Source organism: Hasllibacter halocynthiae, assembly GCF_003003095.1.
Lineage (GTDB): Bacteria > Pseudomonadota > Alphaproteobacteria > Rhodobacterales > Rhodobacteraceae > Hasllibacter > Hasllibacter halocynthiae.
On the sequence record NZ_PVTT01000001.1, the window covers coordinates 54,378 to 110,248 of the forward strand.

Genomic DNA, 55,871 nt, shown 5'->3' on the forward strand with positions numbered 1-55,871 from the left:
AGGAACAGCACCTCCTCCCCCCGGGCGCGCAGATAGCGCGCGTGCAGGTCCGCCGGAAGCTGGCTGCCCACGAGGTTGCCGAGGTGCTTGATCCCGTTGATGTAGGGCAGGGCGGAGGTGATCAGGTAGCGCATGGGCCGTCCCTTAGCCCCGCCCTCCGCGCCGGGCCAGCCCCCTCCCGCCCGGCGGCGGGCTCAGGCCCCCTCCGGCCGGGCGACGCCGTAGGGCGGCAGGCGCAGCCGGCCCTCGTGCATGGCGGCGGGCCGGTCCTCCAGCGCGCAGCGCCACGCCGCCCCCGGATCGAAGCCGGGCACGCCCGGCGACACCTCCCGCCCCTCCGCGGCGAAGGGGAACACCGCCGGAAACGTTCCGTCGCTTGGCTGCCGCGCGCCCGCGTGCCGCTCCAGCAGCGCCCGCAGCCGCGTCTCGAACCGGTCGCCGTGAAGGTGCTGCAAGGGGTGCGCCGCGTCCCCGGCATTGCGCCGCCGGCGCATCTCGAAGAGGGCGGCGGCGCCCGGCGGGACGGGACGGCCTCCCAGCGGCACGGGGCCCGTCCCTAGCCCAGGCCGAAGCGCATGAGGCCCCGCCGGAGCCCGGGCGCGCGCGCCATCGCGGCGATGGCCGGGCCCCGCAGCATGCCCAGCGGCCCGCCGATCGACGCCGCGTTCAGCGCAGTCACCGCCGCGGCCTTCGCCATCACCTGCGGCATCCGCGCCCGTTCCCAGCGGCGCAGCGCCTCCGGCTCGCCCGGGTCCTCGCCCGCCGCCTCCAGCAGGCTCGCCACGTCGCCGAGCGACGTGTTCAGCCCCTGCGCACCGATGGGCGGCAGGGCATGGGCGGCTTCGGCGATCAGCGCGGCGCGGGGTGCGGCCATCCGGGCGGCGACGCGGGTGACGAGGGGGAACACGCTCGGCCGGCCCTCGGGCTCCAGCGCGCCCAGCGTGCCGCCCGATCGCTCCGTCGCGGCGGCGGCGAAGGCGTCCGCGGGAAGGGCCAGCAGCCGCTCCGCCTCCGGGCCGGTGGTCATCCACACCACGGCCGAGCGATGGGCGCCCCCCTCGTCCGGCAGCGGCACGAGGACGAAGGGCCCGTCCCGGTCGTAGAGCTCGGTCGAGACGTTCGAATGCGGCACCGCGTGGCGCACGTCGAAGCTCAGCGCGCGCTGGCCCGTCCGCCAGTTCCGGACGGGGATGCCCAGCGCCTCGCGCACCACGCTCTCCCTGCCGTCCGCCCCGATCAGCAGCCGCACCGACAGGGCGCGCCCGGCCACCCGGACGATCGCCTCGCCCGTGCGCGCGGTCACGCCCTCCACGGATCCCTCGATCCGCTCGACGCCCAGCGCACTGGCGCGCGCCTCCAGCGCGGCGCGCAGGGCGCCGTTGGGGATGTTCCAGCCGAACGCCTCCTCGCCGACCTCGCGCGCCTCGAACCCGGCGGAGGCGTTCGCGCGCAGGTCCACCACCCGCATCGCGGCCAGCGGGGCGGGCGCCCCCAGCGTGTCCCAGGCGCCCACCCCCTCCAGGAGCGTCCGGCCAGGCTGCAGGATCGCGGTCGTGCGCCTGTCGCGCACACGCTCCGCGCCGGCCGGGGCGGGGTCGGCCAGCGCGACCTGCAGGCCGCGGCCGGTGAAGGCGCAGGCCGCCGTCAGCCCGGCGGGACCCGCCCCCGCCACGAGGATGTCGATGCCATGCTCCATGCCCGTTCAGCTAGGCGCCGGCGTCCTTCCCGCCAGCCCGCCGAGGAAGGACGCGAGGTCACGCGCATGGTGGCGCACATGCGCCCCCTCGGCCCGCCGGGGGGCGACGTGGATCGTCTCCATCCCCCATTCGTGCGGCACGAGGAGGTTGCGCGCGTCGTCCTCGAACATCGCCGCGCCGGCCGCGTCGAACCCGTCGAGGCGACGGATCGCCTCGAAGGCCGCCTTGTGCGGCTTCGGGACCAGCCCGGCCTCCTCGATGCCGTAGAGCGCGTCGAACGCCTCCTCCAACCCCAAGGCCGCCGCCACCCGCCCGGCGTACTCGGCGGTGCCGTTGGTGAACACGATCCGCCGCCCCGGCAGCGCCCCCAGAGCGGTGCGCAGCGCCGGATCGGGCCGCAGCGCGGAAAGGTCGATCTCGTGGACGTGGCGCAGGAAGTCGTCCGGATGGGTGCCGTGACGCGCCATCAGCCCGGCCAGCGTGGTCCCGTGCTCGCGCCAGTAGAGGGCGCGGAGCCGGTCCGCCTCTGCCTCCGTCACCTCGAGGTCGCGGACCATCCACTCGCGCATCTTGGCCTCGATCTGCGCGAACAGGCGCGCCTCCGGGGGGTAGAGCGTGTTGTCGAGGTCGAAGATCCAGGTGCGGACGTCTGCCAGTGCCATGCCCGCCCCTAGATCGGCCCCGCCCCCTCCGGCAAGGCCTGCCCGTGGTCGGTCTTATCCCACCAGAAGGGCGCGACCGCCACCTCCCAGAGCGCCTTCCACGTCGCCGCGACCGCCAGCGGGAAGGTCAGGAGGCCCGCCAGAACCCAGAGGGGCCGCGCCCGCCCGCCGCTGCGCGCCGCGCCGAGGACCTGCCCGGCGACGTGCACACCGCTCGCCCCCAGCCAGAGCGCGCCCGCCCCGCCCAGCGCGGGCCCCGGCGCCGCCCCCGTGGCCGCCCACCGCCAGAGGATCGCGGCCCAGAGAGGCGGCATCAGCGCCAGCACCCCGATGCCGGACAGGAAATGCGCGTGGAAGGCCGCGAAGCCCGCGGGGCCCAGGTCGCGCCACAGCACGCGCGGCCGCCGCGCGTGGACCGCCCATGTCAGCGCATAGCCCTTGATCCAGCGCGAGCGCTGGCGGACCCACGGCCAGGGGCGGGCGACGGCCTCCTCCAGCGTCTCGGTATCCACGATCTCGGTCCGCCAGCCCCGGCGGTGGAGACGCACGCCGAGATCCGCGTCCTCCGTGACGTTGTGCGCGTCCCAGCCGCCGACCGCCTCCAGCGCCTCGCGCCGGAAGAACAGCGTCGTCCCCCCCAGCGGCACCGGCAGCCCGAGCCGCGCCAGCCCCGGCAGCACGAGGCCGAACCACGTCGCGTAGTCGGCCGCGAAGGCCCGTGTCAGCCAGCTCTCGCGCGGGTTGTAGAAGGCCAGCCGCCCCTGAAGGCAGGCCACCTCCCGCGGGGCGGCGGCGAAGCGGGCGGCGACGGTCTCGAGCTGGGCGGCTTCCGGCGCGTCCTCCGCGTCCCAGATGCCGACGATCGCGCCGGTCGCCTCGCCCAGCGCGTAGTTCAACGCGCGCGGCTTCGTCCGCACGCCGCCCGGCGGGACCGCCACCGCGCGCGCCCAGCCCGGCAGCCGCGCCGCGGCGAGCGCGCGCGCGGTGACGTGGTCGTCCGCCTCGTGGACCAGCAGCACCTCCAGCGCGTCGCGCGGCCAGCGCACCGCCTCGATCCGGCGCATCAGCCGCTGGGCGATCCGATCCTCCCGCAGCAGGGGGACCAGCATGGTGATCCTCACCGGGCCCGGCGCCCTCGTGCGGGCGGGCGCCGCCGTTCGCAGCGCGGCCGCCAGGCCCAGGCCCCGAAGCACCGCCCCGGCCAGCAGCAGCGCCAGCGCCGCCCCGCCCAGCACGGCCAGCGGCGCGAGCGCCAGCGCCACGAGCGTGGCCGCCGCCAGGGCCAGGGCGGGCACGGCCGGGGCCCCGAGCGACCGCACGCTGTCCGCCTCCGGGCAGCGCCGCTCGGCATGCCTCGCGGCGGCCTCGGCGGGCCCGCCGGCGCGGGCCAGCCGCAGCGCCCCGCGCGAGGCGCCGACGGGCCGGCAAGGCCCCAGCTCGGCCCGGAGGGCCGCGGCATGGCGCGGCCAGTCCTCCGGATGGGGCAGGGCGACGGGCACCACCGGTCCGGACGCGCGAAGCGGCATCGCCCGCCCGGACGCGGCGAGCCCCTCCGCCACGCCGGCGGGATCCAGCGCCAGCGGCGCGAGGGGCAGGTCGGCGGGCGGCGCGAAGCGCCGGCGCGCGACGGAGAGGGGGGCGCCGCCCACCATCCGCCCCGCGGCGAGGACCTCGCCCAGCGGTCGGCCGAGGAGGGCGGCCCGGCCCCGCGCGCGAAGAAGGTCCGCCGGCGCGACCGCGCCGCCATTCGTCAGAACGGCGCCCAGCGCGGCGTCCCCGGACGTGGCGAAGCGGTGGCCCGCCCGCGGGCTCGGGCGCGGTGCCGCCGGCCGTTCGGCGGCAGGCGCGGCGACGGCGCCGGGAATGTCGGGATCGACGCTCACCCCGCCCCCATGCCCGGGGCGGGGTTAACGGACGGTTAACGCGCCGCGCCGCGCCGCGCGTCGATCGCATCCCGGAACCGATCGAAGAGGTAGGCGCTGTCGTGCGGGCCGGGGCTGGCCTCCGGGTGGTACTGGACCGAGAAGACCGGCCTGCCCTCGACCCTGAGTCCGCAGTTCGTGCCGTCGAAGAGGGACACGTGCGTCTGCGTCACGCCCTCGGGCAGGGTCTGCGCGTCGACGGTGAAGCCGTGGTTCATCGACGTGATCTCGACCTTGCCGGTCCCGAGGTCCTTCACCGGATGGTTCGCGCCGTGGTGGCCGTGGTTCATCTTCACCGTCCCGGCCCCCAGCGCCAGCGCCAGCATCTGGTGCCCGAGGCAGATGCCGAACGTGGGCAGGCCCGTTTCGATCACCTCGCGGATCATCGGCACCGCGTAGGCCCCCGTCGCCGCCGGGTCGCCCGGCCCGTTCGACAGGAACAGCCCGTCCGGCTCCAGCGCGAGGACGTCCTCGGCCGTCGCCGTGGCCGGCAGCACGGTCACGTCGCAGCCCACGTGGACGAGCGACCGCAGGATGTTCCGCTTGGCGCCGTAATCGACCGCCACGACCCGCGGCCCGCCCTCGGGCGCCGCGACGTGCCCGTCGGGCCAGCCCCACTTGCCCTCGCTCCAGCGATAGCTCTGCCGGGTCGAGACGTCCCGCGCGAGGTCCATCCCCACGAGGCCGGGAAAGGCCCGCGCCTTCGCGACCAGCGCCTCGATGTCGAACGCGCCCTCCGGATCGTGCGCCAGGGCCACGTGCGGGGCGCCCTGCTGCCGGATCGCGCGCGTCAGACGCCGCGTGTCCACGCCGCCCATCCCGATCCGCCCCCGCGCGGCCAGCCAGCCCGAGAGGTCCCGCGCCGCGCGCCAGCTCGAGGGCTCCGTCGGATCCCACTTCACCACCATGCCCTCGGCCACGGGATCGCCCGTCTCGTCGTCCTCGGGCGTGATCCCGGTGTTGCCGACATGGGGGAAGGTGAAGGTCACGACCTGCCCGGCATAGCTCGGGTCGGTCATGATCTCCTGATAGCCGGTCATCGCGGTGTTGAAGCACAGCTCGGCGACCGTCTCGCCGGCGGCGCCGAAGCCGCGGCCCATGAACACCGTGCCGTCGGCGAGGGCGAGGCAGGCGGTCGGACGGGTCATGGCGCGCTCCGGGGAATGGTGTGCGTGGCTGGGCAAACGGGTGGCCGCCTACGCCCGGCCCCGCCTTCGGTCAAGCACGGCTTGAAGGGCGCGCGCCCTCCGCCTATCTGCGCCCCTTCACGAAAGCGAGGCTGCCCCATGGACATGCGCGAGAAGGTCTCCGCCGCGCTCAAGCAGGCGATGAAGGCCAAGGACGCCGAGCGTCTGGGGACGCTGCGCCTCGTGAACGCGGCCATCAAGGACCGCGACATCGCGCTGCGCGGCACCGACGGCGAGGGGCAGTGCGGCGACGCCGAGGTCACGGCGATCCTCTCCAAGATGGTCAAGCAGCGCCGCGAATCGGCCCGCGCCTACGAGGAGGGCGGCCGCCTCGAGCTCGCCGAGCAGGAGCTGCGCGAGATCGCCGTCATCGAGGAGTTCCTGCCCCGCCAGATGACCCCGAAGGAGGTCGACGCCGCCATCGGCGCGGCCATCGACGGCACCGGCGCCACCTCCATCCGCGACATGGGCAGGGTCATGGGCGCCCTCAAGTCCCGCCACGCCGGCCGCATGGACTTCGCCGCCGCCGGCCCGAAGGTGAAGCAGCGCCTGGCGGGGTGAGGGCGCGCGCCGGCGCGGAAGGCCGGCGACCGGCCCCCGGACGGGCGAAGCCCCAAAAGGCCGGACCGCAGGCCGCCTGGCTTTCTTGAGCTATACGTGTGAAACATCAGGCGCAGGACGCTTCGAACGGCAGCTCTCGAGCCCAAACTGATCGGTCTCTAGCTTGGGAAGTCCTCTTCGCTTTCTTCAGAAAACCGACCGCGTTCACAGAAGACAGCTAACGCTTGCTCGGAAAATCTGGACACGTTTACCCATTCCTCGGAATCTCTGAACCAATCGACCTTCCATGTGTCTTCGTCAGTCGCGTCCGCTGCGGCATTAGAAAGCATCAGGAATTTAGCAATGACAACCCTTTCTTTTTCGCTGAAAACCTTGGGCGCCGCAGCATAGTCGAGCGGCAACCAGTCGTCGACCATGTCAATCGTCTCAAAGGCGCCGAGAGTAGCGATGTCGTCCAAGGAGGAATACAAATCGAGCAGCTCGATCACTCGATTTCGAAGCCTCTGGTAGAGCAACTGTTTGCTGATTTCTTCCATGAAGCTTTTTGGCATCCTGGCGCCACTCTCTCAAGATCGGTTTGTCCGCACAGCGGACCTTGGGTGTCGCGGCGTATACCCCGTAGCACGTTCTCCGCGTATTCCCGTGGAGGCACGCCGGGGGATAGGAAGGCCAGATGAAGATATTCATCTACGGGCCGCCCGGAGCTGGTAAGACGACGCTCGCCCTATCCCTCGGAGCGCAGTTCGGCTGGCCCGTGCATCACCTCGATGCGATCTTCTTCGAACCTGGTGGCGCACCTCGAAGCATGACCGTCAGCCAGAACGCGGTCACACGGGTCGTTGGCGGGCCGTGCTGGATCATCGAAGGAAACCACGGCGGCGCCGTCGGTGCGGTTTCCACCAAGGCGGACCGTATCGTGATGCTCCGCCTTGGCAGATGGCGAAGTCTCGCTCGCATCCTCCGCAGGCGCTTCCACACCCCGCCGCATCTTGCCGATAAGGGCCCTGAAGGCGGACCGCCCCATCTCCCCCTTCACCTCATACGGCATACGCTATCGCCTATCCTCGGGACGAGGCAATTCACGTCGAGAGGATCCGATCCAGTGCAACAGGAGACGTACGGGTGTTCGACGCCCCGGCAGATGCGATCGCATGGTTCGACTAGGTGCACCCGAGCGGGGCGTTCCGGCCCGGGGGCGGTCTCGTTCCAGCAGGATCCTTGTGGACCGATCGCGACATGGGACGGGGCGGGTCCGGGACCGAACGCGACGACCGAACGCGATGGGGGCGGCCGGTCCCTAGCCGTTCCGCACGTCGTCGAGGGCTGCCGACAGCTCGCCTTCCAGGGCGGCGCGTTCCTCGGGGGTGAGGAAGGCGCCGATCTCGACCTCGCGGGGGCCGCCCTGGAGGGTCAGGTAGTTCTCGACCGGCCCGCCCTCCGGGTGCAGGCGGCAGCGCACCCAGTGCGGGTTCGCCTCCCAGTCGCGGCGCGCGCCGTCCGGCTCGCGCCGGTCGAGGCGGATCGCCTCGGGGCCGACGCGCAGCTCCTCCACGAGGTCGCCCGTGCGCCAGGACCGGCCGATGGCGAGCCAGAGCCCCCCGAAGGCCAGCGCGAAGAACCCCCCGACCGCGACGAAGACGAAGGTGCCCAGCGCCACGACGAGCGGCAGCGCCATCAGCGCGGCGGTGATCCCCATGAACAGCGCGAAGCCGCGCCTGGACAGGCTCCTGTGCGGCCAGAGGGAAAGGGTCCGCGTCCGGTCGCCGGCTTCGGTCCAGCTGTAGGGCATCGCCAGGTCCCCCTTCGGAACGGGAAGGGGGCGCCGAACCTGGCGCCCCCCGTCCTTCTGCGTCGCGGGGCGGATCACTCCGCCGGAGTCGACATCCCCTTGTTCCGCCCGTCGTTCACGGCGCGGTCGTGGGCATGGGCGCGGTCCCACATCTCCTGGGTGGGAAGCTGCTCGAACGTGTGCTCGGGCGGCGGGCAGGGCAGCGTCCACTCCAGGGTGTCGGCATGCTCGTTCCAGTAGTTGTTCTCGCGGACCCGGCGCCCGTAGAGCAGCGTCCAGAACACCACGCCGATGAAGAACACGAACGACGCGAAGGACAGGAACGCCCCCCAGGACGACACGTAGTGCCAGGTCGCGTAGGCCTCGTTGTAGTCGATGTAGCGGCGCGGCATGCCCTGGCGGCCGAGGAAGTGCTGCGGGAAGAAGGTCAGGTTGGACCCGATGAAGAAGGTCCAGAAGTGCAGCTTGCCCGCCCATTCGGGGTACTGCCGCCCCGACATCTTGCCGATGTAGAAGTAGATGCCGGCGAAGATCGTGTACACGGCGCCCAGGGACATCACGTAGTGGAAGTGCGCCACGACGTAGTAGGTGTCGTGATAGGCCCGGTCGATCCCGGCCTGGCTCAGCACGATCCCGGTGACGCCGCCGAGGGTGAACAGGAACAGGAACCCGAACGCCCAGAGCATGGGCGTCTTGAACTCGACCGAGCCGCCCCACATCGTCGCGATCCACGAGAAGATCTTGATGCCGGTGGGCACCGCGATCACCATCGTGGCCAGCATGAAGTAGGCCTGCTGCGTCAGGCTCATGCCCACGGTGTACATGTGGTGAGCCCAGACGACGAAGCCCAGCACCCCGATCGCGATCAGCGCCCAGACCATCGGCAGGTAGCCGAAGATCGGCTTGCGCGAGAACGTGGCGATGATGTGCGAGATCAGCCCGAAGCCCGGCAGGATGACGATGTACACCTCCGGGTGCCCGAAGAACCACAGGATGTGCTGGTAGAGGACCGGATCGCCCCCGCCCGCAGGGTCGAAGAAGGTCGTCCCGAAGTTGCGGTCCATCAGCAGCATGGTGATCGCGCCGGCCAGCACCGGCAGCGCGAGGAGGATCAGCCAGGCCGTGACGAAGACCGACCACGCGAAGAGCGGCACCTTGAACAGCGTCATCCCCGGCGCGCGCATGTTGAGGAAGGTGGTGATGATGTTGATCGCGCCCAGGATCGAGGACGCGCCCGAGACGTGGACCGCGAAGATCGCGATGTCCGTCGAGAAGCCCCCTTCGGTCGTGGACAGCGGCGGATAGAGCACCCAGCCGATCCCGGACCCCAGCTGCCCGTTGCCCCCCGGCGTGAACACCGACAGCACCGCGAGCGCGCTGCCGGCGACGAACAGCCAGTAGGAGAGGTTGTTCAGCCGCGGGAACGCCATGTCCGGCGCGCCGATCTGCAAGGGCATGAAGTAGTTGCCAAAACCCCCGAAGAGGGCCGGGATCACCACGAAAAACATCATGGTGATGCCGTGCGCGGTGATGAGGACGTTCCAGAGATGGCCGTTGGGCGTGCACTCGGCCTCCGGGCGCGGGAAGAGGGACGCGCCCTCCATGCACATGAACTGCACCCCGGGCTCCAGCAGCTCCATCCGCATGTAGACGGTGAAGAGGATGGAGATCAGGCCGACGAGGCCGGCCGTCCAGAGGTAGAGGATCCCGATGTCCTTGTGGTTCGTGGACATGAACCAGCGGGTGAAGAAGCCCCGCTCGTCGGGGTGGTGCTCGTCGTGGAGCGTCGCGTCGGCCATTCCGGGCGTCCCTTCGGATCGTTCTCGTGCGATGTCTCGGCTCTGGGGCGGAACCGGGCCCGCCCGTCCGACCGGCTTCTAGGCCGGGGCGCGGGGCGGGTGCAATGCGCGCCGAGGTCGCGGGGGCGCTTTGCGCGCGGCGGCGGCGGGCTGCCGCCCCAGCGATGCCCGTCCGGCGCCGTCCCGCACCCGCCGGGATCGGCCGCGGGGCGGGCCGGAGCGCGCGCTGGCGGGCCCCCCGCCGCGGCGCGCCCCGGCCCCGGCGCCGGGCGGCGCCCTTCGGAACGCGGGCCCGCGGGGCCGGCGGCGCCCCTCGCCCGGCGGGCGCCCGCCCCGTCCGCGCTGCCGTGGCGGGACCGTCCCGCGGAAGGCGCCGCCCCCGCCGCGCCCGTGCGGGCGGGGCGCCGCCCGCTCATGCGTCCTCCGCGGCGACGGGCCCGGCCGGACCCGGGGGCAAGCTCGCGGGCGGGATCGGGGACGGGGCGGCAAGGGCGCGCGGGAGGGGGCGGTCCGTGCGCGGCAGGGCCGCCTCGAAGGCGTCGAAGGTCCGCTTCAGCGCCGCGTCCAGGTCCCCCATCGTCACCGGCAGCCCGAGGTCCACCAGCGAGGTTACCCCGTGCCCCTCGATCCCGCAGGGCACGATGCCGGCATAGTGCGACAGGTCCGGCTCGACGTTGACGGACAGGCCGTGGAAGGCGGTCCACCGGCGCACCCGCACGCCGATGGCGGCGATCTTGTCCTCGCGCGGGGTGCCGTCCGGCAGGGGGGGAAGGTCCGGCCTGGCGATCCAGACGCCGACCCGCCCGGGGCGGATCAGGCCCTGCAGCCCGAACTCCGCCAGCGTGGCGACGATCCAGCCCTCCAGCGCGCGGACATAGGCACGCACGTCGCGCCCCCGCGCGGCGAGGTCGGCGACCACGTAGGCGACCCGCTGGCCGGGGCCGTGATAGGTGTACCGCCCCCCGCGCCGCGCCTCGTGGACGGGAAGCCGCGCCTCGCGCAGGTCCTCCGGCCGGGCGGAGGTGCCCGCGGTGTAGAGCGCGGGATGCTCCAGCAGCCACACGGCCTCGCCCGCCTCGCCCCGGCGCAGGGCGGCGACGCGGTCCTGCATGATCCGGTCGGCGTCGGGCCAGTCCACGGGCGCGGGCGAGGCGATCCATTCCATCGCCCCTAGATGGCCGCGGCGCGCGCCCGGCGCAATCGGCCGGCGGCCCCAGTCCACGGGCGCGCGGCGCGTCCCGCCGCCTGGGGCGCGTCCCGCACGGACGGCCCCACCGAAATCCCGTGCGCCAGGCGTCGCCGCGCCTTCCGCGACCGGGCGCCGTTCGGCGTGGCACGGGGTTCGGGGCGGGCACGCCGAAGGGCCCGCCGCCGGCGGTGCCCTCCGATCCCCCATGTGGCCGCTTCGTCGGTCCCGAAGTCCCATGCCCTGCCGCCGCATCCTCCGCCCTTCCTTCCGCGCGATTCCCGTCCCGCACGGGGTTCTAGCGGGGAGAGGTTAAGGGTCCGTTGCAGGACCGCGCGCCGTCCCGGGCTGGCGCTCCGCCGCCACCGGCACCAGGCCCAGCGCCCGCGCCGCCTCCATCGACAGGGTGCCGGCGGCGAGGCCCCTGGGCGCTTGGAACGCGAGGACGGCACGCCGGACCTCGTCGTCCATCGCGCCGTCGATCCGCCCGTCATAGAGGCCCCGCGCCGTCAGCGCCCGCTGCAGCGAAGCGACGAGTTCGGCCGTCAGCGCGGGCGCGCAGGGCGTCTCGAACCAGACATCCCTGCGGGCCTGCGCGATTCGCTGGCGCGTCCGCGTGACCAGGCCGCCCCCCGGCATCCGCACTTGGACGCTCCGCGAGACGACGCGCGCCGGGTCCTCCGCGCGATCCCAGCACAGCGCGGGGTCCGCCCCCGGCGGGGCGATGGCGCCCGCCGCCCCGGGCCCGGCGGGGATGGTCCCGATGGGGCGGGCCTCCCGCCGAACCTCCGGCCCCAGCGGAGAGCCGGGCGCAGGCCCGCGACCCGGCCCGCAGGCGGCGACCGCGAGGGCCGCGGCGAGGATCGGGACGAGGGCGCGCACCCTCGCGGGATGGCACGTCCCCCTCCCGCCGGCGAAGCCCCGCGCCGGCCGCCCGCGCCCTCCTGTCACGCGCCGGCGACACCCTCTGGCCCCGCCTCGCGGGCGCCGCTATCCCCCGCCGCGAGCCGCAAAGAGGGAGGCCCCATGCCCAAGATCACCTATGTCGAGCACGGCGGCGCCGAGCACACCGTCGAAGTCCCGCTGGGCAGCACCGTGATGGAGGGCGCGCGCGACAACGGCATCCCCGGCATCGACGCCGATTGCGGCGGCGCCTGCGCCTGCTCGACCTGCCATGTCTACGTGGACCCCGCCTGGACGGGCAAGCTGCCCCCCAGGGACGACATGGAGGAGGACATGCTCGACTTCGCCTACGAGCCGGACCCCGAACGCTCGCGCCTGACCTGCCAGATCAAGGTCACGCCCGAGCTGGAGGGCCTGCGCGTCCAGATGCCCGAGAAGCAGATCTGACGCCCCCCGCGACGGTTCTGGCCTTGGCCCTCGCGGCGGCCGGACCGGCCGCGGCGCAGGACGTCGCCGAGGCGCGCGGCACGGGCGGGGGCTGCATCACGACCCGGCCCGTGGGCCCGGTCGTCCGGGCGCCGGGCAGCGGCATCGCGGCGGCCTTCTACTGGGACCCGACGACCGCCTATCCCCACGGCGCCCTCGGCGACGAGGTCGAGGGGCGGATGCTCCTCGTCCGGCCGGAGGGCAGGGGGTTCTGCGACACGGTCCCGGCCCGCGACGGCGGCGTGTTCGAGGACACCGCCCCGCGCATCGCGGATGTCACCGGCGACGGCCGCGCCGAGGTGGTGGCCGTCTCCGCCCATCCCGCCCTCGGCGCCCGGCTGGAGGTCTGGGGCTATCCTCTCGGCCCCGGCGAGGGGCCCTCGCACGATCTGGCCCTCGTCGCCGCCACCGCCCCCATCGGCACCCGTTTCCGCTGGCTCGCCGTCGCCGGTATCGTCGACCTCGACGGCGACGGCCGGGTCGAGATCGCCTTCGTGGACCGTCCGCACCTCGCGCGCACCCTCCGGGTCGTCCGCCTCGAAGGGAGCCGTCTGAGGGAGGTCGCGGCCCTGGAGGGCGTCACCAACCACCGCTTCGGCGCCCCCGACATCTCCGGCGGCATCCGCGACTGCGGCACGGGCCCCGAGGTCGTCCTGGCCTCGGGGGACTGGTCGCGCCTCCTCGCCGTGCGGCTGGTCGGCGGGGCCCTTCTCGCGCGCGACCTCGGGCCTTGGTCGCGCGAGGCTGCGGACGCCGCGTCGGCCTGCACGGGCTAGGCGGCTCAGTTGCTCGGGCTGCATTCTGCGCCGAGGCCCGGGCAGACGACCGTGACCGCGTCGATGTCCGCGTCGCCCTTCGAGTCGTTGCCCGTGTTGACGTAGGCGATCGACAGGGTCTTGAGGCCCGCCAGAAGCTCCTCGGGATCGCTGATCGCCAGAAGGTCGGGCCGAAAGGCCAGCGACTCCTCCTCGACGGCGTCCGCGCCGCCGAACGTTTCGTAGAATTCGCCGCGCTCGTCCCGGCGCCAGTTCTCGAAGGCCCCCACGCTTCGGAAAACGAGGGTCCCTCTCGGCCCCTCCGCCGCCGAGAGGTCGAGCTGCGCGACGAACGGCCGGCCCGCAAGCGTCGCGAACGCCTCGGGCGAGATGTCCACCGCCTCGTCGGCGGCGAACCGAACCACCATCACGAGGTCAGGCAGCCCATCCGTGCCGGCAGTGATCACATCGACGTCCGCTGCATCCGATACGTCGCCGCCGGAGGCGTCCTGGGCCGCGGTGGGCGAGGCGAGAGCGGCGACGGCGAAGGCCGCCGGAACGAGGGCGGTGCGCATGACGTGGTTCCCGTGCTACGTATGTGCGACGGAGCAACTGATCGGCCGTTCGGGGGTTCCGATCCCCCCGGGCGAGAGGATCAGAGGGCGCGCCATCCGATGTCGCGCCGGAACGTGCCGCCGGGCCACTCCACCGCGCCCGCCAGGGCATAGGCCCGCCTCCGTGCCTCGGCCAGCGTGGCGCCCCGGCCGGTCGCGCTCAGCACCCGGCCGCCGGCCGAGACCGTCATGCCGCCCTCGCGCGCCGTTCCGGCGTGGAACGTCTGCTGGTCGGCCGTCGCCGGCAGCGCGTCCAGGCCGCCGATCCTCTCGTCCTTCGCGTAGCCGCCCGGATAGCCCCTAGCCGCCAGAACCACCGTCATGGCGTGGTCGTCCGCCCAGCTCGCCCGCTCGCCCTCCAGCCGGCCTTCGGCGCAGGCCAGCATCAGGTCCAGCGCCTGCGCCCCGAGGCGCATCATCAGCGCCTGGCACTCGGGGTCGCCGAAGCGGACGTTGAACTCCACGAGGCTGGGCGCGCCGTCCTCGATCATCAGGCCCGCGTAGAGGACCCCCGTGAACGGCGTGCCCCGGCGCGCCATCTCGCGCAGCACGGGCCGGACGATGCGGTCCATCGCCCGCCTCTCGACCTCGGGTCCGCAGACGGGGGCGGGGGAGTAGGCGCCCATCCCGCCGGTGTTGGGGCCCGTGTCCCCCTCGCCGGCGCGCTTGTGGTCCTGCGCCGTTCCGACCGGCACCGCCGCCTCGCCGTCGCATAGCACGAAGAGCGACGCCTCCTCGCCTCGCAGGAACGCCTCGACGACCACGCTGCCGCCCAGGGCCAGCAGGTCGTCCACGGCCCCCTCGGCCTCGGCCACGCTCTCGGCGACGACGACGCCCTTGCCGGCGGCCAGCCCGTCCGCCTTCACGACGACGGGCGCGCCGCCGGCCCGGACATGCGCCTTCGCGGCGTCCGCGTCCTCGAACCGTGCCCAGGCGGCCGTCGGCGCCCCGGCCGCGTCGCAGACCTCCTTCGTGAACGCCTTCGACGATTCCAGCCGCGCCGCCTCGGCCGAAGGGCCGAGCGTCGCGACGCCGGCCGCCCGCAGGACGTCCGCCACCCCCGCGGCCAGCGGCGCCTCGGGGCCCACGATCACGAAGTCGATCCCCCGGTCTGCGCAGAACCGGGCCACGTTCTCGCCGTCGAGGATATCGAGCGCGGCGTTCTCCGCCAGCGCCTCGGTGCCGGCGTTGCCGGGCGCGCAGACCAGCCGGTCGCAGGCCGGGTTCTGCGCGCAGGCCCAGGCCAGCGCGTGCTCGCGCGCCCCGCCGCCCAGGATCAGGATGTTCATGGCGCTTTCCCCTCTGGCCCGCGCGTCCTATGCCGGACGCCCCGAAGGGGAGCAACGCGCATGGACCTGATCGACGACGAAGGCGGCCCCGCAGTCGGCGGCGACAACGCCCACGCCTTCTCCGTCTCCGAGCTGTCGGGCGCGGTGAAGCGCGCGCTGGAGGACGGGTTCGGCCGGGTGCGCGTGCGCGGCGAGGTCGGGCGCGTGTTCGCGGCGCGGTCGGGGCACCTCTACTTCGACCTCAAGGACGACCGTGCCGTCGTGGCCGCCGTCGCCTGGAAAGGCCAGGCGGCCCGGCTGGCCCATCGCCCGGAGGAGGGGATGGAGGTCGTCGTCACGGGCCGGATGACCACCTTCGGATCGCAGTCGAAGTACCAGATCGTCGTCGACGACGTCCGCCCGGCGGGCGCGGGCGCGCTGATGGCCCAGCTCGAGGCGCGGCGGAGGAAGCTCGCCGCCGATGGGCTGTTCGACCCCGCGCGCAAGCGCGCCGTGCCCTTCCTGCCGCGCACGATCGGCGTCGTCACCTCGCCCGGCGGCGCGGTGATCCGCGACATCCTGCACCGCGTCGCCGACCGCTTCCCCCGCCGCGTCCTCGTCTGGCCCGTCGCCGTCCAGGGCCGCGGCAGCGCCGAGGAGGTCGCGGCGGCGATCGGCGGCTTCGACGCGATGACCGGGCCGTCCCGGCCGGACGTCCTCATCGTGGCGCGCGGGGGCGGCTCGATCGAGGATCTCTGGGGTTTCAACGAGGAGGTCGTCGTCCGCGCGGCCGCCGCCTGCAACATCCCCCTCATCTCCGCCGTGGGGCACGAGACGGACACGACCCTCATCGACCACGCGGCCGACCTGCGCGCGCCCACGCCGACCGCCGCGGCCGAGGCCGCCGTCCCCGTCCGGGCCGAGCTGCTGGCGGGGGTCCGCCAGCTCGACGCGCGGCTGATCCGTGCCGGGGCGGAGGCGGTGCGGGGGCGGCGGCAGAGGGTGCGCGACCTCGCCCGCGCCCTGCCGCGTCCCGAGACGCTGACCGAAGGGCCGCGCCAGCGCCTCGACCTCGCCGCCGAGCGGCTTCCCGGTGCCCTGCGCGGCGGCACCGCCCGCCGCCGCCTCGCGCTGGAGCGGCTGGCCGGCGCGCTGCGGCCGCGCCTCCTCTCGGCGGGGATCGCGGCGCAGCGGACCCGCCTCGGCGAGGCGGGGCGCCGGCTGGAGGAGGGGGCCCGCCGCGCCGCCGATGCCCGGAGGGAGCGCACGAAGGCGCAAGGCGACCGTGCCGCCGCCGCCCTCGGCCGCGCCGCCCGCGCCGCCAGGCGGGGCTTCGAGGAGAGGGCGGGACGCCTGCGGGCGGACGCGCTTCTCCGCGGGGCGCGGGACGCGCGCGGACGCCTGGGGACGGCGCAGGCCGCCTTCGCCGCCGCCGCCGGGCGCGATCACGATCGCCGCAGGCGCGCCGTGGACCGGCTGCGCGCGCTGAACGAGGCCCTCGGCTACCGCAACACGCTGCGGCGCGGCTATGCGGTGGTCCGGGGCCCCGGCGGCGTGCTGACCCATGCCGGCCCGGCCCGGGCCGCCGCCCGCCTGCAGATCGAGTTCCAGGACGGCGAGATGGCGGCCGTGCCCGAGGACGCCCCGGCCCGCCCCGCGCGCCGCGCCCGCCCGAAACCCGGTCCGGACGATCAGGGCACGCTCTTCTAGCGGCCCTCGCTTGCCTCGTGCCCCCCCGCGGGCCGCCCGCTTCGCCGGATCCCGCTTGCGGGGCCGGGCCCATGGGGACCTTTCACCGGGTTCGCGCACGGACTAGGTCGGGCGCGAAAGGCGGTGCTCCCATGTCCTTCTTCGGCAAGCTCAAGGCACGGATGTTCAAGTCCTCCTCGAAGATCGAGGAGGGGCTCGACGCCATCGTCGAGGAGGGAGGCGCGGAGGACGCACCGCCGCCGGCATCCGGACAGGCCCCGGCAGCCGGCCCTGCCTCGCCCTCCGTGCCCCATCCCGAACCGGACCTGCCCCCCGATCCCGTCGCGCCGCCCCCCGCCGAGCCCGAGCCCGAGCCCCAGCCCGAGCCTGAGCCTGCCGCGCGCGACGTGCCGCCCCCCGCCGAGGCGCCCGCGGAAGGCCCCGCGCCGCAGCAGAGGCCCGGCATCCTGGGGCGCTTCCTCGGGCGGGGCCCCGCGGTCGTCCGCCGCGAGCTCGACGACGCCATGCTCGAGCAGCTCGAGGAGGTGCTGATCCAGGCCGACATGGGCGTAGACACGGCCCTACGCGTCTCCGCCCGCTTCGCCGAAGGGCGGATGGGGCGGCGCTTCGGGGTTGAGGAGATCAAGAGGATCCTCGCCCGCGAGATCGCCCAGATCATGGAGCCCGTCGCGCGGCCCATGCCGCTCTTCCCGAAGAAGCCGCAGGTGGTCCTCGTGGTGGGGGTCAACGGCTCGGGCAAGACGACGACGATCGGCAAGCTCGCCTCGCAGTTCCGCGCCGCCGGGAAATCCGTGGTGATCGCCGCCGGGGACACGTTCCGCGCCGCGGCCGTCGAGCAGCTCCAGGTCTGGGGCGAGCGGGCGGGCGTGCCCGTGATGACGGCGCCCGAGGGGTCGGACCCCGCCTCCCTCGCCTTCGACGCCCACAAGCGCGCGGAGGAGGAGGGGGCCGACCTTCTGATGATCGACACGGCCGGGCGCCTCCAGAACCGGCAGGACCTGATGGAGGAGCTGTCGAAGATCGTCCGCGTCATCCGCAAGCGCGACGAGGGCGCGCCGCACAACACCCTCCTCGTCCTCGACGCGACGACGGGCCAGAACGCCCTGCGCCAGGTCGAGGAGTTCGGGCGCCTCGCCGACGTGACAGGCCTCGTGATGACGAAGCTGGACGGCACGGCGCGGGGCGGGGTGCTCGTGGCGCTGGCGGACAGGTTCGGCCTGCCGATTCATGCGATCGGGATCGGCGAGCAGGTGGGCGACCTCGCCCCGTTCGCCCCGGAGGAGTTCGCCGCCGCCCTCGTGGGGCTGGACGATGCCTGAGCCGGACGGGCCCGGCGGAGGCGCTCGGGCGGGCCGTGATCGCCGCGGGGGGGGCATCCGCCCCGCGCCGCAGGCCACCCCGGCCGCCCCGAGGGCCACACGCTCGCCCCGGTGGCGAGGTTCCGCACCCGGCCCGGCCGCCCGGGATGAGGATCGCTCCTGCGGCCATGAACGCGGTCCGGACGGTGACGGACCCGATCAGGCGCGGGGGACCGGCGCGCATGTCCGCGAACGCGACGCGTGTTCGCCGCCCTCATCGGCTGGCTCGTGCTGGGCGAGCGGATCGGCCCGCGGCGCGTCGCCCTGATGGGCTTGATCGCCGCCGGGGCGGTGTTAGTCGAGGCTGCCGGCCGAGGGGGACCATGACAGAACGATCCGACCAGACCGAGGCTGCCCGCGCGGCGGCCGACATGGCCTCAGCGGGGGCGGGCGCGGGTCCCGGGCGCGGACGGCCCGTCGCGCCTTGGCTCAAGCAAGCGCTGGAGCTGGGGCCGCCGCTGCTCTTCTTCGTGATCTACCTGCGGATGCAGGACCGGACCTACGACATCCTGGGAACGGAGTACTCCGGCTTCATCGTCGCCGCGGCGGTCTTCGTGCCGATCCTGCTGGCCGCGACGGGCACGCTCTGGTGGTTGTCGGGCGCGATCAGCCGGATGCAGGTGTTCACCCTCGTGATGGTCGTGTTCTTCGGCGGGCTCACCGTGTGGTTCAACGACGAGGCGTTCTTCAAGATGAAGACGACGCTTGTCTACGGGTTCTTCTGCCTCCTCCTCTCCGTCGGGCTGCTGCGGGGGCAGTCCTGGCTGAAGCCCCTGATGGGCGAGTACCTTCCCATGAACGACGAGGGATGGATGATCCTGACACGGCGGCTGGCCCTCGTCTTCGCCGCGATGGCCGCCCTGAACGAGGTGGTCTGGCGCACGATGTCGGACCGCACCTGGGTCATCTTCGAGACCTTCGGCCTTCCCGTCGCGCTGATGGCGTTCCTCTGGTTTCAGATCATGGCGCTGCAGCGGCACATGCCGCAGGAGGACGAGGGGGGGCCAGGCGCCGGCACGCGCTGAGGCGCGCCCTCCTCGAGCTCCGGTCGCTCACCGCCGGCGATGGCCGCCAGCCGCTCGGGCGCGAGGGGGCCCGCGAAGCGGATCCCGGCGAGCGGGCCCCGCGACCAGAGGACCGTCACGGTCACGTCCTCCCCCGCGAGGCGGATCGCCAGGCGCTCGCCTTTCGGGACTTCCCCGCCGTGGCGGAGCCTGGCGCCTGTGCGGCTGATGTTGTCGATCCGGCCCTGGAGCGGGCCCCGGCGCCCGTCGATCCGCACTGGCATGGCGGCGGGGCTTCGTCTGATGCGCGTCTGCATGGCATGTCCTCCTCCGCGCGGGCTCTGCCACGGGAGGGGTTAAGGGCGGGTGAACGGTTGACCGGCGGGCGCGCCCGGGGCTAACCCCGCGCGCGTGCCGATTTGTCCACCGGATTGCGGGGCACGTGAAACATGCCGCTAAAGAGGTCCGGGGCAGGACCCCGCCTTCCGGGCATCGGAGGAACCAAATGGCCGAGCGCCGCCCCCCCAAGCGCCACCCTCGCACCACGGCCGTCCATGGCGGCACCCGCCGCAGCCGTTACGGCGAGGTGTCCGAGGCGATCTTCCTGACCCAGGGCTTCGTATACGACAGCGCGGAGGCCGCCGCCGGACGCTTCGAGGCGCTCGGCGAGGACGAGTTCATCTACGCCCGCTACGGCAACCCCACCACCGCCACCTTCGAGGAGCGGCTCGCCGCGATCGAGGGCACGGAGGACGGGTTCGCCACCGCGAGCGGCATGGCCGCCGTCTCGGGCGCGCTCATGTCGATGCTGAAGGCCGGGGACCGGGTCGTCTCCTCGCGCGCGCTGTTCGGATCGTGCCTCTACGTCCTCGAGGAGGTCCTGCGGCGCTACGGCGTCGAGGTGGCGTTCGTGGACGGGACGGACCTCGACCAGTGGCGCGAGGCCGTCACGCCGGGGACGAAGGCCGTGTTCTTCGAGGCGGTCGCCAATCCCACGCTGGAGGTGATCGACATCGCCGCCGTCGCCGGGATCGCGCACGCCGCAGGCGCGCTGGTCCTCGTGGACAACGTCTTCGCCACGCCAGTCTTCTCGGACGCCGTGGCGCAGGGCGCCGACGTGGTGATCTACTCGGCCACGAAGCACATCGACGGGCAGGGCAGGGCCCTCGGGGGGGCGATCCTCGGCACGGAGGCGTTCGTGCGGGGCACCGCCGAGCCCTTCCTCAAGCACACGGGCGGCGCGATGAGCCCGTTCACATCCTGGATCATGCTCAAGGGCCTCGAGACCATGGACCTGCGCGTGCGCGCCCAGGCCGCGGGTGCCGAGCGGATCGCCCGCGCGCTGGAGGGGCACCCTGCTCTGCGGCGCTGCATCCATCCCGCCCTCTCCTCGCACCCGCAGCACGCCTTGGCGGCGCGTCAGATGGAGGGGGCGTCGACGCTGGTCTCGCTCGACCTCGCCGGGGGGCGGGCCGCGGCCTTCGCCTTCCTCGACGCGCTGGAGATTCCGCTGATCTCGAACAACTTGGGGGACGCGAAGTCCATCATCACGCACCCGGCCACGACCACCCACCAGCGCCTGACGGACGCCCAGCGCGGCGTTCTGGGCATCACGGACGGGTTCGTGCGCCTCTCGGTCGGCCTGGAGGACGCGGACGAGCTGATCGACGACCTCGTGGGGGCCCTCGACTCGGCGGGGTCGCGGCGGGTCGCGGCGGAATGACCTGAGCGTTCCCCGGGGGGACTCAAATGCACGGCCTTCCGCATTATGTAGATGGCCGCAGTGGAAGGGGGATGGCGCGATGAACGGCCTTTCCGACGACATCCGCACGCCGACCCGCCGCGAGGCGGAGGACGCGCTGGCCCTGCTGACGCGTTGGGCCCGGGGCCGCGGCGCCTTGGAGGTAGGCACGCTGAACCCCGCGCTGTCGGCGCTGGGCGGCGGCGTGGCCGAGGGCTATCCCGCCCTCTCGCGCCTCTATCCCGAGGGCTTCGTCGCGGACCCGGCCTACCGCGCGACGCTGCCCGACCTTCAGAACGGCCCCGCGACCCTGATCCGTGGCGCCCCGCGGCGCATCCAGCACGTGGGCGTCGCGGGCTTCCGCCTGCCGCTGCGCTGGGCGGTCGCGGACGGCGAGCACGTGCTGGAGACGGCCGTCACGGGCACCGTCTCGCTCGAGGCGGACCGCAAGGGCATCAACATGTCCCGCATCATGCGCGGCTTCTACGATCGTGCGGGCACGGCCTTCGACTGGGCCGTCATGGAGGACGTCCTCGACGCCTACCTGGACGGGATCGGCACCGCCGACGCGCGGCTGCACTGCGCGATCCGCCTGCCACTGGAGCAGGAGGCGCTTCGCTCTGGCCTCGTCGGCTGGCAGCACTACGACGTCGGCTTCGAGGTCGTCCGCGAAGGGGCGGCCCGCACGCGCATCCTGCACGTGGACTACCTGTACTCGTCGACCTGCCCCTGCTCGCTGGAGCTGTCGGAGCACGCCCGCCGCGCGCGCGGCCAGCTCGCCACGCCGCACTCGCAGCGTTCGGTCGCGCGGCTCTCGGTCGTGGTCGAGGGCGGGCTGGATCCCGCGGAGGTCATCGCGATGTGCCGCGCCAAGGTGCCGACGGAGGTGCAGGTGATGGTCAAGCGAGAGGACGAGCAGGCGTTCGCAGAGCTGAACGCCGCGAACCCGATCTTCGTCGAGGACGCCGCGCGCCTCTTCGCCGAAGGGTTGAACGGGCTGTCGGAGGCGGGGGACTTCTGCGTCGCCTGCTCGCATCAGGAGTCGCTTCATGCGCACGATGCGGTCAGCGTGCTCACGGAGGGCGAGACCTTCGCCGGGCCGTTGCCCCCCGACCTCTTCGCCGGATTGCGCCGGCCACTCTAGGCGAGGTTGCACCGGAACTTCCGGCGGGGTGGGAACGGCGTGCGCGACGCGGGCGTGCGCCCTGTGGCGCGTGGCTGGCCGCGTGCCGGAGGGGCCGTCGCCAGGGCGGCGCCGGCCGCGTTCGTGATCTCGGCCGCGCCCGGCCCGCCCGCGGCCTTGGTCCGGGCGGCGCGTGCCGGGTTCGATCGGGCCATGGGCCGAAGGCGCGGCCGGCTTCGGGCACACGCACCCGGGTCCCCTTGCACCAAGCCGTTGACCCCGCGCCCGGGCGGGGCGAACGCTGCCCCCCATGCCGGACCTCCGCCCGCCCCTCTACCTGATCGGTCTTCTCGTCGCGGCGCTGGGGGCCTCCATGACGCTGCCGATGGCGGTGGACTGGGCCGCGGGCAACGGCCACTGGGGGGTGTTCGCCTCTTCCGCCGTGATAACGACCCTGTCGGGGGGGCTGATCGCCCTCGCCTGCGCCAACGGCGTGACGCGCAAGCTGACCCTGCAGCAGACGTTCCTCCTGACGACGGGGGTATGGGTGGCGCTTCCCCTCTTCGCGGCGCTTCCCTTCGTGCTGGGCGCGACGGGCGCCTCGGCGACGGACGCCTTCTTCGAGGCCATGTCGGGCCTTACCACCACCGGCGGGACGGTGCTGACGGGCCTCGCCGGGCTGCCGGACGGGATCCTCCTGTGGCGGGGGCTGCTGCAATGGTTCGGCGGGATCGGGATCATCGTCGTGGCGATGGCCCTGCTGCCCGAGCTGAAGGTCGGCGGCATGCAGATCTTCCGCGCCGAGGCCTTCGACACCGACAAGGTCCTGCCTCGCGCCGCTGCCATCGCGGGACGGATAGCGGGGATCTACATCGGGCTGACGGGGGTCTGCGCGCTCACCTACCTGGGCTTCGGGATGAGGCCGCTCGATGCGGCCGTCCATGCGATGACGACGATCGCCACCGGCGGGTTCGCGAACTACGACAGCTCCTTCGCGGTGTTCGGCCCGGCGATCGAATGGTCCGCGACGCTGTTCATGCTACTCGCGGCGCTTCCCTTCGTCCGCTACGTGCAGTTCCTGAACGGCGAGCCGGCGCCCCTCTGGCGGGACCCGCAGATCAGGGCCTTCCTCCTCGTCGCGGCGACGCTGATCGGGGCCATGACGGTGTGGCGGTGGGCGGTGGAGCCCGGAGACATGTCGCTGCGCGAGACCGCGTTCAACGTGACCTCCATACTGACCGGGACGGGCTACGCCTCGTCGAACTACATGCTCTGGGGGGCGCTGCCGGTCGCGGCCTTCTTCTTCATCGGCCTGATCGGGGGGTGCGCGGGATCGACGTCCTGCTCGATCAAGATCTTCCGCTACCAGCTGCTCTTCGCGTCCATCAAGGCGCACATTCGGCGCATCCATCAGCCGCACGGGGTGTTCGCGCCGCGCTACGACGGACGCCCGGTGGGCGACGACGTCCTCTCCTCGGTGATGAGCTTCTTCGTCCTGTTCATCGGAACGCTGGCCATCGTGACGATCGGGCTGGGGACCACCGGCCTCGACCTCCTGACGGCCGTGTCCGGCGCGGCCACGGCGCTGGCGAATGTCGGGCCGGGCCTCGGCGACGTGATCGGCCCGGCAGGCAACTTCGCACCCCTGCCCGACGCGGCGAAGTGGATGCTGTCGGCCGCCATGCTGATCGGCCGGCTCGAGGTGCTGGCGGTCTACGTCCTCTTCGTTCCGGCCTTCTGGCGCGCCTGAGGCCCCCCAAAGGGGCCGGCCGCCGCGCGTGCCCTACCGCTCGTAGCAGGCGACGAGCACGGCCATCTCGGCCGCGGCCTCGGCCAGCTGCGGCGGAGACAGGGCAGAGGCGTCGCCGCCCGTGCGCACGGCGATGCCCCCCGCCGCGAGTGCTTCGGCCAAGGCGCGCCCGTCGAGGCCGAGCCAGGTCCCCGAAGGCAGGGTGCGCGCACCCCCTCCGGGCGGCAGGAGGAGACCCGCCACCAAGCCCGAGCCGTCGAGGACCGGCCCGCCCGCGTCGCCCGCCGCCGCGGCGATCTCGTAGCGGTCGCGCTCGGGCTCGCCGCCGAGGCCGCGGACGTCGCGTAGCGAGCCGTAGGTCAGGCTGGCCCGCCCCAACGCTCCGCCGAAGGGGAAGCCCGCCACCGCGACCTCGCTTCCGATGCGCGGCGGCTCCTGGCGGAAGGTCGCGACGGCCGGCGGCGCGAGCGGCTCCTCCGGCCGCAGGAGCGCGGCCCCTGCCTCCGCCCACTCCACCCTTGCCTCATGGATGTCGTCGATGCGCAGGGTTCCGCACCCCGCGACGACGTCCTCGGCCGTCAGGACCGCGCCGGTGGCGTCCACGAACACCCCCGCCCCCGTGCGGTCCGGACGCCGTATCTCCAGCCCCGCCAGAAGGTCGACGTCCTGCTCGTCCGCCGGCGTGGCGCGGCGTTCGTCCAGCACCCGGTCCGAGACCTCCGCGAGGCTGCCGCGCATCCGGGCCCATACCCGATCCAGCCGGTCGTCGCCCCTGGGCCAGACCAGCGTCAGCCCCCTGATCCGTCCGTCCTCGAGGCGGGCATAGGTGCGCGAGGTGATGTCGGCATCGGTGCCCTCGATCTCGAACTCGTCCTCCCGAAGGACGCGGGGCCCCTCCTCGGGCACGATCTCGAGCGCCTGCATGATCTCGTAGAGGCCCCCCAGCGCCGCGCGCGTCCCCTCCCGGCTGACGAGGAGGACCTGGACCACGCCGCCATCCGACGGAACGTACCGCACGAACGGGGTCTCGATCCCGCCGGGGGCGACGACGGCGAGCGGCATGTCGACGGCGAGGCCGGCCTCGCGGACCACGGTGCGTTCCATCCCGAGGTCGTCGAACAGGGCGTTCCACTCGGCCATCAGCCGGGCGCGCTGGCCCGTGGTCAACACGCCCGTCGCAGCGAGGCCGCGATCCGTCTGCCATCCGCGCATGGCCTCGCGGGTGCCGCGCCCGAAGGCGGCGTCGATGGCCGCGGTGTAGAAGCCGGCCCATTCCAGCGCGCGCTGGACGTCCTCCCGCTCCGCGCGGGTCAGGAGGGCTTCGGCCGCCCGCGCCTCCTCCACGGTCTCGTCGGACGCGCCGGCGGGCGGGGCGGGCACGGCGGTCGCTTCGCCCGGCGGTGGCGAGCCTTCGGCCCCTTCGGCGGGCGCGATGCCCGCGCCGCCGGCCTGGGCGAGCTGCGCGCCGACCGGCCAGAACTGCTGCCTGTAGGCGTCGCCGTCCGACACGAAGGCGTCGCCCGGCACGGCCCCCCCGGCGGCGCGGAGGGCCGCCCGCGCCTCGGCACGATCCCCGAACGGCCCCAGCGCGACCACGTACCAGCCGCCGGCCGCGCGGAAGCCCGTGACGTCGGGGGTGCCGGCCGCCGCATAGGTCCGGGCGCGCCCCTCGCCTTCCGCGAGGCTGCGAAGGGCTTCGATCTGCACCCAGATACCGTCCTGCTGCGCCTCCGCAGCGGTCCCGGCGAGGACCGTGGCGGCCAGCAGCCCAGCCTTCGTTGCAAGCTTCACCTGGCAGTTCCTTCGCATCTGGTCCGGCCGGCGGACCGCCCCGCCCGATGCTTAGCCCCGGCGGCCGGCCAGCACGAGACGTCGTGCGACCCACAGGGCACGTCTGTGCGGCCCCGATGCATCGCCGGTCATGCCGGCCGCCCGCGTTGACCCCATGCCGCGCGCCGCCTATCCGCCCCGCGACCCATTCCCGGAGGCCCCAGCATGGCGGACGCGCCCCGCTCGTTCCAAGGCATCATCCTTGCGCTGCAGGAATACTGGGCACGCCAGGGCTGCGCCGTGCTGCAGCCCTACGACATGGAGGTGGGCGCGGGCACCTTCCACCCGGCCACGACCCTGCGCGCGCTGGGGCCGAACGCCTGGGCGGCCGCCTACGTCCAGCCCTCGCGTCGCCCCACGGACGGGCGCTACGGCGAGAATCCGAACCGGCTGCAGCACTACTACCAATTCCAGACCATCATCAAACCCAGCCCGCCGAACCTGCAGGAGCTCTACCTCGGCTCGCTGGAGGCGATCGGCCTCGACATGGCGCTCCACGACGTCCGCTTCGTCGAGGACGACTGGGAATCGCCCACGCTCGGCGCCTGGGGCCTGGGGTGGGAGGTGTGGTGCGACGGGATGGAGGTCTCGCAGTTCACCTACTTCCAGCAGGTGGGCGGCCATGACTGCCGCCCCGTCTCGGGCGAGCTGACCTACGGGCTGGAGCGGCTGGCGATGTACGTCCTGGGCGCGGACCACGTCATGGACATGCCCTTCAACGACCCCGTCGCGCCGATCCCGCTTTCCTACGGCGACGTCTTCCGCGGGACGGAGGCCGAGTACTCGCGCTGGAACTTCGACGTAGCCGACACGGAGACGCTCCTGAGGCACTTTGAGGACGCCGAGAGGGAATGCGCCCGCATCCTCGCCGCCGACGAGGTCGACCCCCGCACGGGCCGCACCATCGTCATGGCCCATCCGGCCTACGACCAGACCATCAAGGCCAGCCACATCTTCAACCTTCTCGACGCGCGCGGCGTCATCTCCGTCACCGAGCGGCAGAGCTACATCGCCCGCGTCCGGGCCCTGGCGAAGATGTGCGCCGATGCCTTCCTTCGGACCCCCGCCGGGGGCGCGGAGGCGGCGTGAACTTCGCCGGCAAGCTCGCGGTGGCCTTCCTCGTGCTGACGGCCCTTCTGGGGGCGTTCGGCCTGTGGTGGACGGCCACGCGGCTGGGCTACGGCGACCCGGAGGAGATCCTCGCCGTCGGGCTGACGACGCCGGAGGGGGCGGTCTCGATCCCCGCGAGCGGCACGACGATCGGGCGCGACACCTCGCCCCGGTCCTACCGGTCCTGCTTCACCCTCGCCCAGCCCGCGCCGAAGGCCGTGCCCGCGCCGGGCGCCGTGCCCACCGTCGCCCCCTCGTGGTACGAGTGCTTCGACGCCGAAGCGATCGGCGCGGACCTCGCCGCGGGGCGGGCGGCGGCGGTCCTAGGCACGAGGGACGTCCGCTACGGGATCGACCGGCTGGTCGCCCTCTACCCCGACGGGCGGGGCTTCGCCTGGGACGAGATCAACGAATGCGGCGAGGTCGTCTTCGACGGCCGACCCACGCCGGAGGGCTGTGCCCCTCCGCCGCCCGAGGACGGATGACATGGACCTTCTGATCGAGCTCTTCTCCGAGGAGATTCCCGCCCGGATGCAGCGAAAGGCCCGCGAGGATCTCAAGCGCATGATGACGGACGGTCTGGTCGAGGCCGGCCTGACCTACGCGGGCGCCGAGGCGTTCAGCACACCGCGCCGCCTGACCCTGGCGGTGGAGGGGCTGACGGAGGAATCCCCGACCATCCGCGAGGAGCGGCGCGGCCCCCGCGTCGGCGCGCCGGAGAAGGCGGTGGAGGGCTTCCTGCGCGGCGCGGGGGTCGAGCGCTCCGCCCTGCGCGAGGTCGATGGCAAGAAGGGCGCGTTCTACGTGGCCGACGTGGTGACGCCCGGCCGCCCGGCCGCCGCGATCGTCGCCGAGGTGCTCGAAGGGGCGATCCGCGGCTTTCCCTGGCCCAAGTCGATGCGCTGGGGCACGGGCTCGCTGCGATGGGTGCGGCCCCTGCGCCGCATCCTCTGCATCCTCGTGCGCGAGGACGGGGCCGAGGTGGTGCCGCTCGCCGTCGACGGGATCGATGCGGGCGACGTCACCGAGGGTCACCGCTTCATGGCGCCGGCGCCGTTCTCCGTCGCCTCCTTCGAGGACTACGAGCGGAGGCTGAAGCGCGCGAAGGTGGTCCTTTCGGCCGATGACCGGGCGGAGGGCATCTGGAACGACGTGGCCCAGACCGCTTTCGCCGCCGGGCTCGAGCCGGTCGAGGATCCCGGCCTCCTCTCGGAGGTGGCGGGCCTCGTGGAATGGCCCGTCCCCCTGATGGGCGAGATCGCCGACCAGTTCCTCTCGCTGCCCCCGGAGGTGCTCGTCACCTCCATGAAGGAGCATCAGAAGTTCTTCTCGCTGAAGGACCGACAGGGCAGGGTGGTCCGCTTCGTCACCGTCGCCAACATCGAGGCCCCCGACGGGGGCGAGGCCATCCTGTCCGGCAACCGCCGCGTGCTATCGGCGCGGCTCGCGGACGCCAAGTTCTTCTGGGAGAACGACTTGGCCGTCGCCCGCGCCGGGATGAAGGCGTGGCTGGATAAGCTGGGGGCCGTCACCTTCCACGCCAAGCTGGGCACCCAAGCCGAGCGGGTCGGGCGCATCGCGGCGCTGGCGCGGGAGATCGCCCCATTCGTCGGCGCGGACCCGGACGCCGCGGAGCTGGCGGCCAAGCTCGCCAAGGCCGACCTCGCCTCCGAGATGGTCTACGAGTTCCCCGAGCTACAGGGCACGATGGGCCGCTACTACGTGGCCGAGGCGTTGCTGGCCGACCCATCCCTCGCCCCCGAGGGGCAGCACGAGGTCATCGCGAACGCCGCCGAGGCCCATTATCGGCCTCTCGGCCCTTCCGACGGCGTGCCGACCGACCCCGTCGCGGTCGCGGTGGCGCTCGCCGACAAGATCGACACCCTCACCGGCTTCTGGACCATCGACGAGAAGCCCACCGGCTCGAAGGACCCCTATGCCTTGCGGCGGGCGGCGCTGGGGGTGATCCGGTTGGTGATGGAGAACGACCTTCGCCTCTTACTTGGTGGAGTTTTCGTCCAACGATTCGAGAAGTTTCATTTGGCCCAAATCTACGAGGACAGAGCAATCGTGCTCCCGGACGGGATGGCCGATGAACGAGGAAACTGGCGTCAACCTTGGGATTACAATTCAGACGATGAAGACGCTGATGAACACACGCCGCCTCGCAGAATATTTTCGCCGGAAGGTGAGTTGCTCTCGCTCGTTCGGAGCGGGCGGGTTGCTGGGTTCGCGGAAATATTTGATGATCTCGACGGTGACGGAATGGACCAGCCGGTAAAGCGGTTTGCCACCCCAGAGCAGACTACTGCCGACCTCCTCTCCTTCCTCCACGACCGGCTGAAGGTCTTCCTCCGCGACCGGGGCGTGCGGCACGACGTGATCGACGCCGTGCTCCACATGCCGAACGCCGACGACCTCGCGCTGCTGACCAAGCGGGCCGCCGCGCTCCAGGCGCTCCTGGACACCGAGGACGGGACCAACCTGATCCAGGGCTTCCGGCGCGCCGACAACATCCTGCGCCAGGCCGAGGACCAGGACGGGGTCGAGTACTCCTTCGGCCCCGACCCCAAGTTCGCTGAGGCGGACGAGGAGAAGGCCCTCTTCGACGCGCTCGACCGGGCGGAGCCCAAGATCGACGAGGCGATGGCCGAAGAGGATTTCGAGGCCGCCATGCGCGAGATGGCCGCGCTCCGTGCGCCTATCGACGCCTTCTTCGAGGCCGTGCAGGTCAACGACGACCGCCAGGCGATCCGTCGCAATCGCCTGAACCTCCTCCACCGCATCCGCACGACGCTGCTGAAGGTGGCCGACCTCCGCCGCATCGAGGGGTGAAGCGCGCCCGGAGATCGGTCCAGCGAACCGAACTCAGCGCCGAACGGGCGAACCCCCGGAGGAAGCGCGCCCGAAGATTGGTTCGGTGGATCGACCGGGTCCGGCACCGGTGAGCCTCGGGCAATGCCGGCGAGAAGGGCGTCCTATCCCGAGAGGCCGGCACACGACGCTGCTGTCCAGGGCGTTCTCGCGTTCTTCAGGGCGAACGTTTCCGCCCGGGGGGTTCGAGGGACGGAGCGTCCCCGTCGCCCGGGCTGCCGAGGGCCATCTGCCCTTTACCGGATCGTGTGTCCGCCTATGCTGCCTTGCGAAAGGGGATGCCGCAGTGCAGCACGACACGCCCGACGCCCAGCCCTTCGTGCTCGTCACCCAGACGGCGCGGATCGACGCCGCGCGCCACGGGGGACGGGCCAAGTGCCTTCAGCGGCTCGTGCGCCTCGGCCTGCCGGTGCCTACCACCGTGGCGCTGCCCTTCGACACCGTGATCATGATCGCCCGCGGCGAGATGCCGGACATGGGGGCCCTCCTCGCGCATTTCGGGCCGGGGGCCGTCCTCTCGGTGCGCCCGTCCAGCCAGGATCCGGACTGGGGCGGGCCGGGGACGGTGCTCAACATCGGCCTCAACCCGGCGGTCGAGGCCGCGCTTGCCGCCAAGCTCGGGCCCGAGGCCGCCGCCACGCTCCATCTGCGCCTCGTCGAGACCTACGCCACCCAGGTCGCTCGCCTCGACCCCGAGCCCTTCGCCGACGCCGGCACCCCGGCAGCGGCCCGCGCCGCCTACGCGGACGAGGCCGGCGAGCCGTTCCCCGACGACCCCGCCACCCAGCTCGCGGGGGTGCTGCGCTCCATGGCCCGCGCATGGGAGAGTACGTCCGCCCGCCTCCTGCGGCAGGCGCACGGCGCGCCGGAGGATGCCGGGCTCGGCCTCGTCGTCCAGGCCATGGCGCTCGGCCTCGGGCCGGGCGCCTCCGGGGCGGGCGTCGTCCAGTTCGCGGACCCAACGACGGGCGATCCGGAGGTCACGGGCCGCTACCTGCCGCAGTCGCAGGGCCGGGCGGCGCTGCAGGCGCCCGAAGCCCTGTTCGTGCGCTCGGACCCGCGCGGGCCCGCCCTCGAGGATACCTGCCCCGAGGCGGTGGAAGCCCTCGTCGCCCACGGCGCGACCTGCCGCACCGGCCTGCGCGAGGAGATGCAGATCGAGTTCACGCTCTCTTCGGGGCAGCTCTCCGTCATCGACGCCGTCCGCGCGCCCCGGACGGAGCGGGCGGCCGTCCGCATCGCCGTGGCCTTGGCGGAGGACGGCGTCATCCCGCGCCCCGCAGCGCTCCTGCGGGTCGAGCCGCAGGCGATCTCGCACCTCCTTCATCGCAGCATCGATCCGGCGGCCGTGCGCGATCGCGTCGCCCGCGGCGTCCCGGCGAGCCCCGGCGCGGCGACCGGCCGCCTCGTCTTCACCGCCGAGGCCGCGCAGCAGCTCGAGGCCCGGGGCGACGCGGCCATCCTCGCGCGGCGCGAGACGGCGCCCGAGGACGTGCGGGGCATGCATGCCTGCGCTGCCATCCTGACCGAGCGCGGGGGCACCACCTCCCATGCCGCCGTCATCGCGCGGGGCCTCGGGCTGCCCTGCGTCGTGGGGATGCGGGACGTCCGCGTCGATCCCGCCCGCCGTACCCTCACGGCAGGGGGGCGGGTGCTCGCGGAAGGCGCCGTCGTGACGCTGGACGGGGCCGGGGGGGAGTTGCTGGCCGGCGCGCCGCAGCTGCTCGATCCGGCGCCGGGCGACGGGGCGCAGACCCTACTTGCGTGGGCCGACGACGCGCGTGACATCGGGGTGCGCGCCAATGCCGATACCGCGCAAGACGCGTTGAACGCGATGGCCTTCGGCGCGGAGGGGGTGGGGCTCTGCCGATCCGAGCACATGATGTTCGAGGCGGGCCGCCTCGCCCTGCTGCGCGAGCTCATCTTCGCCGAGGAGGACGCCGAACGGGATGCCGCCCTCTCCCGGCTCCTTCCGCTCCAGCGGCGGGACATGCGCGCCGTCTTCGAGGCGACGGCCCCGCGTCCGGTCTGCATCCGCCTCTTCGACCCCCCGCTGCACGAGTTCCTGCCGGCGACGCGCGAGGGCCTCCTCGAGATGGCGGAGGCCCTGGGCCGGCCCGTCTCGGAGGTCGAGCGGAGGATCGCGGGGATTGAGGAGGTGAACCCGATGCTCGGGATGCGGGGGGTCCGTCTGGCGGTCGCGTTCCCGCGCATCACCGGCATGCAGGCGCGCGCGGCGTTCGAGGCCGCGGCGGGCGCCCGTGCCGCGGGCCACGACGTCCCGCCGCCGGAGATCATGATCCCCCTCGTCACCGCCCGCCGCGAGGTCGAGCTGGTCCGCGCGCGGATCGAGGAAGTCGCCGCCGCGCTACGGGCCGAGACCGGTCAGGACGTGCCCTTCCGCCTCGGCTGCATGGTTGAGACGCCCCGGGCGGCCCTTCGAGCGGGCGAGATCGCGCCGCTCTGCGACTTCCTTTCGTTCGGGACGAACGACCTGACGCAGATGACCTATGGCCTCAGCCGCGACGATGCCGGACGGTTCATGTCGGAATACGTGAATCAGGGCGTCTGGCAGGAGGATCCGTTCCGCACGCTCGATCGCAGCGGCGTAGGGGAGCTTTTGTCCATCGCCGCCGAGCGAGCCCGGGCCGCGAAGCCCGGCATACCCCTGTCGGTCTGCGGCGAGCACGGCGGCGACATCGATTCGATCGCATTCTGCCGCGAGCAAGGATTCGATGCGGTGTCCTGTTCGCCGTTCCGGGTGCCGATGGCTCGACTTGCCGCAGCGCAGCTTACGCTTCTGAACCCGAAGCAAGGCATCTGATCCAACCTCCGCAACAACAGCATCAATCCCGCCGATCTGTTCCCACATCACCAGCAGGTTCCCGCCAAAGTGCGTTTTCTTAAGATTGTGGCAAGGTTGCACCGTTAGCCACGGCTCCGATACAGCTTCCGCGTCCGAGGTGGAAACGACCGCTCCGCCCGGACCGGCGGGCTGGGGAGCTGCGCCGGGAACTGCCAAGGGGATACCGCATACATGCTTCGCGCCTTTTCCGCAGCCGCTTTTTCGGCGGCCTCTCTATCCGTGCCCGTCTCCGCCTTGGCGGATGCATCGACCCTGGGTGCGATCGTCGGCCCCGATGCGGCGCATTCGGCTGCTCGAGCCGCCGCGCCCGGCGGCGTCGCCCCGCTCTGGTGGGAGAACGATTCATCGATGCTGCACGCTGCTTCCGCCACGCCCCTGGACACGGTCGACGACGATGGGGTCGAGGTCGAGTACACCCGAGCCTTCCTCGACGAAATCATCGCACCTGGCCTCGACGACGAGGGGGCCTGCCTTGCCGAAGCGATCTACTACGAGGCGCGGGGCGAGCCGGTGCGCGGCCAGTTCGCGGTCGCCGAGGTCATCCTGAACCGCACCCAGGACCGCCAGTTCCCCGATTCGGTTTGCGAGGTTGTGAACCAAGGCACCGGTCGGTTGCACGCCTGCCAGTTCTCATACACCTGCGACGGCATCCCCGAGCGCATGACCGACCGCCCGGCCGCCCGGCGCGCGGTGGCCATCGCCCATCTCGTCCTGGAGGAGATCGCGCCCAACGACCTGACGGGGGGCGCCCTCTTCTATCATGCGAACTATGTGCAGCCGTCCTGGGCGGAGGAGTTCTTCGAGACCGCGCAAATCGGGGTGCACATCTTTTACAACCCGGAGACGGAACTCGCCGAGGCGATCTGATCCCGGTGCCGCTTTGCGTCTGTCGCGAGGACCCGCGCCGCGCTAGGCCTGCCCCATGACGGAAGAGATCAGCCTGGCCTTCGCGCATCCATCCGAACGGGCGGCGGCGACGGCGTCGTCCGTCCCGCTCGACCGGATCTCGTTGCGGGGCCATGTCCGCAAGGCCGAGATCGGTGCTTTCCAGTCCGAGCGGGGGGTCTCGCAGCGGTTGTCCTTCGACGTGGTGGCGGAGGTCGCGCCGCCTCCCGCTGACGTGGCGGACGACGTCGACCGCATCCTCTCCTACGATCGTATCACGGAAGCCATCGACGACGAACTCACGGCCGGCCGGCTGAACCTCCTCGAGACGCTCGCCGAACGTGTCGCCGAGCGGGTGCTGGCCGAGCCGCGGGCCGTGCGGGTCTTCGTGCGCGTCGAGAAGCTGGATCGCGGCCCTGGCGCCCTCGGGGTCGAGATCGTGCGCACCCCGAGCCGCGGCGCGCCTGAAGCCGCTTCCGGGGATGCACCGGTCCCGGAGGTGCTGCTGCTGGGCGAGGCGTTCGTGAGCGCCTGGGACCTGCCGGCGCGGATCGACACCATCGAGGGGCGTCCGGCGGTCCTATGCCTCGAACTGCCGGAGAGGGTGCCACGGGCGGCCGGCGCCGCGGCCCAGCGGCGGATCGACCTTTTGGCGATCGAGCAGAATGGCTGGCGCTTGGCCGCGCGCGACCCGCGCTGCGTCGTGATCGGCACCCGGACTGAGATCGACCACGCGTTGCGCAACGGTCGGCTCGTCGTCTGGGCGCCGTCGAAGATGGTGCTGGATGCCTTCGACGCGCCCGTCGAGACGGACGGTGCCAGCCTCGCCGCCTGGCTGGCGGGAGAGCTGGGCGCAGGCGAGGTCCGGCGTCCGTGACGGCCGCGCGCCCGCACCGCGCCGCGTGAGGCTCTGGACGCCGATCCCGCTGGCCGGGCCGGACCCGGCCGGGGTGCCCCTCGCCGGCGGCCCGGCCCGCTTCGCCCATGCCATCGCGCCGGAGGGGGAGGTGGTGCCGGCGCGCGCCATGCCGGCGGAGGTGCTGCGTGCGCTGAGCGTGCCAAGGGCCGCACCGGGGGGCGGGGCCCCCGCGGTGTGGGGCATCCTCAACGTGACGCCGGACAGCTTCTCGGACGGGGGGCGCTTTGACCGCCCCGAGGCCGCGCTGGCACAGGCGGCGGCCCTGGCGCGGGTCTGCGACGTGATCGATATCGGCGGCGAATCCACCCGCCCCGGTGCGGCCGAGGTGCCCGAGGCCGAGGAGATCGCCCGGACCGCCCCCGTGATCGAAGCCATTCGATCGGCAGGGATCACGACGCCGATCAGCATCGATACCCGAAAGGCCGCCGTGGCCGAGGCGGCGTTGGCGGCGGGGGCGGGAATCGTGAACGACGTCTCGGCGGGCCGGTTCGACCCCGACCTCCTCGTCGTCTCCGCCAGGACGGGGGCCGGGTTGGTCCTGATGCACTCGGTCGGCACGCCCGAGACCATGCAGGACGACCCATGCTACGACGACGTCCTCGGCGAGGTCGCGGCCCATCTTGCCGAGCGGCTGGAGGCCGCGCGGACGGCCGGGGTGGCAGCGGACCGGGTGCTGCTCGACCCCGGGATCGGCTTCGGCAAGACGCAGGCGCACAACATCGCGCTCCTGCGAGGGCTGCCCGCGCTGCACGTGCTGGGGCGGCCGCTCCTGCTGGGGGCGTCCCGGAAACGCTTCATCGGCGTGATCGGGAACGCGCCGGAAGCTGCCGACCGGGCGCCCGGCTCGATCGCGGTGGCCTTGCGCGCGGCGCTGGGGGGGGTGCAAGCCTTGCGGGTGCATGACGCGGCGATGACGGCGCAGGCCCTGGCCCTCTGGCGCGTGGCCGGGCTGAAGGAGGAGGTGACATGAGCGGACTGTTCGGGACCGACGGCGTCCGGGGAACGGCCAACATCCACCCGATGACCGCCGAGATGGCCCTGAAGATAGGTCGGGCGGCAGGCGCCTTCTTCCGCAAGGACGGGCAGGATGCGCATCGGGTGGTGATCGGCAAGGACACCCGTCTGTCGGGCTACATGCTGGAGAACGCGCTGACGGCCGGGTTGACCTCCATGGGGATGGGGGTCCTTCTTCTGGGTCCGGTGCCGACGCCGGCGGTGGGGCATCTGACGCGCTCCATGCGGGCGGACCTGGGCATCATGATCTCGGCCTCGCACAACCCGGCCGAGGACAACGGCATCAAGTTCTTCGGCCCGGACGGATTCAAGCTCTCGGACGAGGACGAGGAGGCGATCACACGCTTCGTCGACGATCCCGGCCCCCTCGTCCCAGCGGAGGGGATCGGCCGCGCGAAGCGTATCGACGAGGCCGGGGGACGCTATGCGGAGGTCTGCAAGGCGTCCTCCGGCGTGCGGCTGAACGGGCTGAAGGTCGTCATCGACGCCGCCAACGGCGCCGCCCACCGCGTCGCGCCCAGCATCCTGTGGGAGCTCGGCGCCGACGTCGTGCCGATCGGGGTGGAGCCCAACGGCCGCAACATAAACCGCCTCTGCGGCTCGACCCACCCCGAGGCCGCGGCGGAGGTAGTGGTGGCACATGGCGCCGATGTCGGGATCTGCCTCGACGGCGATGCGGACCGCGTGATGATCGTCGATGAGACCGGCACCGTGGCTGACGGGGACCAGATCATGGCGCTCATCGCGCACCAATGGGCCGAGGCCGGGCGCCTGCGTGGCGACGCCTTGGTGGCGACGGTGATGTCCAACCTTGGGCTCGAGCGGTTCCTGAACGCGCGGGGCATCGATCTCGTGCGGGTGAAGGTGGGCGACCGCCACGTGGTCGAGGCGATGCGCGCGGGTGGCTACAACCTCGGTGGCGAGCAGTCGGGCCACATCGTCATGCTGGACCACGCGACCACGGGCGACGGGCTGATGGCTGGGCTGCAGTTCCTTTCGGCGATGCAGCGCACCGGCCGTCCGGCCTCAGACCTGGCCCGTCAGTTCGAGCCTGTCCCGCAGAAGCTGGTGAACGTCTCGATCCCGCGCGGCGCCCGCCCGCACGAGACGGAAGCCGTACGCGCCGTCGTCGCGGCCGCGACCGCCCGCCTGAACGGCGAGGGCCGCATCCTGATCCGTCCCTCGGGCACCGAGCCGAAGGTCCGCGTCATGGGCGAGCACGAGGACCCCGCCCTTCTCGAGGAGGTGGTCGCCGAGATCGCGGCCGCGGTCGAAGCGGCGGCATGATGGCCCGTCGCGCCATCCGGGACGAGGCGGCGCTCCGCACCCTCTTCCCGCCGACGTCCGAGATGGCGACGCGTAAGGTGCTCCGGCGGATCGATCCCCACGCTGCCGCCTTCATTGCCCGGTCGCCGTTCCTGACCATCGGGACCCAGTCGTCCGAGGGCCGCGCCGACGTCAGTCCGCGGGGCGACGCGCCGGGCTTCGTCCGCGTGCTGGACGAGCGGACGCTGCTGATCCCGGACCGGCCGGGGAACCGGCGGCTCGACACCTTGTCGAACGTCATCGCGAACCCGGCGCTCGGGCTGCTCTTTCTGATCCCCGGATTCGACGAGACACTGCGCGTGAACGGGCGGGGGACGGTGACGGACGAGCCGGCCCTTCTCGCGCTGACGGAGGTGGGTGGGCGCCGCTCGACGGTCGCGATTCACATCGTGGTGGAGGAAGTGTTCCTGCACTGCGCCAAGGCGCTGCGCCGCTCGCGCCTGTGGGATCCGGCGTCGCTCCAGGATCGGGCAGGGATGCCCTCCTTGATGCGCATGCTGCTGGACCAGACCGGCGGAACGACGGAGGAGGCCGAGCGCGCGCGCCTCGACGCCGACCTCGAGCGTCGCTACGGCGACACGATGTACTAGTCCCGGGGGGGCGAAGGCGGGGACCGTCCGCGAGGGCGGCCCCCTGGAGGATCAGTTCTTCGACTGGTCCACGAGCTTGCCCTTGCCGATCCAGGGCATCATCTCGCGCAGCTGCTGCCCGACCTCCTCGATCTGGTGGGCGTCGTTCATGCGGCGGGTGCCCTTGAAGAACGGCTGACCGACCGCGTTCTCCTGCATGAAGTCGCGAACGAACTTGCCGGTCTGGATGTCCCGCAGGACCGCCTTCATCCGCGCCTTCGTCTCGTCATAGGGCAGCACGCGCGGGCCGGAGACGTACTCGCCGTACTCGGCGGTGTTGGAGATCGAGTAGTTCATGTTCGCGATGCCGCCCTCGTAGATCAGGTCCACGATCAGCTTTACCTCGTGCAGGCACTCGAAATAGGCCATCTCGGGGGCGTAGCCGGCCTCCACGAGGGTCTCGAAGCCCGCGCGGATCAACTCGACCAAGCCGCCGCAGAGCACCGCCTGCTCGCCGAAGAGGTCGGTTTCGCACTCCTCCTTGAAGGTGGTCTCGATGATGCCCGAGCGCCCGCCGCCGATGGCGGAGCAGTATGAGAGGGCGATCTCCTTCGCGCGGCCAGACGCGTCCTGGTCGACGGCGATCAGGCAGGGTACGCCGCCGCCCTTCTGATACTCGCCGCGGACGGTGTGGCCGGGGCCCTTCGGGGCCATCATGATCACGTCGATCCCGGGCTTCGGCTCGATCAGGCCGAAATGGATGTTCAGCCCGTGGGCGAAGGCGATCGCGGCGCCCTCGCGGATGTTGCCCGCGACGTACTCGCGGTAGGTCTCGGCCTGCAGCTCGTCGGGCATGGTGAACATCAGAAGGTCGCACCAGGCGGCGGCCTCGGCGATGCCCATGACGGTCAGCCCCTCGCCTTCGGCCTTCTTCGCGCTGGCCGAGCCGTCGCGTAGGGCGACCACGACGTTCTCGGCCCCGCTGTCGCGCAGGTTCAGCGCGTGGGCATGGCCCTGGGAGCCGTAGCCCAGAATGGCAACCTTCATGCCCTTGATCAGGTTCACGTCGGCGTCGCGGTCGTAGTAGACGCGCATGGTGGATGTCCCTCCCGCTTGGATGTCGGGGACGGCCCTACAGAAGGCGGGGGAGGGGGAAAAGACCTGCGTTGGGCGTGGCGCCGTACCACGCGCCCATCTCCCCGCTAGGTGCTTCGCCGGCTTCGGTCGGCGCGACGGGACGTGGCGCGCCCCTCAGGATGCCCCCTTCACCACCACTTCGGCTTCGAGCGAGGCGCCCAGCGCCCTCAGCCGGGCGTCCGCCACCTCGCCGAACAGGCCGGCCGTCGCGCGGTCCATGCGAAACTCCAGCACCCTCTTCTTCGGCGCCCAACGCAGCTCGCCCATCGTGCCGGGATCGGACACAGACAGCATCGCCCCGAAGCGCATCGCCTTGCCCACGCGCTCGGCCTCGCGCACCCGATCCTCGGGCAGCAGCGACAGGACCTTGCCGAAACGCTCGTCGTCGCGGCTGTTCTTATAGCGGTGCATGAGCGCCAGCCCGAGGAACACCCGTTCGGGGTGAGTGAGGCCGCCGAGGTTCGCCCGGGTCGCGTTGTCGAAGCAAAGCTCGGCCCGGTAGTCGGGATGCGCCCGCCATGTGACGTCGTGCAGGAGGCAGGCCGCACGGATCAGGCGGCGCGTCTCCGGCCGGGCGGAGCGCCAGATGGGGCGGACGAAGCGGTAGAGCGTGCGCCCGAAACCGGGCAGGCGTGCATCCTTGGCCTCCGAGAACCGGCAGGCCTCGATCAGGGGGTCCCGTTCGCGGATGGCACGGGGCATCTGCTCGTAGAGCATCCCCTCGCGGATGCCGTAGGCGCTGACGCGGATCTCGGGCGGGCGCCACTCGTTGAGCACCGCTTTCAGCACCTCGCCCGCGAGCGGCACCAGCGAGATGCGCGACTCAGACAGCCCCGACCGCGCCTTGAGGTCCGAAAGGTCGTTCTCGGCGATCCAGCGGATCGTCTCCTTCGCTTCCTTCACCGTCATCCGGTACTCGTGGAGGACGTGGAGCGGGTAGTCCCGCCGCAGCATGTCCAACTTCGCGATGGCCCGCCACGAGCCGCCGACGAGGGTCAGGGGCTGCTTCTTGCCGCCGACCTGGGCCGCGAGGCGGGCGATGCCCTTTGAGATCGCGGCCTTGCGATCCTTCTTCGACCGGCAGCCCAGAAGTTTGAGCGGACCCAGATCGGAGGTCTCCCGCGCGCCGACGCGGCCCTTCTTCAGCTCGGCCAGCTCCATGGAGGAGCCGCCGATGTCGCAGACGAGGCCGGAGGCGCCTGGCCAGCCGAGCAGCACTCCCTGCGCGGAGAGGCGCGCCTCCTCCCGCCCGTCGATCACCCAGAGCTTCAGTCCGGTCGCGCGCTCGACCTCGGCGCGGAACTCCGGGCCGTCCTCCGCATCGCGGACGGCGGCGGTGGCGACGGCCGAAAGAGGGCGGATGCCCATGGCATCGCCCACCAATGCGAAGCGCCGCAGGGCGTCGAGGGCGCGGGACCTTCCTTCGGGATGCAGGCGCCCCGTCTCGGACATGTCGCGCCCGAGGCCGGCCATGACCTTCTCGTTATAGAAGTAGGCCGGGGAGCGCGCGGCCCCGTCGAACACCACCAGCCGGACGGAGTTCGACCCGACGTCCACCACGCCGACCCGCGACAGCGCCCGCGCCTCGGGCGACTCGAAGATCGGCCGGCCGAACGGCCCCCAGTCGGCGGCGCTCTCGTCGTTCATGGCAATTCCCCCGGGCGGTGCCTTCCCCCGGCGGACCCTGCTTCGCAATTCTACGGGCGGTCAACGTCACGGGGAAAGAAGTTCGACGCCCCGTCCTACGACGGGGCCGTCGCCCGCCCTCGCGCCCCTCCGCGCGAAGGCCTTCGACCTGCGGGATCCTTCCTACCCGTCGCGTCCCGGCTCGTCCGGATCGCTCGAGGTGAGAGCGACCTTATTTCCCTGCGGGTCCCGCAGATAGCCGACGTAGAAACGGGGGCCGTAGGCGGCACGAAAGCCCGGCGGCCCCTCGTCGGAACCGCCTGCGGAAAGCGCCGCCGCGTGAAGGTCGCGGATCTGCTTCTGGCTCCGGGCCTCGAACGCGACCATCGAGCCGTTCCCGGCCGAGGCCGGAAATCCATCGAATGTCGGCTTCACGTAGAAGTCCGGCGGCGCGGGGTGCCGGCCCGGCTTCGTCGGCAGGGCGTAACTCAGGCCTTCCGGCCCAGTCGTCAAAGAATATCCCAAGGGAAGGAGAAACGCGGAGTAGAACCGCTCAGCACGGGGGATGTCGTCCGCGCCGACCGTGACGTAGCCGATCACGCGGCGCCTCCCTCTCCGCGGCGTTCCGGGCAAGAGCGCGATGGCGCTTCCGGTCCGAAGCTGCGATGGGTCGGGTCTGCCGGCCCCAGACTCGACGACTGGCCTTCCACCTCCGCCGGCCCTTCATTCGGCCGCATGGGTCAGCGCCGGCACGTCCGCCGCGCCCGCCGTGCCGCGGCCCGAGAGGGACGGGTTCTCCATGAAGAAGCGATGGCAGGAGAAGGCCGCGTCGCCGGGATCGGGGCGGACGAAGGTTCCGTCGGGCCGCAGGACCCAGGACTGCAGCGTGTCGGCCATGTTGGCGGCCATGATCTGGCTGACGATCTGCGCCTTCACCGTGGGGTTGGTGCATTCCACCAGGGTCTCGACCCTGCGGTTCAGGTTGCGGCCCATCCAGTCCGCCGACGAGATGAAGACCCGCGCCCCCTTGCCGGGCAGCCCCTTGCCCGCGCCGAAGCACACGATGCGGCTGTGCTCTAGGAAGCGTCCGACGATGGACTTCACGCGTATGTTCTCCGAAAGGCCCTTCACGCCGGGCCGGAGGCCGCAGATCCCGCGCACCACGAGGTCGACATGCACCCCCCGCCCGGAGGCGGCGTAGAGGGCGTCGATCACCTCGGGCTCGATGAGGGCGTTCATCTTGGCCCAGATCGCCGCCGGGCGGCCGGCTTCGGCATGCTCGCCCTCGCGTTCGATCAGGTCGAGCAGGGTCGACTTCAGGTTCAGCGGCGAGATGGCGAGGTTCTCGAGCGCGGCGGGAGGGGCCGACCCCGAGAGGTAGTTGAAGATCTTGGCCGCGTCGCGCCCGAGCGCCGGATCGCATGTGAAGAGCGACAGGTCCGTGTATATGCGTGCCGTGATGGGGTGGTAGTTGCCCGTGCCGAAATGGGTGTAGGTCCGCAGGCGCGGGCCCTCGCGTCGCACCACGGTGCTTATCTTGGCATGCGTCTTGTAGTTCATGAAACCGTAGACGACGTGCGCGCCCGCGCGCTCCAGCTTGCGGGACTGGCGGATGTTCGCGGCCTCGTCGAAGCGGGCCTTCAGCTCGACGAGGGCGGTGACGGACTTTCCGGTCTCCGCCGCCTCGCAGAGCGCGTTCACCACCGGACTGTCGGCTGAGGTGCGGTAGAGGGTCTGCTTGATGGCGACGACGTCCGGGTCCTGCGCGGCCTGCACCACGAAGCGGACCACCATGTCGAAGGTCTCGTAGGGATGGTGCAGCAGCATGTCCTTCTGCCGGATGGCCGCGAACATGTCCCCGTCATGGTCCTGCACACGTTCGGGCACGCGGGGGCTGAACGGCGGCCAGAGCAGGTCGGGCCGGTCGGGCACCACCAGCTCGGAGAGGTCGGCCATGCCGATGAGGCCGTCGATCTCGACCACCTCGTCCTCGTCGACGCCCAGCTCCTCCATGATGGTGCGGCGCAGCCCGCTCGGCGCGCCGGCGGAGATCTTCAGGCGCACCACCTCGCCTCGGCGCCGGCGCTTCAGCGCGGTCTCGAACTCGCGCACGAGGTCCTCGGCCTCCTCCTCGACCTCGAGGTCGCTGTCCCGCAGGACACGGAAGACGCAATGCCCCTTGGTCCTGTAGCCCGGGAAGAGCGCGCCGAGATGCATCAGCAGAAGCGCGTCGAGCGGCAGGAAGCGCAAGGCGTCGCCATCGGCGGGCAGCCGCACGAACCGGTCGAGCTTGGCCGGGATCGGCAGGAGCGCGCGCAGCCTGTCGCCCCTGCGCTCAAGCGTCAGCGCTAGGGAGAGGCCCTCGTTCGGGATGAAGGGGAACGGGTGCGCCGGGTCGATCGCGAGCGGCGACAGCACCGGGAACACCTCGTCCATGAAGTAGGCTTCCGCGAAGGCCCGATCCCCTTCCGAGAGGTCGGCCGCCTCGCAGAGCACTATCCCGGCCTCGGCCATCTCGCCGCGCAGGGCGGACCATCGGTCCTGCTGAGCCTGCATGAGACGGCGGGCGTCCGCGTCGATCAGCGCGAGCTGCTCGGCCGGGGTGCGGCCGTCGGCGGCCGGGGTCTGGTTGCCGGCCAGGTCCAGCTCGCGCAGGCCGGCGACGCGGACGGTGTAGAACTCGTCGAGGTTGGTCGCCGAGATGGCGACGAAGCGCAGCCGCTCCAGCAGGGGAACGCGGGAATTCTCGGCCTCGTCGAGAACCCGCCAGTTGAAGGCAAGCCACGACAGCTCGCGGTTGAAGAAGCGGGAAGGGCCGTCCGGGTTGATCGCGCGCCCGGGCACGTCCGGCGCGATGGGCGGCGGGGGCGAGGCGGCGAGAAAATCGGTCTCGGGGACGCTCATGCGCTTCCTTGAGGGCTGGCGTGGCGGGAGCTGCGAGGATGGTGCACCCTTGGCACGAAGTCCAACACATCGACGGCACGACCCTCGCACCTGGGTGCCTCGGGCCGAGCATGCTTTGAGGGGCTCTCGCCCGGCCGAGGCCGTCATGCTCGTCCGGGGCCTCGTCCCGAACCCTTCTCCGTTCCTCCCTCCGCGACCGGAAGACTCCGGACCTGCAGTGTTCTCGCCTCTGCCGGGTCGGCATCGGCGGCGGACGGACGGCCGATTTCGACCTACCCCGGACGCTCCAGCGCGAAGCCGCGATTGGCCCCGGGCATCCGCTCTCGGTAGACGAAAGACCTGAGCAATCGGGTGGAGGGCAAGCATGGCTGGCGGGTGCGCGTGATCCGCCGCACGCTTGGGTCGAGGGCGATGCGGACCGACCACGTCGTTATCGGGACCTGTAGGCGGTCCGCGATCGCTACCGATCGGGGGCGAGGTGCACGGCGTAGGGCACGCCTTCGCGGCGAGGCAGTCAGTCGTCCCGAAGGTCGCGGGAAGACTCCGGAACCGGATGGGTGGGGTGGCCGTGTCACGGTCGGCCGCGACGCATGAGGATCAACCCGTCCGTGCCGCCATGTCGTCTGCAGCGGCGCCCGATCCGACCCTCATCGAAGCGTCTCGCGGGCCAGCGGTACGGTGATGGGCCGCTTGGCTGCCAGGGCCGCTGCGTCCAGACGGGCGACGGCGGCACGGATCGCCTCGGCGGACCGTTCCGTGTGCGTGGTCAGCCAAGCGAGGACGCGCGGGTCTGGCGCCACCCCCCGATCGGCGAACTGCTTGGCCGCCAGCGCCGCGAGCAGCGCATCGTCCGGGGGCGGAAGCGGTATCGCCAGCGCCTGCGCCGCGCGCGAGGCGAGGTCGGGCAATGCGCCCGCCCATATCCCCGGCGCGCCGCGCGCGGTCATCAGAAGGGGCGCTCCGGCCTGTGCCATCAGGTTGTGCAGGTGGAAGAGGGCCGTTCCGGCCCGCGGCGCCCGATCCAGGTCCTCGACCGCCAGCGGCCCCGCGGCGAGACGGGGCGCGGCCTCCTCGGTCACTTCCGCCGCCGGAACCACCAGCGCCCCCGACGAAGCCGCCCAGACCCGGGCGAGGTGACTCTTGCCCGCGCCCGGCGCGCCGATCAGCAGCGCCTTCGCGCCCGGCCACCCTCGCCAGCCGTCCAGCGCGGCGAGTACGGGCGCCGTCGCTTCCGTGACGAGGTAATCCTCCCGTCCCAGCGCCTCGCGCGCGGGCAGGGGCAGGGGAAGCTGCTCCGTCACCGCGCGCCGTCCGGGGGCGGGGCGAAGCCGTCCTCCGTGTCGGCCTCCTCGACTCGGTCCATCGCCTTCTCGGCGGCGTGCTCGTGCAGGAGGGGCGCGTCCGGCGGCCCCGGCTCGCCAGTGTAGAGCCGGCTTTCGCGGTAGAGCTCGATCAGGAAACGGATGATCACGCCGAGGACCGCGGCGATGGGCACAGCCGCCAAGAGGCCGACGAAGCCGAAGATCGCCCCGAACGCCGAAAGCGCCAGAAGCAGCCAGACGGGATGAAGGCCGACGCTGTCGCCAACGAGCTTGGGCGTCAGGAAGTTTCCTTCGGCGAACTGCCCGGACGCGAAGATGCCGGCGACCACGGCGATCCAGACCCAGTCCCCCCAGAACTGGACGAGGGCCATGCCGATCGCCGTTATCCCGCCCAGTATGGCACCTACGTAGGGGATGAAGGTCAGCAGCCCGGCGAACGCGCCGATGATCAGGCCGAAGTTCAGCCCGACCAGCGCCAGGGCGACCGCATAGTAAGCCCCGAGGATCAGCATCACCGTGCCCTGTCCCCTCAGGAAACCCGAGAGCGTCTCGTCCACCTCGCTGGCGAGGCGGCGGATGGTCTGCTGATGGTCGCGCGGGACGAGGGCGTCGATCGAGGCGATCATCCGGTCCCAGTCGAGCAGCATGTAGACCGTGACCACGGGCACGATGACGAGCAGGAGCACGACCCCCAGGAGGCCTTGACCCGCGGTCAGCAGGCCCAGGGCGATGGCGCCGCCCTGCTCGCGCAGCGCGGTGCCGACGCGCAGGGCGGCGTCCTCGATGCGTCCCGAGTATTCGGCGACGACCGGAAAACGCGTCAGGAACGGACCGTCCGGATCGATCAGGCGCTCGACCCATTCCGGGCCCTGGACGAAGAGCAGGCGGACCTGGTCCTCCAGCGTCAGGACGGTCGGGACGACGACGGCGACGAAGAGGAGGATCGCGCCGACGGTGATGACGGCGACCGAGAGGGCGCGGGACAATCCCCATTTCTCCAGCCGGTCGGCGACGGGGTCGAGGAAGTAGGCGATGGTCCCCCCGAGGACGAAGGGCAGAAGCACGTCCCCCAGGAGCCATAGCAGCACCAGGAGGAGCAGCGCGGCCACCCCCCAGTACTTGAGCTGCTGCGTCGGTGCGAGGGCCATGCGTCGTTCTCCTGTTCCGCATGGTTCTGCCGTTCCCCCGCGCGCCGCGCAACGCCCGAAGGCCGCGGGCCCCCGCATCGACGACGGGATTCGGGCATTGGGAGAGGTGCGGCGCCTCGGCCGGGCCATGCCGAAAGGTGCCCTCCCTCGGACGCGGCGGCCGTTCCAGGCCACGGCCGTATCGATGCCCCCCCGTGTCGCCGCGCGAGCAGGAACGACCAAGGCCGGCGACGGCGGCGATGGGGACGCGTCCGTCCGGTGGCAGCGACCATATCCCCTTCGGGTCGTTCTTCCCAATTCCCCGCGTTGCCGCCGCGACGGTGACGGATCCCGCGCCCGTGGATGGGCGACCCGACCTGCATGACCGGGAAGGGCAGCCGCACGTGCGCCTCGGACCCTGGACTCGGCGAAGCTTCGCCGGTCGGCGGTCGTCATTCGATAACGTCGGGTGTTCGAGCGCCTCCCGCGCACTAGCCCTTGAATGGGAGGCGCCCGAGTTCCCGGTGCGTCGACGAAAAAAGGAATCACTTATGAGAAAGATCCTGATCGCCCTTCCGGCCGCCCTGCTCCTGGCGGGCTGCGAGACTACCGGCGGCGTCGGAACCGCGAACCAGGGCGCGCTGACCGGCGCCGCGTTGGGCGCCGCCACCGGCCTCGCCGTCTCGGGCGACGACGACCGGGCCGCGGGCGCGCTCGTGGGCGCCGCCTTGGGCGCAGCGGCGGGCAACTTCATCGGCCAGACGCCGAGCGGGCAGTGCGTCTACCGCACCCAAGGCGGCGGTTCGGTCGTCGCGGCCTGCCCCTGACGATCCTTGGCGCCCCCGCCCCGGCGGCGGGGGCGCCATCGCGGACCATCCGCCCGGCGGTCGCGCCGGCGTCGCTGCACGTGGCCTCGGCGGGGGGCCGCATCGTTTCTCGAGCTTGGCCTGCGGGCCGCAAGGCGCTTGCCCGTCCCCGACGGCGCCCGTATCGCGGCGCAGGAGTCGTCCGGAGACCTCCATGCGCCTGAGCCGCTACTTCCTGCCCGTCCTGAAGGAGAACCCGTCGGAGGCGCAGGTCGCCTCGCATCGCCTGATGCTACGGGCGGGCATGATCAAGCAGCAGGCCGCCGGCATCTACTCCTGGCTGCCCCTCGGCTGGCGGGTCCTGCGGAACGTCGAGCGAATCGTCCACGAAGAGCAGCAGCGCGCCGGGCACCTTCCCGTGCTGATGCCGACGATCCAACCGGGCGAGCTCTGGCAGGAATCGGGGCGCGACAACTCCTACGGGCCCGAGATGCTGCGGATCACCGACCGGCAGGGGCGGAAGATGCTCTATGGGCCGACCAACGAAGAGATGATCACCGACATCTTCCGCGCCCATGCCAGCTCGTACAAGGAGCTGCCGCTGACCCTCTATCACATCCAGTGGAAGTTCCGCGACGAGATCAGGCCCCGCTTCGGCGTCATGCGCGGGCGCGAGTTCCTGATGAAGGACGGCTACACCTTCGACCTCACGCGCGAGGACGCGATGATCGCCTACGACCGGCACATGGTCGCCTATCTCCGGACCTACGAGCGGATGGGGCTGACGGCTATTCCGATGCGCGCCGACTCAGGGCCCATCGGCGGCGACGACACGCACGAGTTCCTGGTTCTGGCGGAGACCGGCGAATCCGAGGTGATGTACGACAGCGCCGTCACCGACCTGCGCCTCGGCGACCGCAGGGTCGACTACGACGACGCTGCACAGCTCCGGGCGATCTGCGAGGAGTGGACACGCCCCTACGCACGAACGGACGAGACCCACGACGTCGCCACGTTCGAGCGGCAAGTTCCGGAGGCGCGACGCCGCCTCTCCCGGGGCATCGAGGTCGGACAGATCTTCTATTTCGGCACCAAGTACTCCGAGCCCATGGGCGCGACCGTCCAGGGACCGGACGGCAAGCCGGTTCCCGTGCACATGGGCTCGCACGGGATCGGGGTCTCGCGCCTCGTCGGCGCCATCATCGAGGCCAGCCATGACGACAAGGGCATCGTCTGGCCCGAAGGGGTGACGCCTTTCCATTGCGGCATCGTCAACCTCCGGGCCGGCGACGGAGCCTGCGACGCCGCCGCCGCCGCGTTGGAGGAGGGGCTCGCAGCGCTCGGCCTCGAGGCGCTCCACGACGATCGGGACGAGCGGGCGGGCACGAAGTTCGCGACCATGGATCTCATCGGCCTGCCCTGGCGCATCACCGTGGGGCCGCGCGGGATCAAAGGCGGCGTCGTCGAACTGACCTCCCGCCGCACAGGGGAGAGCGAGGAGCTGCCCCCCGCCGAGGCGTTGGCGAAGGTAGCGGCCGCCTATGGAGTGCGCGCGGTGGTGGAAGGCTGACCGGCGGCCCTCCGCCGGAACGCCCTGCTAGGCGGACCGCCCGCTCAGCGCCATGATCCGCTCGTCGGCCTGCTCGCGGGTGAGGCTGGAATCCTCTTCGGCGCCCAACTCGCGCAGTCGCATCGCCTGCTCGTGCGTCATGGGCTCCGAAGCTTCGCCGCCGCGATGATCGCCGCCCTGCTGGGTCAGAACGCCCTTCATCGGGAACATGTTGCTGCTCACGACCCGCGTCCCGTCTTCTCCTGCAGGGCGTCGATGCGCTTGGACGCCTCCGCCTTGGAAAGCGAATCGTCGAATTCCTCGCCCGCCTCTTCGCAGAGCGTCTTGAGGTAGCTCGCCTGCGCGCCGGTCATCGCCTCGTCGCCGGTGGTCCAGTCGTCAGGATCCTTGGCCGCGTTTCCGGGGGCCTCGTTCTTCACGTCGTCCATGCCGTCCTCCGTTCACGGTGCGTTCGCAGCACCAACGCGCCATCCGCCCCGGCGTTCCGCTGGACAGGCGAAGGCAGGGGCGGCATTCAGCGCGGATGGACCACGCCGACCTGATCGAGGCCGCCCGCGACGCGCGCGAGGCCGCCTATGCCCCCCATTCCGGCTTCAAGGTCGGCGCCGCCATCCTTTCGGAGGGGCATGTCCACCGGGGCTGCAACGTCGAGAACGTCGCCTATCCCGAAGGCACCTGCGCCGAGGCTGGGGCGATCGCGGCCATGGCCCTCGCCGGCGGGCGGCGGATCGATGCGGTGGCCGTGATCTCGGGGGGGGCGGCCCCCGTACCGCCCTGCGGCGGCTGCCGCCAGAAGCTGAACGAGTTCGCGGAGGCGGACGTGCCCGTGATCATGGCCACCACCGGTGGCGCGCGAGAGGAGACGACCGTGGGCGCCCTCCTTCCGGGCGCGTTCGGCGCGGAGCACATGGATGCCTGAGTTGCGCCCGGCGGCGATGCTGCGGGCGATGCGAATGGGCGAGCGGCCAGTGTCGGGGGATCTCCGGGCGTTCGCGCTGGGCATCGCGAACGGCAGCGTCTCGCTCGAGCAGGCGGCGGCCTTCGCCATGGCGGTCTGCATGGGGCCGGGGCTGGGCGAGGGGGGCCGCGTCGCGCTGACCGAAGCGATGCGCGACGGCGGCGCCGTGCTGGACTGGCAACTCGACGGGCCTGTCCTGGACAAGCATTCCACCGGCGGTGTGGGGGATTGCGTGTCGCTGATCCTCGCCCCGGCGCTCGCGGCCTGCGGGGCTTACGTGCCGATGATCTCGGGGCGGGGCCTGGGGCACACGGGGGGCACCCTCGACAAGCTGGAGGCGATTCCGGGGCTCTCGGTCGCGGGCGACGTCTCGCGCCTGCGGCGCGTCACGGGCAAGGTCGGCTGCGCGATCATGGGCGCGTCCGAACGCGTCGCGCCCGCCGACCGCATCCTCTACTCCGTGCGGGACGTGACCGGCACGGTAGAGAGCCTCGACCTCATCGTGGCATCGATCCTGTCGAAGAAGCTCGCGGCCGGGCTCGACGCGCTCGTGCTCGACGTGAAGTGCGGCACGGGCGCCTTCAACCCAGACATGGAGGCCGCGCATGCCCTAGCCGAGGCGCTGGTGTATACCGCGAACGGGGCGGGGCTGCGGTCGGTTGCCCTCGTCACCGCGATGGACGAGCCGCTGGCCCCCGCGATGGGGAACGCGGTGGAGGTCATGGCCGCGATGGAGGTCCTGACGGAGGACACGGGCTGCGACCTCTCGGAGGTGACCTGCGAGCTCGGCGGCGCGCTCCTCGCGCTCGGCGGGCTGGTCCCGGACGCGGAGGACGGGGCAGACCGGATCGCCGGGGCGCTAGCCGACGGCCGCGCGGCGGAGGTCTTCGGGCGCATGGTCGCTGCCCAGGGCGGGCCCGGCGACTTCGCGCACCGCTGGCGCGACCGTTTGCCGGGGCCGAAATTCGTCGTCGAGGTCGGCGCGCCCCGGGCCGGCGTGCTGGCATCGGTGGACGGGCGCGCCCTGGGTGAGGCGGTCGCCGCGCTGGGCGGCGGGCGGCAGCGTCCCGGCGACCGGGTCGACCCGTCCGTGGGTCTGACGGGGATCGCCCGGATCGGCGACCGGGTCGAGGCCGGCCAGCCCCTCGCGGCGATACACGCCGCTTCGGAGGACGATGCCCGGGCGGCCGCGGTCGCGGTCCTCGGCGCGATGCGGGTCGCGGACCGGGCCGAGGCCTCGCCACCCCTGGTGTTGGGGCGCGTCAGATGAGGGACGCCCCTTCGAAGGTGCGATCAAAACCCCTCAGGCCGACCGGGGTGCTCGGTTTCCCGAACCTCGGCGAAATGTCGTCGCCGACGGAGAAGGAGCGACATGCATGAGACGGGTGTTCCTCATCGTGCTCGACAGCGTCGGGATCGGCGGGGCGCCGGACGCCGCGGATTTCGGTGACGAAGGAGCGGATACGACGGGCCATATCCGCGCGGCGGTTGGCCTCGACGTACCGGTGCTGGACGGGCTCGGGCTGGCCCATGCTCACGCGGCGGCTAACGGGCAGCCCGTCCCGAAGGCGTCCGTCACGGGGCGCTGGGGCGCCGCGACCGAAGCGTCCCGTGGCAAGGACACCCCATCCGGCCATTGGGAGTTGGCAGGCCTGCCCGTACCGTTCGAATGGACCTACTTCCCCGACGACGATCCTGCCTTCCCATCAGAGGTGATGACCGCAGTGGCCGAGGCAGCCGGAACGAGGGGCACGCTGGGCAATGCCCACGCCTCCGGCACGGATGTCATCGCGCGGCTGGGGGAGGAGCATCTGCGGACGGGCCGGCCGATCCTCTACACATCCGCGGACAGCGTGGTCCAGATCGCCGCCCACGAGGAGGCGTTCGGGCTGGAACGGCTTCTGGAGGTCTGCCGGGCCGTAGCGCCGGCCCTTCACGCGCGAAAGGTCGGGCGGGTCATCGCCCGGCCCTTCATCGGCGAGCCCGGCACGTTCGAGCGAACCGCGAACCGGCGCGACTTCGCACTCGAGCCGCCGGGACAGACGCTGCTCGACCTCGCGGCGGGGGCGGGGCGCGAGGTGGTCGCGGTGGGCAAGATCGCGGACATCTTTGCGGGCCGCGGCGTCACCCGCAGCCTCAAGGGTCGTGACGCCGCCCTGATGGCGCATCTCGACGCGCTCGCGGTCGAAGCCCCGGAGGGCGCGCTGGTATTCGCCAACCTCGTCGAGTTCGACAGCGAGTACGGCCACCGCCGCGATCCCGAAGGCTACGCGCGCGCGCTGGAGCGGTTCGATCGCTGGCTCGGCCCGTTCCTCGCGAAGCTGCGGGCAGGGGATCTCGTCGTCGTCACCGCCGACCACGGCAACGACCCCACCTGGCGCGGCACTGACCACACGCGCGAACGGGTTCCCGTTCTGATCCACGGCGCCGGGGTCGGGCCGCTCGGCCCGCTGGCCTTTTCCGACGTCGGCGCGACGGTTGCGTCATGGCTGGACCTGCCTCAGCCGCATCATGGGAGGAACGCCCTATGAACTGGCGGGACGCGCCGAAGGTCGAGCTGCACCTCCACCTCGAAGGAGCCGCCCCGCCGACCTTCATCCAAGGCCTCGCGGAGGAGCAGGGCATCGACCTGCGGGGCGTCGTGGATCGGGACGGTTATCGCTGGAACGGGTTCGCCGGGTTCCTGCGCTGCTACGAGGCCGCCACGAGCGTCCTTCGCGGCCCGCGGGAGTTCGGGCGCCTGACGGCGGCCGTTCTGGAGGATCTGGAACGACAGGGCGCGGTCTATGCCGAGGTCTTCCTGAGCCCCGCCTTCTGCGGCGGCGGGGACCTTGCGGCCTGGCGCGAGCACCTTGCCGCGATGGAGGAGGCGGCCCATGCCTCGCCGGTCGAGATGCGCGGGATCGTCACCTGCATCCGGCACGAAGGTCCCGAGGCGGCCAAGCGTTCCGCCCTCTGCGCGGCCGAAACGGGCGACGGCTCGGGGAGCGGCTTCGTCACGGGCTTCGGCATGGGCGGAGACGAGCGCGTCGGCCGTCAGCAGGACTTCGCTTGGTCCTTCGATTGCGCGCGCGAGGCCGGTCTGGGCCTGACCACCCACGCCGGCGAGTGGCGCGGTGCGGAGGAGGTGCGCGACGCGCTTGCCCTCGGGGTCTCGCGCATCGGTCACGGCATCCGCGCCGCCGAGGATCCCGCCCTGACGGAGACCTTGGCCGAACGGGGCACCGTGCTGGAGGTCTGCCCCGGCTCGAACGTGGTCCTGGGTGCGTCCGGGCCGCTCGAGGGTCACCCGATCGAGCGGCTGCGCGCCGCCGGCGTGCCCGTCACCGTCTCGACGGACGACCCCCCGTTCTTCGGCACCACGCTGACCAAGGAATGGGAGGGGCTGGAGCGTGCCTTCGGCTGGGACGAGGGCGACCTGCGCGCGCTCAACGAGGTGGCGCTTCGGGCCGCCTTCTGCGACGAGGTCACGAAGGACGCGATCCGCAAGAGGCTGAGCGAATGGACCACCTGACAGTCGTCGACCACCCCCTCGTGCAGCACAAGCTGACCCTCATGCGCGAGGAGGGGACGAGCACCCAGAAGTTCCGCCGGCTCCTGCGCGAGATCAGCCTGCTCCTGGCCTTCGAGGCGACGCGGAACCTGCCGATGACGACGCGCCGGATCGCGACGCCCATGACCGAGATGGACGCGCCCACGATCGACGGGCCGAAGCTGGCGCTGGTGTCGATCCTGCGGGCGGGGAACGGCCTTTTGGACGGCATCCTCGACCTGATCCCGAGCGCGCGGGTGGGCTTCGTCGGCCTCTACCGCGACGAGGCGACGCTCGAGCCGGTCGAGTACTACTGCAAGCTGCCCGAACGCCTCTCCGAACGGCTGGTGATCGCCGTGGACCCGATGCTGGCGACGGGCAACTCCTCCGTCGCGGCGGTGGACAGGATCAAGGAGGCGGGGGCGACGGACATCCTGTTCCTCTGCCTCCTCGCCGCGCCCGAAGGGGTTGAGCGCATGAAGGAGGCCCACCCCGACGTACCAGTCGTCACCGCCGCCCTCGACGAGCGGCTGAACGAGGTCGGCTACATCGTCCCAGGTCTGGGCGACGCCGGGGACCGGATGTTCGGCACCAAATAGGCACGCCGCCGAAACGGGGGCGCTTCCCCCGATTTCGCTTGCCTCGATGCGTTCGGCATTCATGTTCCTGAATGGACGGATGCTGGCGGAGGAGCTTCGCATGGGCTGGAAGATGATCCTCGCCGTGGCGGCGCTCTGGGCGGGCGGTCTGTCGGCACTACCGGTCGCCGCCCAGGGTCTTCGCCTTGCCGGGCCGCCGGCCGAACTGCCTCCATCCAGCTTCGAAGGCCGTCAGTACATCGACAGCCGGGGCTGCATCTACGTGCGTGCGGGCTTCGAGGGCGCCGAAAGTTGGGTGCCCCGCGTCGGGCGCGACCGGCGGCAACTTTGCGGGGCGCGGCCGACCGTCTCGGATGCGGGGATGCAGGCCGTCGCGCCGGGCGCGGGCCTGCCCGCAGCAGGGCCGCTCCCCGATCCCGCCGCCTTGAGTGGAGGCTGCCTGGGCCCGGCGGGCGCCCATGCCCCGACACGGGGTTGCGGAGCCGTGGACGGCGCGGCGGCGCTGCCTGCCGCGCAGTATGACGCGGTGTCGGACGATATCCCCGTTGGCGACGAGCGCCTCGCTTCGGACGGCGCGATTCGCCGGGTGCTCGCCGGAACGGTGATCGCCGATACCTCGCGCGGTCCGATCCGGGTGCGGATCGGGGCGGAACGGGCCCTTGCCGGTGCGCAGCCCGTTGTCGTCCCCGGCGGGCTGGTCGTGCCCCGCATCGTCGCCCGCCCCGAAGCCGTCGCTCCGGTCGCCATCCCGCCCGGCTACCGCGCGGTCGCGTTCGATGACGGGCGCCTGAATCCCGACCGCGGCCCGCGAAGCATCGCCGGGTCCTTCGCGGCGCAGCTCACTTGGACGAACACGACGCCGCGGCGCCTGCGCTCGCCCCTTCGGTCCGAGCAGCTGACCCCTGCATATCGCCGCGTGCTGGCAGGGCACTGACGCCTAGCCTGCGCACATCTCCTGAAGGGCGACCCAGGTCTGGTCGTCGATGTCCGCAGGGGATGGCTCTTCCAGGGCGGTGCCGATCGCGGCGCGAAGGGCGTCGCCATCGGGTCCGGGAACGGTCTCGGCATAGATGGGGGCGAGGTGCGGCCGCGCGGCGAACGCGGCTTCCAGCGCTGCGGGTGCCAGCGCCGGCCGCGCGACACCTTCCATCATGCGCGCCGCCTCGGCTTCGACGACGGCTTCGGGCAGGCGAGAGGTCGACCAATAGCGCAAAAGCGCCCCGGGCCCCATCCGCTCCGCCATCTCGGCGGGTCGGGCATTGCCCCCGCGAACACGCGCGGCTTCAATCCGAGCGGCGAGGGCCTCGGCCGACGGCATCGTCCGCAGCAAGGCCTCGGGCACCATGGCGCCACCGTCCGGAAGAAGGACCGCATCGCCCGTCCCGTCTGCGAGCACCAGCAGCGCCTCGCCTCCACGCACCTCGCCCATGCGCGCGGCGAGGTCCCAGGCGCTCCGCAGGCGGGCGGGCGGCTCGCAGAGATCGCCCTGCGCCGCCAGCTCGCCCTTAAGGGCGTCGAAGGACGGCGTGCCGTCCCGCTCCGCGGCGGTCGCGCGGATGTCGTCACGCAGGCGCTCGGGCACGGCGGCCGCCAGCAGCGCCGCCATCACGACGGCCGCCCCCAGCGCGATCCAACGCCCCAGGCGCAGGCGGCGTGGCCGCCGGTTCAGCGCGGCGCGCAAACGAGCGATGGCCTGGACCATCTCCCGGTCCTCGATCTCCAACATCTCGCCGGCGCCGGGCGTCAGAAGCACGCGATCCTCCGCCTCCTCGACAGCTTCGACGGCAGGCAGCGACCAATGCGCGAGCGGTCGATCGGCCATGTCCTTCAGCACCAGGGACGACTCTCCGAGCGAGACGATCACCTCGCGCCGCTCCGCCCCGACGGCAGGACGCCATCGGGCCGTCGCCTCGAGCCGGGCATATTCGGCGATGGCGGTGCGGGTCACGCCTTTGGCCGCCTCCACCGCCCGAGGTAGCCCGCGGGGCCGAGGGGGGCATCGGCGGGTCGCCCTCGCGGCCCGGTCGCGTCGCGTATGCGCCTCATCGGCAGATCCTCCCGCATCCGTTGTCGCGCCGGGGCTCGGTTTCGACAAGGTGGGGCGGTATCAAAGACGCCATGCACATCAGCCCCGGGCGCAACTTCATCTTCGTCCACATTCCCAAGACGGGCGGCACCTCCATGTCGCTGGCGCTTGAGGATCGCGCGCAGGCCGCCGACATCCTCATCGGCGACACGCCCAAGGCGCGCCGCCGCGCCGGGCGCCATCGGGGCGTGCCCGCCGCCGGGCGATTATGGAAGCACTCGACCCTTCGGGACGTGCCCGGGCTGGTGGACCAGCGCTTCGTCGACGGAGCCTTCGTCTTCACCCTGATCCGCAACCCTTGGGACCGCCTTCTGAGCTGGCACGCGTGGCTGGGGCGGCAGTCCTTCGACCATCCCGCCGTGGCATCGGCCAAGACGCGCACCCTCGGGGACTTCCTGCGCGAGCCGTCGATCCGGGCGATGGTCGCGGCCAACCCCCCTTCGGCCTACGTCACGACCGCCCGGGGGGAGGAGCGCTGCGCCGCCTATGTCCGCCTCGAGCACTATCCACAGGACGTCGCGCCCATCGCCGAGCATCTGGGCTTCGTCCCCGAGATGCCCCATGCGAACCGATCCCATCATCCGGTCAGACAAGACGCCTACGACGACGCGACCCGCGCGCTGGTCGAGACGCTCTGTCCCGAGGAGATCGGCCGCTTCGGCTATCGGTTCTGACGTTTCGGCGATGGGTCGGCAGAGGCTTCCATGGCCTTCCAGAAAGGCGTGGCGGGGGCTGTCCTAGCCGGAGGACCTTCAAGAAGAATTGCGCCGAGCAGTAGAGAAGACATATTTCAGCCCCATCCTAGCCGCACGAGCTTCGCCGCCGCGCCATACGAGGCGTTACTTCCATCTCCACCTGAGGGTCCGCCCATGCCGAGCCAGTACGAAGTCCGCATCTTCGGCGCGTCGAATTTGACCAACGGGTCCGGCGCGCAGGCGTTCACGTCCGGGGCGACCAATGGCTCGACTAGGACGGGCACCTTCACGACCGGCTCCGACACGGGCCAGATCGTCACCATAGTGGACGACTTCAACACGACCGGCCCGAACCAAGGGGGCGACAGCCTGACCACCTTCGACGACGGCACGGGTGCGCGCCAAGCGCTGGGTGAGCCGGTGACGCTGACCTACGACCAGAACGGCACGACGGTCACGAAGACCTTCCCCCCCGGCAGCCAGGTCCAGGCCGAGTTCGTGACCGAGTTCTCCGACGGGACCGAGATCGTCGCGATCCGCATCCAGAACCCCGACGCCGGCCAGCCGGGCCAGCCGAACCTCGTCACCGCCGGCTATGCGG

The 55,871-nt window shown here is 72.2% G+C and carries 51 protein-coding genes, 2 pseudogenes and 1 riboswitch (2 of these 54 cut by a window edge); of the genes and pseudogenes, 29 read left to right on the plus strand and 24 right to left on the minus strand.

The window, feature by feature from the left end; all coding sequences use genetic code 11:
• The 6 genes in view from metG to carA are tightly spaced (at most 60 nt apart) and all read right to left on the minus strand, a layout consistent with a single transcriptional unit that may run on beyond the window.
• On the minus strand, positions 1–134 hold the 5' portion of the coding sequence (gene metG / locus BCF33_RS00270; RefSeq protein WP_106158962.1) for a methionine--tRNA ligase. Its footprint begins 1,579 nt before the window's first position; 134 of the gene's 1,713 nt are visible here — the first part of the coding sequence; the start codon lies at positions 132–134; its stop codon lies off the left edge, out of view.
• A gap of 60 nt (positions 135–194) precedes the next feature.
• On the minus strand, positions 195–545 hold the full coding sequence (locus tag BCF33_RS00275) for a hypothetical protein (protein ID WP_106158963.1): 351 nt from the start codon (positions 543–545) through the stop codon (positions 195–197).
• Between the two features lie 11 nt (positions 546–556).
• Positions 557–1,696: an FAD-dependent monooxygenase gene (locus BCF33_RS00280; RefSeq protein WP_106158964.1), complete on the minus strand. Its 1,140-nt coding sequence runs from the start codon at positions 1,694–1,696 to the stop codon at positions 557–559.
• Positions 1,697–1,702: 6 nt separating this feature from the next.
• Complete coding sequence (locus tag BCF33_RS00285; protein WP_106158965.1) at positions 1,703–2,359, minus strand: pyrimidine 5'-nucleotidase; 657 nt, start codon at positions 2,357–2,359, stop codon at positions 1,703–1,705.
• An 8-nt stretch (positions 2,360–2,367) separates the two neighbouring features.
• Positions 2,368–4,242, minus strand: a complete 1,875-nt coding sequence (locus tag BCF33_RS00290) for a glycosyltransferase family 2 protein (protein ID WP_106158966.1) — start codon at positions 4,240–4,242, stop codon at positions 2,368–2,370.
• Positions 4,243–4,277: 35 nt separating this feature from the next.
• Positions 4,278–5,429 carry a glutamine-hydrolyzing carbamoyl-phosphate synthase small subunit gene (gene carA / locus BCF33_RS00295; protein WP_106158967.1) on the minus strand — a complete coding sequence of 384 codons (1,152 nt, stop codon included), beginning with the start codon at positions 5,427–5,429 and terminating at the stop codon, positions 4,278–4,280.
• 138 nt (positions 5,430–5,567) lie between these two features.
• Here carA and BCF33_RS00300 point away from each other — a divergent pair, with 138 nt between their 5' ends.
• Positions 5,568–6,029, plus strand: a complete 462-nt coding sequence (locus tag BCF33_RS00300) for a GatB/YqeY domain-containing protein (RefSeq protein WP_106158968.1) — start codon at positions 5,568–5,570, stop codon at positions 6,027–6,029.
• Between the two features lie 158 nt (positions 6,030–6,187).
• Here BCF33_RS00300 and BCF33_RS00305 read toward each other — a convergent pair whose 3' ends face one another.
• The 5 genes and pseudogenes from BCF33_RS00305 to BCF33_RS14260 all read right to left on the minus strand — a co-directional run bounded on the left by BCF33_RS00305 (position 6,188) and on the right by BCF33_RS14260 (position 11,685).
• Positions 6,188–6,565, minus strand: coding sequence for a hypothetical protein (locus tag BCF33_RS00305; protein ID WP_146132753.1), 378 nt, complete (start codon positions 6,563–6,565; stop codon positions 6,188–6,190).
• A 761-nt stretch (positions 6,566–7,326) separates the two neighbouring features.
• On the minus strand, positions 7,327–7,818 hold the full coding sequence (locus tag BCF33_RS00310) for a DUF2244 domain-containing protein (protein ID WP_106160125.1): 492 nt from the start codon (positions 7,816–7,818) through the stop codon (positions 7,327–7,329).
• Positions 7,819–7,892: 74 nt separating this feature from the next.
• The gene (locus tag BCF33_RS00315) at positions 7,893–9,617 is read right to left on the minus strand and encodes a cytochrome c oxidase subunit I (RefSeq protein ID WP_106158970.1); all 1,725 of its coding nucleotides are present in this window, start codon (positions 9,615–9,617) and stop codon (positions 7,893–7,895) included.
• A gap of 502 nt (positions 9,618–10,119) precedes the next feature.
• Positions 10,120–10,782, minus strand: a pseudogene (gene lipB, locus BCF33_RS00320) (lipoyl(octanoyl) transferase LipB); the annotation flags it as partial.
• 333 nt (positions 10,783–11,115) lie between these two features.
• Positions 11,116–11,685, minus strand: a complete 570-nt coding sequence (locus BCF33_RS14260) for a peptidoglycan-binding domain-containing protein (RefSeq protein WP_245883669.1) — start codon at positions 11,683–11,685, stop codon at positions 11,116–11,118.
• Positions 11,686–11,829: 144 nt separating this feature from the next.
• Here BCF33_RS14260 and BCF33_RS00330 point away from each other — a divergent pair, with 144 nt between their 5' ends.
• Complete coding sequence (locus BCF33_RS00330; RefSeq protein WP_106158972.1) at positions 11,830–12,153, plus strand: 2Fe-2S iron-sulfur cluster-binding protein; 324 nt, start codon at positions 11,830–11,832, stop codon at positions 12,151–12,153.
• A 23-nt stretch (positions 12,154–12,176) separates the two neighbouring features.
• Positions 12,177–12,968 (plus strand): FG-GAP repeat domain-containing protein, encoded by a 792-nt coding sequence (locus BCF33_RS00335; protein WP_245883670.1) that lies wholly within the window; start codon positions 12,177–12,179, stop codon positions 12,966–12,968.
• A gap of 5 nt (positions 12,969–12,973) precedes the next feature.
• On the opposite strand, the gene BCF33_RS00340 is transcribed toward BCF33_RS00335, so the two are convergent.
• Complete coding sequence (locus tag BCF33_RS00340; protein WP_106158973.1) at positions 12,974–13,522, minus strand: hypothetical protein; 549 nt, start codon at positions 13,520–13,522, stop codon at positions 12,974–12,976.
• An 80-nt stretch (positions 13,523–13,602) separates the two neighbouring features.
• Positions 13,603–14,850, minus strand: coding sequence for a phosphoribosylamine--glycine ligase (gene purD, locus BCF33_RS00345; RefSeq protein ID WP_106158974.1), 1,248 nt, complete (start codon positions 14,848–14,850; stop codon positions 13,603–13,605).
• Positions 14,851–14,910: 60 nt separating this feature from the next.
• Between purD and xseA the strand changes: the two genes are divergently transcribed.
• From xseA to BCF33_RS00365, 4 genes and pseudogenes are all read left to right on the plus strand, one after another.
• Complete coding sequence (gene xseA, locus BCF33_RS00350) at positions 14,911–16,539, plus strand: exodeoxyribonuclease VII large subunit (RefSeq protein ID WP_106158975.1); 1,629 nt, start codon at positions 14,911–14,913, stop codon at positions 16,537–16,539.
• A gap of 131 nt (positions 16,540–16,670) precedes the next feature.
• Complete coding sequence (gene ftsY / locus BCF33_RS00355) at positions 16,671–17,858, plus strand: signal recognition particle-docking protein FtsY (RefSeq protein ID WP_106158976.1); 1,188 nt, start codon at positions 16,671–16,673, stop codon at positions 17,856–17,858.
• A 231-nt stretch (positions 17,859–18,089) separates the two neighbouring features.
• Positions 18,090–18,224 (plus strand): annotated as a pseudogene (locus BCF33_RS00360) (multidrug transporter); the annotation flags it as partial.
• Between the two features lie 44 nt (positions 18,225–18,268).
• Positions 18,269–18,922, plus strand: coding sequence for an inner membrane-spanning protein YciB (locus tag BCF33_RS00365; protein ID WP_106160128.1), 654 nt, complete (start codon positions 18,269–18,271; stop codon positions 18,920–18,922).
• On the opposite strand, the gene BCF33_RS00370 is transcribed toward BCF33_RS00365, so the two are convergent.
• Positions 18,853–19,218 carry a PilZ domain-containing protein gene (locus tag BCF33_RS00370; RefSeq protein WP_106158977.1) on the minus strand — a complete coding sequence of 122 codons (366 nt, stop codon included), beginning with the start codon at positions 19,216–19,218 and terminating at the stop codon, positions 18,853–18,855. The genes BCF33_RS00365 and BCF33_RS00370 overlap by 70 nt on opposite strands.
• A gap of 84 nt (positions 19,219–19,302) precedes the next feature.
• Positions 19,303–19,381, plus strand: a riboswitch (SAM riboswitch).
• 25 nt (positions 19,382–19,406) lie between these two features.
• On the opposite strand from BCF33_RS00370, the gene metZ reads away from it, so the two are divergent.
• From metZ to BCF33_RS00385, 3 genes are all read left to right on the plus strand, one after another.
• Positions 19,407–20,624: an O-succinylhomoserine sulfhydrylase gene (gene metZ, locus BCF33_RS00375; RefSeq protein WP_106158978.1), complete on the plus strand. Its 1,218-nt coding sequence runs from the start codon at positions 19,407–19,409 to the stop codon at positions 20,622–20,624.
• A gap of 79 nt (positions 20,625–20,703) precedes the next feature.
• Entirely contained in the window at positions 20,704–21,786 is a 1,083-nt protein-coding gene (folE2, locus tag BCF33_RS00380; protein WP_106158979.1) for a GTP cyclohydrolase FolE2, read from the plus strand.
• Between the two features lie 289 nt (positions 21,787–22,075).
• On the plus strand, positions 22,076–23,515 hold the full coding sequence (locus tag BCF33_RS00385; protein WP_106158980.1) for a TrkH family potassium uptake protein: 1,440 nt from the start codon (positions 22,076–22,078) through the stop codon (positions 23,513–23,515).
• Between the two features lie 33 nt (positions 23,516–23,548).
• On the opposite strand, the gene BCF33_RS00390 is transcribed toward BCF33_RS00385, so the two are convergent.
• Positions 23,549–25,306: a trypsin-like peptidase domain-containing protein gene (locus tag BCF33_RS00390; RefSeq protein ID WP_158259321.1), complete on the minus strand. Its 1,758-nt coding sequence runs from the start codon at positions 25,304–25,306 to the stop codon at positions 23,549–23,551.
• 204 nt (positions 25,307–25,510) lie between these two features.
• Between BCF33_RS00390 and BCF33_RS00395 the strand changes: the two genes are divergently transcribed.
• The 9 genes from BCF33_RS00395 to BCF33_RS00435 all read left to right on the plus strand — a co-directional run bounded on the left by BCF33_RS00395 (position 25,511) and on the right by BCF33_RS00435 (position 36,929).
• A complete protein-coding gene (locus BCF33_RS00395) occupies positions 25,511–26,434 on the plus strand; it encodes a glycine--tRNA ligase subunit alpha (RefSeq protein ID WP_106158982.1) in 924 nt (307 codons plus the stop codon).
• Positions 26,431–26,940 (plus strand): DUF6446 family protein, encoded by a 510-nt coding sequence (locus BCF33_RS00400; protein WP_146132754.1) that lies wholly within the window; start codon positions 26,431–26,433, stop codon positions 26,938–26,940. The genes BCF33_RS00395 and BCF33_RS00400 overlap by 4 nt, the downstream gene beginning before the upstream one ends.
• Position 26,941: 1 nt before the next feature.
• The gene (glyS, locus tag BCF33_RS00405) at positions 26,942–29,290 is read left to right on the plus strand and encodes a glycine--tRNA ligase subunit beta (protein WP_106158984.1); all 2,349 of its coding nucleotides are present in this window, start codon (positions 26,942–26,944) and stop codon (positions 29,288–29,290) included.
• A 325-nt stretch (positions 29,291–29,615) separates the two neighbouring features.
• Positions 29,616–32,153: a putative PEP-binding protein gene (locus BCF33_RS00410; protein WP_106158985.1), complete on the plus strand. Its 2,538-nt coding sequence runs from the start codon at positions 29,616–29,618 to the stop codon at positions 32,151–32,153.
• Positions 32,154–32,543: 390 nt separating this feature from the next.
• Positions 32,544–33,062: a cell wall hydrolase gene (locus BCF33_RS00415; protein WP_106158986.1), complete on the plus strand. Its 519-nt coding sequence runs from the start codon at positions 32,544–32,546 to the stop codon at positions 33,060–33,062.
• Positions 33,063–33,117: 55 nt separating this feature from the next.
• Positions 33,118–33,957: a dihydroneopterin aldolase gene (locus BCF33_RS00420; protein WP_106158987.1), complete on the plus strand. Its 840-nt coding sequence runs from the start codon at positions 33,118–33,120 to the stop codon at positions 33,955–33,957.
• Positions 33,958–33,982: 25 nt separating this feature from the next.
• On the plus strand, positions 33,983–34,969 hold the full coding sequence (folP, locus tag BCF33_RS00425; RefSeq protein ID WP_245883671.1) for a dihydropteroate synthase: 987 nt from the start codon (positions 33,983–33,985) through the stop codon (positions 34,967–34,969).
• On the plus strand, positions 34,966–36,300 hold the full coding sequence (glmM, locus tag BCF33_RS00430) for a phosphoglucosamine mutase (protein WP_106158989.1): 1,335 nt from the start codon (positions 34,966–34,968) through the stop codon (positions 36,298–36,300). The genes folP and glmM overlap by 4 nt, the downstream gene beginning before the upstream one ends.
• Positions 36,297–36,929 carry an MSMEG_1061 family FMN-dependent PPOX-type flavoprotein gene (locus BCF33_RS00435; RefSeq protein ID WP_106158990.1) on the plus strand — a complete coding sequence of 211 codons (633 nt, stop codon included), beginning with the start codon at positions 36,297–36,299 and terminating at the stop codon, positions 36,927–36,929. Before glmM ends, BCF33_RS00435 begins: the two co-directional genes overlap by 4 nt.
• Before the next feature lie 51 nt (positions 36,930–36,980).
• On the opposite strand, the gene ilvC is transcribed toward BCF33_RS00435, so the two are convergent.
• The 6 genes from ilvC to BCF33_RS00465 all read right to left on the minus strand — a co-directional run bounded on the left by ilvC (position 36,981) and on the right by BCF33_RS00465 (position 45,045).
• Positions 36,981–38,003 carry a ketol-acid reductoisomerase gene (gene ilvC, locus BCF33_RS00440; protein WP_106158991.1) on the minus strand — a complete coding sequence of 341 codons (1,023 nt, stop codon included), beginning with the start codon at positions 38,001–38,003 and terminating at the stop codon, positions 36,981–36,983.
• A gap of 156 nt (positions 38,004–38,159) precedes the next feature.
• The gene (locus BCF33_RS00445; protein ID WP_106158992.1) at positions 38,160–39,692 is read right to left on the minus strand and encodes a Ppx/GppA family phosphatase; all 1,533 of its coding nucleotides are present in this window, start codon (positions 39,690–39,692) and stop codon (positions 38,160–38,162) included.
• A 162-nt stretch (positions 39,693–39,854) separates the two neighbouring features.
• Entirely contained in the window at positions 39,855–40,271 is a 417-nt protein-coding gene (locus BCF33_RS00450; RefSeq protein ID WP_106158993.1) for a VOC family protein, read from the minus strand.
• Positions 40,272–40,394: 123 nt separating this feature from the next.
• Positions 40,395–42,575, minus strand: a complete 2,181-nt coding sequence (locus tag BCF33_RS00455; protein ID WP_106158994.1) for an RNA degradosome polyphosphate kinase — start codon at positions 42,573–42,575, stop codon at positions 40,395–40,397.
• Between the two features lie 647 nt (positions 42,576–43,222).
• Positions 43,223–43,876 (minus strand): HdaA/DnaA family protein, encoded by a 654-nt coding sequence (locus BCF33_RS00460; RefSeq protein WP_106158995.1) that lies wholly within the window; start codon positions 43,874–43,876, stop codon positions 43,223–43,225.
• Complete coding sequence (locus tag BCF33_RS00465; protein WP_106158996.1) at positions 43,873–45,045, minus strand: AI-2E family transporter; 1,173 nt, start codon at positions 45,043–45,045, stop codon at positions 43,873–43,875. The genes BCF33_RS00460 and BCF33_RS00465 overlap by 4 nt, the downstream gene beginning before the upstream one ends.
• 530 nt (positions 45,046–45,575) lie before the next feature.
• On the opposite strand from BCF33_RS00465, the gene BCF33_RS00470 reads away from it, so the two are divergent.
• Both BCF33_RS00470 and proS read left to right on the plus strand, forming a co-directional pair.
• Positions 45,576–45,851, plus strand: a complete 276-nt coding sequence (locus tag BCF33_RS00470; protein WP_106158997.1) for a glycine zipper 2TM domain-containing protein — start codon at positions 45,576–45,578, stop codon at positions 45,849–45,851.
• A 193-nt stretch (positions 45,852–46,044) separates the two neighbouring features.
• Positions 46,045–47,400, plus strand: a complete 1,356-nt coding sequence (proS, locus tag BCF33_RS00475; protein ID WP_106158998.1) for a proline--tRNA ligase — start codon at positions 46,045–46,047, stop codon at positions 47,398–47,400.
• 27 nt (positions 47,401–47,427) lie between these two features.
• On the opposite strand, the gene BCF33_RS00480 is transcribed toward proS, so the two are convergent.
• Positions 47,428–47,622: a hypothetical protein gene (locus BCF33_RS00480; protein WP_146132755.1), complete on the minus strand. Its 195-nt coding sequence runs from the start codon at positions 47,620–47,622 to the stop codon at positions 47,428–47,430.
• Positions 47,619–47,828, minus strand: a complete 210-nt coding sequence (locus BCF33_RS00485) for a DUF3072 domain-containing protein (RefSeq protein WP_106159000.1) — start codon at positions 47,826–47,828, stop codon at positions 47,619–47,621. Before BCF33_RS00485 ends, BCF33_RS00480 begins: the two co-directional genes overlap by 4 nt.
• 95 nt (positions 47,829–47,923) lie before the next feature.
• On the opposite strand from BCF33_RS00485, the gene BCF33_RS00490 reads away from it, so the two are divergent.
• The 6 genes from BCF33_RS00490 to BCF33_RS00515 all read left to right on the plus strand — a co-directional run bounded on the left by BCF33_RS00490 (position 47,924) and on the right by BCF33_RS00515 (position 53,423).
• Positions 47,924–48,319, plus strand: a complete 396-nt coding sequence (locus BCF33_RS00490) for a cytidine deaminase (RefSeq protein ID WP_106159001.1) — start codon at positions 47,924–47,926, stop codon at positions 48,317–48,319.
• On the plus strand, positions 48,312–49,628 hold the full coding sequence (locus BCF33_RS00495; RefSeq protein WP_106159002.1) for a thymidine phosphorylase: 1,317 nt from the start codon (positions 48,312–48,314) through the stop codon (positions 49,626–49,628). The genes BCF33_RS00490 and BCF33_RS00495 overlap by 8 nt, the downstream gene beginning before the upstream one ends.
• Positions 49,629–49,734: 106 nt before the next feature.
• Complete coding sequence (locus BCF33_RS00500) at positions 49,735–50,889, plus strand: phosphopentomutase (protein ID WP_106159003.1); 1,155 nt, start codon at positions 49,735–49,737, stop codon at positions 50,887–50,889.
• Positions 50,886–51,872 (plus strand): adenosine deaminase, encoded by a 987-nt coding sequence (add, locus tag BCF33_RS00505; protein ID WP_106159004.1) that lies wholly within the window; start codon positions 50,886–50,888, stop codon positions 51,870–51,872. The genes BCF33_RS00500 and add overlap by 4 nt, the downstream gene beginning before the upstream one ends.
• On the plus strand, positions 51,860–52,489 hold the full coding sequence (gene upp, locus BCF33_RS00510) for a uracil phosphoribosyltransferase (protein WP_106159005.1): 630 nt from the start codon (positions 51,860–51,862) through the stop codon (positions 52,487–52,489). The genes add and upp overlap by 13 nt, the downstream gene beginning before the upstream one ends.
• 61 nt (positions 52,490–52,550) lie before the next feature.
• On the plus strand, positions 52,551–53,423 hold the full coding sequence (locus BCF33_RS00515; protein ID WP_146132756.1) for a hypothetical protein: 873 nt from the start codon (positions 52,551–52,553) through the stop codon (positions 53,421–53,423).
• 3 nt (positions 53,424–53,426) lie between these two features.
• Here the strand turns inward: BCF33_RS00515 and BCF33_RS00520 are convergent, their stop codons facing one another.
• Positions 53,427–54,437 carry a hypothetical protein gene (locus BCF33_RS00520; RefSeq protein ID WP_146132757.1) on the minus strand — a complete coding sequence of 337 codons (1,011 nt, stop codon included), beginning with the start codon at positions 54,435–54,437 and terminating at the stop codon, positions 53,427–53,429.
• 170 nt (positions 54,438–54,607) lie between these two features.
• On the opposite strand from BCF33_RS00520, the gene BCF33_RS00525 reads away from it, so the two are divergent.
• Together BCF33_RS00525 and BCF33_RS00530 are read left to right on the plus strand one after the other, a co-directional pair.
• Positions 54,608–55,249, plus strand: a complete 642-nt coding sequence (locus tag BCF33_RS00525; RefSeq protein ID WP_106159008.1) for a sulfotransferase family 2 domain-containing protein — start codon at positions 54,608–54,610, stop codon at positions 55,247–55,249.
• A 195-nt stretch (positions 55,250–55,444) separates the two neighbouring features.
• Positions 55,445–55,871: the start of a Hint domain-containing protein gene (locus BCF33_RS00530; RefSeq protein WP_158259322.1), read on the plus strand. The gene runs 593 nt beyond the window's last position; the window shows 427 of its 1,020 coding nt (coding positions 1–427); it begins with the start codon at positions 55,445–55,447; its stop codon lies beyond the right edge, outside the window.

What these genes read in the sequence shown, in the direction of transcription:
- BCF33_RS00280 (WP_106158964.1), bottom strand. Translation starts at nt 1,696, where the DNA reads ATGGAGCATGGCATCGACATCCTCGTGGCGGGGGCGGGTCCCGCCGGG.
- BCF33_RS00285 (WP_106158965.1), bottom strand. Translation starts at nt 2,359, where the DNA reads ATGGCACTGGCAGACGTCCGCACCTGGATCTTCGACCTCGACAACACG.
- carA (WP_106158967.1), bottom strand. Translation starts at nt 5,429, where the DNA reads ATGACCCGTCCGACCGCCTGCCTCGCCCTCGCCGACGGCACGGTGTTC.
- BCF33_RS00300 (WP_106158968.1), top strand. Translation starts at nt 5,568, where the DNA reads ATGGACATGCGCGAGAAGGTCTCCGCCGCGCTCAAGCAGGCGATGAAG.
- BCF33_RS00305 (WP_146132753.1), bottom strand. Translation starts at nt 6,565, where the DNA reads ATGGAAGAAATCAGCAAACAGTTGCTCTACCAGAGGCTTCGAAATCGA.
- BCF33_RS00310 (WP_106160125.1), bottom strand. Translation starts at nt 7,818, where the DNA reads ATGCCCTACAGCTGGACCGAAGCCGGCGACCGGACGCGGACCCTTTCC.
- BCF33_RS00315 (WP_106158970.1), bottom strand. Translation starts at nt 9,617, where the DNA reads ATGGCCGACGCGACGCTCCACGACGAGCACCACCCCGACGAGCGGGGC.
- BCF33_RS00330 (WP_106158972.1), top strand. Translation starts at nt 11,830, where the DNA reads ATGCCCAAGATCACCTATGTCGAGCACGGCGGCGCCGAGCACACCGTC.
- BCF33_RS00340 (WP_106158973.1), bottom strand. Translation starts at nt 13,522, where the DNA reads ATGCGCACCGCCCTCGTTCCGGCGGCCTTCGCCGTCGCCGCTCTCGCC.
- purD (WP_106158974.1), bottom strand. Translation starts at nt 14,850, where the DNA reads ATGAACATCCTGATCCTGGGCGGCGGGGCGCGCGAGCACGCGCTGGCC.
- xseA (WP_106158975.1), top strand. Translation starts at nt 14,911, where the DNA reads ATGGACCTGATCGACGACGAAGGCGGCCCCGCAGTCGGCGGCGACAAC.
- ftsY (WP_106158976.1), top strand. Translation starts at nt 16,671, where the DNA reads ATGTCCTTCTTCGGCAAGCTCAAGGCACGGATGTTCAAGTCCTCCTCG.
- BCF33_RS00365 (WP_106160128.1), top strand. Translation starts at nt 18,269, where the DNA reads ATGGCCTCAGCGGGGGCGGGCGCGGGTCCCGGGCGCGGACGGCCCGTC.
- BCF33_RS00370 (WP_106158977.1), bottom strand. Translation starts at nt 19,218, where the DNA reads ATGCAGACGCGCATCAGACGAAGCCCCGCCGCCATGCCAGTGCGGATC.
- metZ (WP_106158978.1), top strand. Translation starts at nt 19,407, where the DNA reads ATGGCCGAGCGCCGCCCCCCCAAGCGCCACCCTCGCACCACGGCCGTC.
- folE2 (WP_106158979.1), top strand. Translation starts at nt 20,704, where the DNA reads ATGAACGGCCTTTCCGACGACATCCGCACGCCGACCCGCCGCGAGGCG.
- BCF33_RS00385 (WP_106158980.1), top strand. Translation starts at nt 22,076, where the DNA reads ATGCCGGACCTCCGCCCGCCCCTCTACCTGATCGGTCTTCTCGTCGCG.
- BCF33_RS00395 (WP_106158982.1), top strand. Translation starts at nt 25,511, where the DNA reads ATGGCGGACGCGCCCCGCTCGTTCCAAGGCATCATCCTTGCGCTGCAG.
- glyS (WP_106158984.1), top strand. Translation starts at nt 26,942, where the DNA reads ATGGACCTTCTGATCGAGCTCTTCTCCGAGGAGATTCCCGCCCGGATG.
- BCF33_RS00415 (WP_106158986.1), top strand. Translation starts at nt 32,544, where the DNA reads ATGCTGCACGCTGCTTCCGCCACGCCCCTGGACACGGTCGACGACGAT.
- BCF33_RS00420 (WP_106158987.1), top strand. Translation starts at nt 33,118, where the DNA reads ATGACGGAAGAGATCAGCCTGGCCTTCGCGCATCCATCCGAACGGGCG.
- glmM (WP_106158989.1), top strand. Translation starts at nt 34,966, where the DNA reads ATGAGCGGACTGTTCGGGACCGACGGCGTCCGGGGAACGGCCAACATC.
- BCF33_RS00435 (WP_106158990.1), top strand. Translation starts at nt 36,297, where the DNA reads ATGATGGCCCGTCGCGCCATCCGGGACGAGGCGGCGCTCCGCACCCTC.
- ilvC (WP_106158991.1), bottom strand. Translation starts at nt 38,003, where the DNA reads ATGCGCGTCTACTACGACCGCGACGCCGACGTGAACCTGATCAAGGGC.
- BCF33_RS00445 (WP_106158992.1), bottom strand. Translation starts at nt 39,692, where the DNA reads ATGAACGACGAGAGCGCCGCCGACTGGGGGCCGTTCGGCCGGCCGATC.
- BCF33_RS00455 (WP_106158994.1), bottom strand. Translation starts at nt 42,575, where the DNA reads ATGAGCGTCCCCGAGACCGATTTTCTCGCCGCCTCGCCCCCGCCGCCC.
- BCF33_RS00465 (WP_106158996.1), bottom strand. Translation starts at nt 45,045, where the DNA reads ATGGCCCTCGCACCGACGCAGCAGCTCAAGTACTGGGGGGTGGCCGCG.
- BCF33_RS00470 (WP_106158997.1), top strand. Translation starts at nt 45,576, where the DNA reads ATGAGAAAGATCCTGATCGCCCTTCCGGCCGCCCTGCTCCTGGCGGGC.
- proS (WP_106158998.1), top strand. Translation starts at nt 46,045, where the DNA reads ATGCGCCTGAGCCGCTACTTCCTGCCCGTCCTGAAGGAGAACCCGTCG.
- BCF33_RS00485 (WP_106159000.1), bottom strand. Translation starts at nt 47,828, where the DNA reads ATGGACGACGTGAAGAACGAGGCCCCCGGAAACGCGGCCAAGGATCCT.
- BCF33_RS00490 (WP_106159001.1), top strand. Translation starts at nt 47,924, where the DNA reads ATGGACCACGCCGACCTGATCGAGGCCGCCCGCGACGCGCGCGAGGCC.
- BCF33_RS00495 (WP_106159002.1), top strand. Translation starts at nt 48,312, where the DNA reads ATGCCTGAGTTGCGCCCGGCGGCGATGCTGCGGGCGATGCGAATGGGC.
- BCF33_RS00500 (WP_106159003.1), top strand. Translation starts at nt 49,735, where the DNA reads ATGAGACGGGTGTTCCTCATCGTGCTCGACAGCGTCGGGATCGGCGGG.
- add (WP_106159004.1), top strand. Translation starts at nt 50,886, where the DNA reads ATGAACTGGCGGGACGCGCCGAAGGTCGAGCTGCACCTCCACCTCGAA.
- upp (WP_106159005.1), top strand. Translation starts at nt 51,860, where the DNA reads ATGGACCACCTGACAGTCGTCGACCACCCCCTCGTGCAGCACAAGCTG.
- BCF33_RS00515 (WP_146132756.1), top strand. Translation starts at nt 52,551, where the DNA reads ATGTTCCTGAATGGACGGATGCTGGCGGAGGAGCTTCGCATGGGCTGG.
- BCF33_RS00525 (WP_106159008.1), top strand. Translation starts at nt 54,608, where the DNA reads ATGCACATCAGCCCCGGGCGCAACTTCATCTTCGTCCACATTCCCAAG.